This is a genomic window from Oceanobacillus bengalensis, assembly GCF_003628445.1.
Lineage (GTDB): Bacteria > Bacillota > Bacilli > Bacillales > Amphibacillaceae > Oceanobacillus > Oceanobacillus bengalensis.
In genome coordinates this window covers 57,672-115,342 of sequence record NZ_RBZO01000011.1, presented here as the reverse complement: position 1 = coordinate 115,342, position 57,671 = coordinate 57,672, and the positions used below count along the sequence as shown (strand labels likewise).

The 57,671-nt window shown below is 36.7% G+C and carries 55 protein-coding genes, 2 pseudogenes and 1 riboswitch (2 of these 58 cut by a window edge); of the genes and pseudogenes, 17 read left to right on the top strand and 40 right to left on the bottom strand.

Going from position 1 to position 57,671, the window contains the following annotated elements; translation table 11 throughout:
* Both D8M05_RS09070 and D8M05_RS09065 read left to right on the top strand, forming a co-directional pair.
* Positions 1 to 127: the 3' portion of a helix-turn-helix transcriptional regulator gene (locus tag D8M05_RS09070; protein WP_121130921.1), read on the top strand. 65 nt of this gene lie to the left of the window's left edge; 127 of the gene's 192 nt are visible here — the last part of the coding sequence; its start codon lies off the left edge, out of view; its stop codon occupies positions 125 to 127.
* Between the two features lie 63 nt (positions 128 to 190).
* Positions 191 to 637 carry a GNAT family N-acetyltransferase gene (locus D8M05_RS09065; protein WP_121130918.1) on the top strand — a complete coding sequence of 149 codons (447 nt, stop codon included), beginning with the start codon at positions 191 to 193 and terminating at the stop codon, positions 635 to 637.
* Between the two features lie 684 nt (positions 638 to 1,321).
* Here D8M05_RS09065 and D8M05_RS09060 read toward each other — a convergent pair.
* Positions 1,322 to 3,178 (bottom strand): cation:proton antiporter, encoded by a 1,857-nt coding sequence (locus tag D8M05_RS09060; protein ID WP_121130915.1) that lies wholly within the window; start codon positions 3,176 to 3,178, stop codon positions 1,322 to 1,324.
* 357 nt (positions 3,179 to 3,535) lie between these two features.
* On the opposite strand from D8M05_RS09060, the gene recQ reads away from it, so the two are divergent.
* Positions 3,536 to 5,686 carry a DNA helicase RecQ gene (gene recQ / locus D8M05_RS09055; protein WP_121130912.1) on the top strand — a complete coding sequence of 717 codons (2,151 nt, stop codon included), beginning with the start codon at positions 3,536 to 3,538 and terminating at the stop codon, positions 5,684 to 5,686.
* Here recQ and D8M05_RS09050 read toward each other — a convergent pair.
* The 3 genes from D8M05_RS09050 to D8M05_RS09040 all read right to left on the bottom strand — a co-directional run bounded on the left by D8M05_RS09050 (position 5,678) and on the right by D8M05_RS09040 (position 8,649).
* Complete coding sequence (locus D8M05_RS09050; protein WP_121130909.1) at positions 5,678 to 6,205, bottom strand: hypothetical protein; 528 nt, start codon at positions 6,203 to 6,205, stop codon at positions 5,678 to 5,680. The genes recQ and D8M05_RS09050 overlap by 9 nt on opposite strands.
* A 24-nt stretch (positions 6,206 to 6,229) precedes the next feature.
* On the bottom strand, positions 6,230 to 7,303 hold the full coding sequence (locus tag D8M05_RS09045) for an AbrB family transcriptional regulator (RefSeq protein ID WP_121130906.1): 1,074 nt from the start codon (positions 7,301 to 7,303) through the stop codon (positions 6,230 to 6,232).
* Positions 7,304 to 7,419: 116 nt separating this feature from the next.
* Complete coding sequence (locus tag D8M05_RS09040) at positions 7,420 to 8,649, bottom strand: aminopeptidase (protein WP_121130903.1); 1,230 nt, start codon at positions 8,647 to 8,649, stop codon at positions 7,420 to 7,422.
* A 226-nt stretch (positions 8,650 to 8,875) separates the two neighbouring features.
* Here D8M05_RS09040 and D8M05_RS09035 point away from each other — a divergent pair, with 226 nt between their 5' ends.
* Together D8M05_RS09035 and D8M05_RS09030 are read left to right on the top strand one after the other, a co-directional pair.
* Positions 8,876 to 9,208 carry a winged helix-turn-helix transcriptional regulator gene (locus tag D8M05_RS09035; RefSeq protein WP_121130900.1) on the top strand — a complete coding sequence of 111 codons (333 nt, stop codon included), beginning with the start codon at positions 8,876 to 8,878 and terminating at the stop codon, positions 9,206 to 9,208.
* A 348-nt stretch (positions 9,209 to 9,556) separates the two neighbouring features.
* Positions 9,557 to 9,895, top strand: a pseudogene (locus tag D8M05_RS09030) (helicase); the annotation flags it as partial.
* Between the two features lie 233 nt (positions 9,896 to 10,128).
* On the opposite strand, the gene D8M05_RS09025 reads toward D8M05_RS09030, so the two are convergent.
* The 4 genes from D8M05_RS09025 to cls all read right to left on the bottom strand — a co-directional run bounded on the left by D8M05_RS09025 (position 10,129) and on the right by cls (position 14,374).
* On the bottom strand, positions 10,129 to 11,085 hold the full coding sequence (locus tag D8M05_RS09025; protein WP_121130894.1) for an acetamidase/formamidase family protein: 957 nt from the start codon (positions 11,083 to 11,085) through the stop codon (positions 10,129 to 10,131).
* 22 nt (positions 11,086 to 11,107) lie between these two features.
* Positions 11,108 to 12,157 carry an ATP synthase beta subunit C-terminal domain-containing protein gene (locus D8M05_RS09020; protein ID WP_121130891.1) on the bottom strand — a complete coding sequence of 350 codons (1,050 nt, stop codon included), beginning with the start codon at positions 12,155 to 12,157 and terminating at the stop codon, positions 11,108 to 11,110.
* A 243-nt stretch (positions 12,158 to 12,400) separates the two neighbouring features.
* The gene (locus tag D8M05_RS09015) at positions 12,401 to 12,898 is read right to left on the bottom strand and encodes an acyl-CoA thioesterase (RefSeq protein WP_121130888.1); all 498 of its coding nucleotides are present in this window, start codon (positions 12,896 to 12,898) and stop codon (positions 12,401 to 12,403) included.
* A 33-nt stretch (positions 12,899 to 12,931) separates the two neighbouring features.
* On the bottom strand, positions 12,932 to 14,374 hold the full coding sequence (gene cls, locus D8M05_RS09010; protein ID WP_121130885.1) for a cardiolipin synthase: 1,443 nt from the start codon (positions 14,372 to 14,374) through the stop codon (positions 12,932 to 12,934).
* Between the two features lie 407 nt (positions 14,375 to 14,781).
* Here cls and D8M05_RS09005 point away from each other — a divergent pair, with 407 nt between their 5' ends.
* Positions 14,782 to 15,546 carry a hypothetical protein gene (locus D8M05_RS09005; RefSeq protein ID WP_121130882.1) on the top strand — a complete coding sequence of 255 codons (765 nt, stop codon included), beginning with the start codon at positions 14,782 to 14,784 and terminating at the stop codon, positions 15,544 to 15,546.
* A 140-nt stretch (positions 15,547 to 15,686) separates the two neighbouring features.
* Here the strand turns inward: D8M05_RS09005 and D8M05_RS09000 are convergent, their stop codons facing one another.
* From D8M05_RS09000 to megL, 7 genes are all read right to left on the bottom strand, one after another.
* On the bottom strand, positions 15,687 to 16,316 hold the full coding sequence (locus D8M05_RS09000) for a hypothetical protein (protein ID WP_121130880.1): 630 nt from the start codon (positions 16,314 to 16,316) through the stop codon (positions 15,687 to 15,689).
* A gap of 60 nt (positions 16,317 to 16,376) precedes the next feature.
* Complete coding sequence (locus tag D8M05_RS08995; protein ID WP_183072743.1) at positions 16,377 to 16,589, bottom strand: DUF5320 domain-containing protein; 213 nt, start codon at positions 16,587 to 16,589, stop codon at positions 16,377 to 16,379.
* A 9-nt stretch (positions 16,590 to 16,598) separates the two neighbouring features.
* Entirely contained in the window at positions 16,599 to 17,186 is a 588-nt protein-coding gene (locus tag D8M05_RS08990; protein ID WP_121130874.1) for a hypothetical protein, read from the bottom strand.
* 239 nt (positions 17,187 to 17,425) lie between these two features.
* The gene (locus tag D8M05_RS08985; RefSeq protein WP_121130871.1) at positions 17,426 to 18,061 is read right to left on the bottom strand and encodes a hypothetical protein; all 636 of its coding nucleotides are present in this window, start codon (positions 18,059 to 18,061) and stop codon (positions 17,426 to 17,428) included.
* Positions 18,062 to 18,072: 11 nt separating this feature from the next.
* Positions 18,073 to 18,711, bottom strand: a complete 639-nt coding sequence (locus tag D8M05_RS08980) for a hypothetical protein (RefSeq protein WP_121130868.1) — start codon at positions 18,709 to 18,711, stop codon at positions 18,073 to 18,075.
* Between the two features lie 2 nt (positions 18,712 to 18,713).
* Positions 18,714 to 19,160, bottom strand: a complete 447-nt coding sequence (locus tag D8M05_RS08975; RefSeq protein WP_121130865.1) for a hypothetical protein — start codon at positions 19,158 to 19,160, stop codon at positions 18,714 to 18,716.
* A gap of 134 nt (positions 19,161 to 19,294) precedes the next feature.
* Positions 19,295 to 20,476 (bottom strand): methionine gamma-lyase, encoded by a 1,182-nt coding sequence (megL, locus tag D8M05_RS08970; protein WP_121130862.1) that lies wholly within the window; start codon positions 20,474 to 20,476, stop codon positions 19,295 to 19,297.
* 447 nt (positions 20,477 to 20,923) lie between these two features.
* Here megL and rarD point away from each other — a divergent pair, with 447 nt between their 5' ends.
* From rarD to D8M05_RS08950, 4 genes are all read left to right on the top strand, one after another.
* Complete coding sequence (rarD, locus tag D8M05_RS08965) at positions 20,924 to 21,823, top strand: EamA family transporter RarD (protein WP_121130859.1); 900 nt, start codon at positions 20,924 to 20,926, stop codon at positions 21,821 to 21,823.
* 63 nt (positions 21,824 to 21,886) lie between these two features.
* Positions 21,887 to 22,006: riboswitch (SAM riboswitch) on the top strand.
* 98 nt (positions 22,007 to 22,104) lie between these two features.
* On the top strand, positions 22,105 to 23,823 hold the full coding sequence (locus D8M05_RS08960) for a PLP-dependent aspartate aminotransferase family protein (protein ID WP_121130856.1): 1,719 nt from the start codon (positions 22,105 to 22,107) through the stop codon (positions 23,821 to 23,823).
* Positions 23,824 to 24,080: 257 nt separating this feature from the next.
* Positions 24,081 to 24,995, top strand: a complete 915-nt coding sequence (locus tag D8M05_RS08955) for an SGNH/GDSL hydrolase family protein (protein WP_121130853.1) — start codon at positions 24,081 to 24,083, stop codon at positions 24,993 to 24,995.
* Between the two features lie 5 nt (positions 24,996 to 25,000).
* Positions 25,001 to 25,639, top strand: a complete 639-nt coding sequence (locus D8M05_RS08950; RefSeq protein ID WP_121130850.1) for a YpmS family protein — start codon at positions 25,001 to 25,003, stop codon at positions 25,637 to 25,639.
* Between the two features lie 36 nt (positions 25,640 to 25,675).
* On the opposite strand, the gene D8M05_RS08945 is transcribed toward D8M05_RS08950, so the two are convergent.
* Positions 25,676 to 26,293: a hypothetical protein gene (locus D8M05_RS08945; RefSeq protein ID WP_121130954.1), complete on the bottom strand. Its 618-nt coding sequence runs from the start codon at positions 26,291 to 26,293 to the stop codon at positions 25,676 to 25,678.
* Positions 26,294 to 26,494: 201 nt separating this feature from the next.
* On the opposite strand from D8M05_RS08945, the gene D8M05_RS08940 reads away from it, so the two are divergent.
* The gene (locus tag D8M05_RS08940; RefSeq protein ID WP_121130847.1) at positions 26,495 to 28,114 is read left to right on the top strand and encodes an ABC-F family ATP-binding cassette domain-containing protein; all 1,620 of its coding nucleotides are present in this window, start codon (positions 26,495 to 26,497) and stop codon (positions 28,112 to 28,114) included.
* Positions 28,115 to 28,548: 434 nt separating this feature from the next.
* Here the strand turns inward: D8M05_RS08940 and D8M05_RS08935 are convergent, their stop codons facing one another.
* The 5 genes from D8M05_RS08935 to D8M05_RS08915 all read right to left on the bottom strand — a co-directional run bounded on the left by D8M05_RS08935 (position 28,549) and on the right by D8M05_RS08915 (position 30,905).
* Positions 28,549 to 28,980 (bottom strand): hypothetical protein, encoded by a 432-nt coding sequence (locus D8M05_RS08935; RefSeq protein ID WP_121130844.1) that lies wholly within the window; start codon positions 28,978 to 28,980, stop codon positions 28,549 to 28,551.
* 152 nt (positions 28,981 to 29,132) lie between these two features.
* Positions 29,133 to 29,519, bottom strand: a complete 387-nt coding sequence (locus tag D8M05_RS08930; RefSeq protein ID WP_220667579.1) for a retropepsin-like aspartic protease — start codon at positions 29,517 to 29,519, stop codon at positions 29,133 to 29,135.
* Positions 29,519 to 29,776, bottom strand: coding sequence for a hypothetical protein (locus D8M05_RS08925; protein WP_121130841.1), 258 nt, complete (start codon positions 29,774 to 29,776; stop codon positions 29,519 to 29,521). The genes D8M05_RS08930 and D8M05_RS08925 overlap by 1 nt, the downstream gene beginning before the upstream one ends.
* A gap of 99 nt (positions 29,777 to 29,875) precedes the next feature.
* On the bottom strand, positions 29,876 to 30,196 hold the full coding sequence (gene cutA / locus D8M05_RS08920) for a divalent cation tolerance protein CutA (protein WP_121130838.1): 321 nt from the start codon (positions 30,194 to 30,196) through the stop codon (positions 29,876 to 29,878).
* Between the two features lie 112 nt (positions 30,197 to 30,308).
* Positions 30,309 to 30,905, bottom strand: coding sequence for a hypothetical protein (locus tag D8M05_RS08915; protein WP_121130835.1), 597 nt, complete (start codon positions 30,903 to 30,905; stop codon positions 30,309 to 30,311).
* 374 nt (positions 30,906 to 31,279) lie between these two features.
* On the opposite strand from D8M05_RS08915, the gene D8M05_RS20165 reads away from it, so the two are divergent.
* Positions 31,280 to 31,417, top strand: a complete 138-nt coding sequence (locus D8M05_RS20165) for a hypothetical protein (RefSeq protein ID WP_183072742.1) — start codon at positions 31,280 to 31,282, stop codon at positions 31,415 to 31,417.
* A gap of 39 nt (positions 31,418 to 31,456) precedes the next feature.
* On the opposite strand, the gene D8M05_RS08910 is transcribed toward D8M05_RS20165, so the two are convergent.
* From D8M05_RS08910 to D8M05_RS08900, 3 genes are all read right to left on the bottom strand, one after another.
* On the bottom strand, positions 31,457 to 32,194 hold the full coding sequence (locus tag D8M05_RS08910; protein WP_121130833.1) for a 3D domain-containing protein: 738 nt from the start codon (positions 32,192 to 32,194) through the stop codon (positions 31,457 to 31,459).
* Positions 32,195 to 32,341: 147 nt separating this feature from the next.
* Positions 32,342 to 33,694: an MFS transporter gene (locus D8M05_RS08905; protein WP_121130830.1), complete on the bottom strand. Its 1,353-nt coding sequence runs from the start codon at positions 33,692 to 33,694 to the stop codon at positions 32,342 to 32,344.
* Positions 33,695 to 33,836: 142 nt separating this feature from the next.
* Positions 33,837 to 34,763 (bottom strand): DUF1002 domain-containing protein, encoded by a 927-nt coding sequence (locus D8M05_RS08900; RefSeq protein WP_121130827.1) that lies wholly within the window; start codon positions 34,761 to 34,763, stop codon positions 33,837 to 33,839.
* 329 nt (positions 34,764 to 35,092) lie between these two features.
* On the opposite strand from D8M05_RS08900, the gene D8M05_RS08895 reads away from it, so the two are divergent.
* From D8M05_RS08895 to D8M05_RS08885, 3 genes and pseudogenes are all read left to right on the top strand, one after another.
* Positions 35,093 to 36,298: an MFS transporter gene (locus D8M05_RS08895; RefSeq protein ID WP_121130824.1), complete on the top strand. Its 1,206-nt coding sequence runs from the start codon at positions 35,093 to 35,095 to the stop codon at positions 36,296 to 36,298.
* A 126-nt stretch (positions 36,299 to 36,424) separates the two neighbouring features.
* Positions 36,425 to 36,531: pseudogene (locus D8M05_RS20565) on the top strand (sigma-70 family RNA polymerase sigma factor); the annotation flags it as partial.
* Between the two features lie 296 nt (positions 36,532 to 36,827).
* Positions 36,828 to 37,502 (top strand): lysophospholipid acyltransferase family protein, encoded by a 675-nt coding sequence (locus D8M05_RS08885; RefSeq protein ID WP_183072741.1) that lies wholly within the window; start codon positions 36,828 to 36,830, stop codon positions 37,500 to 37,502.
* 246 nt (positions 37,503 to 37,748) lie between these two features.
* Here the strand turns inward: D8M05_RS08885 and D8M05_RS08880 are convergent, their stop codons facing one another.
* The 9 genes from D8M05_RS08880 to D8M05_RS08840 form a co-directional block, all read right to left on the bottom strand.
* A complete protein-coding gene (locus D8M05_RS08880) occupies positions 37,749 to 37,958 on the bottom strand; it encodes a hypothetical protein (RefSeq protein ID WP_121130818.1) in 210 nt (69 codons plus the stop codon).
* Between the two features lie 225 nt (positions 37,959 to 38,183).
* Positions 38,184 to 38,747 carry a DUF4256 domain-containing protein gene (locus tag D8M05_RS08875; RefSeq protein WP_121130815.1) on the bottom strand — a complete coding sequence of 188 codons (564 nt, stop codon included), beginning with the start codon at positions 38,745 to 38,747 and terminating at the stop codon, positions 38,184 to 38,186.
* A gap of 205 nt (positions 38,748 to 38,952) precedes the next feature.
* Positions 38,953 to 40,122 carry an iron-containing alcohol dehydrogenase gene (locus D8M05_RS08870; protein WP_121130812.1) on the bottom strand — a complete coding sequence of 390 codons (1,170 nt, stop codon included), beginning with the start codon at positions 40,120 to 40,122 and terminating at the stop codon, positions 38,953 to 38,955.
* A 16-nt stretch (positions 40,123 to 40,138) separates the two neighbouring features.
* Entirely contained in the window at positions 40,139 to 40,516 is a 378-nt protein-coding gene (locus D8M05_RS08865; protein WP_121130809.1) for a RidA family protein, read from the bottom strand.
* A gap of 48 nt (positions 40,517 to 40,564) precedes the next feature.
* Complete coding sequence (locus D8M05_RS08860) at positions 40,565 to 41,182, bottom strand: lysozyme family protein (RefSeq protein WP_121130806.1); 618 nt, start codon at positions 41,180 to 41,182, stop codon at positions 40,565 to 40,567.
* A gap of 292 nt (positions 41,183 to 41,474) precedes the next feature.
* A complete protein-coding gene (locus tag D8M05_RS08855; RefSeq protein ID WP_121130950.1) occupies positions 41,475 to 42,812 on the bottom strand; it encodes an MATE family efflux transporter in 1,338 nt (445 codons plus the stop codon).
* A 200-nt stretch (positions 42,813 to 43,012) separates the two neighbouring features.
* On the bottom strand, positions 43,013 to 45,037 hold the full coding sequence (locus D8M05_RS08850) for a TRAP transporter permease (protein WP_121130803.1): 2,025 nt from the start codon (positions 45,035 to 45,037) through the stop codon (positions 43,013 to 43,015).
* Entirely contained in the window at positions 45,030 to 45,563 is a 534-nt protein-coding gene (locus tag D8M05_RS08845) for a DUF1850 domain-containing protein (RefSeq protein ID WP_121130800.1), read from the bottom strand. The genes D8M05_RS08850 and D8M05_RS08845 overlap by 8 nt, the downstream gene beginning before the upstream one ends.
* Positions 45,564 to 45,685: 122 nt before the next feature.
* Entirely contained in the window at positions 45,686 to 46,702 is a 1,017-nt protein-coding gene (locus D8M05_RS08840) for a TAXI family TRAP transporter solute-binding subunit (RefSeq protein WP_121130797.1), read from the bottom strand.
* Positions 46,703 to 46,877: 175 nt separating this feature from the next.
* Between D8M05_RS08840 and D8M05_RS08835 the strand changes: the two genes are divergently transcribed.
* On the top strand, positions 46,878 to 48,494 hold the full coding sequence (locus D8M05_RS08835) for a long-chain fatty acid--CoA ligase (RefSeq protein WP_121130794.1): 1,617 nt from the start codon (positions 46,878 to 46,880) through the stop codon (positions 48,492 to 48,494).
* Positions 48,495 to 48,549: 55 nt separating this feature from the next.
* Here the strand turns inward: D8M05_RS08835 and D8M05_RS08830 are convergent, their stop codons facing one another.
* The 5 genes from D8M05_RS08830 to D8M05_RS08810 all read right to left on the bottom strand — a co-directional run bounded on the left by D8M05_RS08830 (position 48,550) and on the right by D8M05_RS08810 (position 54,513).
* Positions 48,550 to 49,485 (bottom strand): ABC transporter ATP-binding protein, encoded by a 936-nt coding sequence (locus D8M05_RS08830; RefSeq protein WP_121130791.1) that lies wholly within the window; start codon positions 49,483 to 49,485, stop codon positions 48,550 to 48,552.
* On the bottom strand, positions 49,485 to 50,528 hold the full coding sequence (locus tag D8M05_RS08825) for an ABC transporter ATP-binding protein (protein ID WP_121130788.1): 1,044 nt from the start codon (positions 50,526 to 50,528) through the stop codon (positions 49,485 to 49,487). Before D8M05_RS08825 ends, D8M05_RS08830 begins: the two co-directional genes overlap by 1 nt.
* A 19-nt stretch (positions 50,529 to 50,547) precedes the next feature.
* Positions 50,548 to 51,702 carry an oligopeptide ABC transporter permease gene (gene opp3C / locus D8M05_RS08820; protein WP_121130785.1) on the bottom strand — a complete coding sequence of 385 codons (1,155 nt, stop codon included), beginning with the start codon at positions 51,700 to 51,702 and terminating at the stop codon, positions 50,548 to 50,550.
* A gap of 1 nt (position 51,703) precedes the next feature.
* Positions 51,704 to 52,633: an oligopeptide ABC transporter permease gene (gene opp3b, locus D8M05_RS08815; protein WP_121130782.1), complete on the bottom strand. Its 930-nt coding sequence runs from the start codon at positions 52,631 to 52,633 to the stop codon at positions 51,704 to 51,706.
* 161 nt (positions 52,634 to 52,794) lie between these two features.
* Complete coding sequence (locus D8M05_RS08810) at positions 52,795 to 54,513, bottom strand: peptide ABC transporter substrate-binding protein (RefSeq protein WP_121130779.1); 1,719 nt, start codon at positions 54,511 to 54,513, stop codon at positions 52,795 to 52,797.
* Positions 54,514 to 54,815: 302 nt separating this feature from the next.
* Between D8M05_RS08810 and D8M05_RS08805 the strand changes: the two genes are divergently transcribed.
* On the top strand, positions 54,816 to 55,178 hold the full coding sequence (locus D8M05_RS08805) for a DUF3899 domain-containing protein (protein WP_183072740.1): 363 nt from the start codon (positions 54,816 to 54,818) through the stop codon (positions 55,176 to 55,178).
* Positions 55,179 to 55,235: 57 nt separating this feature from the next.
* On the opposite strand, the gene D8M05_RS08800 is transcribed toward D8M05_RS08805, so the two are convergent.
* Both D8M05_RS08800 and D8M05_RS08795 read right to left on the bottom strand, forming a co-directional pair.
* Entirely contained in the window at positions 55,236 to 56,891 is a 1,656-nt protein-coding gene (locus D8M05_RS08800) for a peptide ABC transporter substrate-binding protein (protein ID WP_121130773.1), read from the bottom strand.
* Positions 56,892 to 57,639: 748 nt separating this feature from the next.
* Positions 57,640 to 57,671, bottom strand: partial view of a peptide ABC transporter substrate-binding protein gene (locus D8M05_RS08795; protein WP_121130770.1) — the end only. The gene runs 1,660 nt beyond the window's last position; 32 of the gene's 1,692 nt are visible here — the last part of the coding sequence; the start codon falls outside the window, past its right edge; it ends in the stop codon at positions 57,640 to 57,642.

The window sequence follows — 57,671 nt, the reverse complement described above, 5'->3', positions numbered from 1 at the left end:
TTGTAAGGTTTCCAGACAAACGATAAATGCGATTGAAAACGATAAATATGACCCTACTTTACAATTAGCTTTTAACATGGCCACTGTATTGGATACCACAGTAGATGAGCTATTTATTAATAAATAAGCACTTAATAATAACATCTATTAAAAACGGCTGAAATGTTACGATAGGAGTATAGATAATAACATGGGTAAAGTGTATTTTAAAGATATTGATCATACCAATGAATATATCGTTAGGAGCATAAAATTAAAACCCGGACAAGAAAAATATATTGAATCTGTTGATGAATGTCTACAAGAAGCTGACACTTACCAAGAATGGCATCCAGTAGCAATATATTATGAAGCAAATATTATTGGATTTGCTATGTACGGCTCTTTTGGAACGAATAAAGATACATGGATTGATAGAATAATGATTGATGAGAAATACCAAAGTAAAGGTTTAGGAAGAAAAGCAATGATGGGACTTATTGATATTGTTTCAAAGGAATTTGGGGTAAATCATATATATTTAAGTATCATTGAGGAAAATGAAGCTGCTTATAATTTATATAAAAGTATCGGATTTAACTACATGAATGAAAGAGATCCAAATGGAGAACTTTTATTTAAGTATACAATTTTATAATAGTGTAGTTGCTAGTGGTTTTGTGTTTAAGGATAGAAAGATGAGGCTGGGACAAAAGAAATTTAGTAAAGAAAAATCCGAACTATAAGTTTAAGTCCTCCATTAAATTCAAATTAATGGAGGACTTTGTATAAAGTGTTGATTTCTTTAGTGAGAAGTACGTCGTTCCGGAAACACACTTCGCGCAGCTGATGAGCCCCCTTCGTGCTGACGCACTACGGTGTCTCATCTAGGCCTCTCCTCCTGCAGGAGTCTACGTGTGTTTCCTCCACTGAGTTTAAGTTACTAACCATTATCTCCTGCGATATGGAAAGTCAAAAAGCATTGTACTACCTAACCAGTCCGGGAGAGTGGAGGGCGGTGACTCCTGCGGGAATAGCACGTGTCCGAAGACCCCGCAGCGGCGTTTTTTCCGCGAGGAGGGCTGAGGCCGTGCCCGCGGAAAGCATCCGCCCGGAGGGATCCCGGACGGCGAGACTTGCTCCGATTTAAGATATTCTGAATTAAATTAGTCCGAAGTTTATATCAACTATGAATTAACATTCAATTGTAGAAAGTTAACATTCCGAGATTCCTATGCTATAATATTCGTCTTTTGATTGGAAGGTTTTCGTTTTGTCCCAGCCCCATCCTGCGATTTAATCCTTATGCACCTAATAAAGGTATTCTTTCTATCTCATAAATTTATTCTTTTCTATCATTATTCCGCACCGTATCTAATTTTGCCTTGATCTTTTCCTTTTCCTTAGTCGGTGGAGTAAGGCTAACAATCTTATCGCCCACTGCTGGAACAGTTCGCATTTCTTCTGAGAAGAACTTTAACACACCCGACGGTTTAATTAAATATAAGAAAACAGTTGATGAACCTTTATCATCCAAATATTGCTTTAATCCGTATTTCTCAGTAAGCATGGTCTGCCTGAAGACATAGCCATCCTCGATCTTCTCTATTAGATTTTCTAATGAGAATTTCTTATCAAATAGGATTCTACCGCCGACCTTCGATACAACTCCACTAGAATATCCATCTTGAAAATGCGTATATGGACTTCCTTTAAAAACATTCGTTCTTCCATACTCTGGCAAGAAAGTTGTACATATCAGGGAATTATAGGCGTTGTCGTCCGTCACAGCAAGCAAGTAATCATACGGGATTGTATCTAGCATATGCTCTGTTTGTTCTGACAGCATATCCCCGCGATAGAATGGTACATTTTGTTTTCTCGCCAAGCTTAAATTTTCCCAAGAAGAATCGACTAACATAACAGGAATATTGGAGTTCTTCAACGATTGTGCTAACTGTACGGTAAATTTATTACTACCGATAATTAACGCTCCTGGATTTCCTTCCGATGATAATCCTAATTTTCTAGCCAACCAACCAATAGAGAATCCGTGTGCAAGCACAGTGATAAACACTAGCGCAAACGTTAATGTTGTTAAAATTTCTGCATCTTCATAGCCTGCATTTAGAAGAACACCAGCAAAATAACTTGATACAGTTAGTGCCACAATTCCCCTTGGTGCAATCCAACCAAGTAGTGCTTTTTCATTAAACGATAATCCCGTACCAATCGTAGACAAGAATATCGACAACGGTCTAACAGCAAACATCATCAATAAAACATACCCAATAATATTTGGACTAAAAATTTGTAGTAATGTTTCAACTTCCAATGATGCTGTTAACATAATGAAGATTGCCGAAATGAGTAGTACTGAAACATTTTCCTTAAAATGACGCATATCTGAAATGGAACTTATTCCCATGTTCGCAAGGGTTATCCCCATAGCCGTTACGGATAATAGCCCTGTCTCATGCATGATCATATCTGCAGCGGTAAAGCAGAAGATTACCACGACAACAATAACAGGTGACTTTAGAAATTCTGGTACATGCCCTGTTTCAAACATCCACCCAAGTCCCTTACCAAGTGCCCATCCCAAAATAATTGCAAAGATGGATGCAGCAAAGAATAGGACTAATTGGATACCACTCGGATTTTCTGAAGTGATTACCGTTATAATCTCAAATGCAAAAACTGCAAGAAGTGCACCAATTGGGTCAACGATTATTCCTTCCCATTTCAGTACCTTCGCAGGTCTAGGGTTAAGCTTTGCCTGTCTAAGTAAAGGCATAATAACGGTTGGCCCTGTTACAATGAACAGACCGCCGATAACAAATGCAACAGCCCACGATAATCCTGCAACATAATGGGCAGTTAAAGAACCTGCTATCCATGCAATAAATGCCCCTAAGGTAGATATCCTGAAAATAGGTTTACTAATCCCTCTAAGCTCTTTAAAACTCAAATTTAGACTACCTTCAAACAGAATGATTGCAACTGCAACAGATATAATCGGGCTAAATAAGTCCCCAAAGTCTTCTTCAGGATTCATAATTCCAAAGATTGGTCCAACAAGTAAACCAGTAATTGCCATAACCACAATTGCTGGAAGGCGATATCGCCACGCCACCCATTGTGAACCAATGCCTAATATACCGATCAATGTAATTTCGAATAGTAATGAAGGAACCATCCCATCCCCCCTAACAAAAGTTTATAAGAGTATTTTATAGATGATGGGGGTGAATGTAAATTAATTACGCGTTACTATTTTTTTTGCAATAATTACCATCATTAAAAATACAGTGCTGATGGTCAAAGCGCTTAATATGTAAATCACTTCTAAAGCTGTTAAATTCACGATTTCAAACTGGATAAGAGCAAATAAAACAAAGGGACGTAAAAGGCTCATTACTATGATGTTATATTAACATTCTGGAAATCATCCTTAAGAAACCAAAACAGAGTAATTTATGGTAGGATAAAAGGAAAGTTCCAATCGGATGAGATACGAATACACAGTTACTTTGGAAAAAGGAGGACTCCCCTCATGTTAGTAAAAGAAGAAAAAATTCTACAAACCTATTTTGGCTATGAAACATTCCGTCCTGGACAAGAAGAAACAATCAACCATATTATCAACTTAAATAATACGCTTGCCGTCATGCCCACTGGTGGTGGTAAATCCCTATGCTATCAGATCCCTGGATTATCCATGGATGGTACGGCAATCATAATCTCCCCATTAATCTCACTTATGAAAGACCAGGTAGATGCTTTAGTTTCTTTAGGCATAGCCGCTACATATATTAATAGTTCCCTTTCACCAAGTGAACAACAAAGCCGATTACATGATGTCGCTTTGGGCAGGTATAAATTCGTTTATGTGGCTCCAGAACGATTTGAATCTAGTACCTTTATGCATACAATACGCAGCATTCAGATTGCCCTTGTCGCATTCGATGAGGCACATTGTATCTCCCAGTGGGGGCATGATTTTCGTCCAAGCTACCGATCAATCGTTCCAAATTTAAAACAAATACCAAATATCCCTGTGTTTGTTGCCTTAACTGCTACAGCTACGGAAGAAGTCATAACTGACATTCAAGAATTGTTGCAGATTAATCACGTCATTAACACAGGGTTTGAACGTGAAAATCTCTCTTTCCATCTTGTCAAAGGAAAGGATAAAACAAGTTATATTCGGGCATTCCTTGACGAACATCGTGATGAATCAGGGATTATCTATACAGCTACACGTAAGCAAGCCGATAGTTTATATGAGCAACTTACTAGAAGGGGTGTCTCCGTTTCCAAATACCATGCCGGAATGTCTGAAAACGAAAGAAAGCAAGCACAATCGGCATTTATCCATGACGAAAAAACAATGATGATCGCAACCAACGCATTTGGAATGGGAATTGATAAGTCAAACGTTCGGTATGTCATCCATTATGCGATGCCAATGAATATTGAATCCTATTATCAAGAAGCAGGAAGAGCGGGACGAGACGGAGAACCTAGCGATTGTATTCTCCTATTTTCTCCGCAAGATGTTCAATTACAAAAGTTTCTGATTGAGCAGTCAATGATGGACGAGTCCTCCAAACAAAATGAATACCGGAAACTCCAGGAAATGATTAACTATTGCCACACACACAGCTGCCTACAATCGTTTATTCTGGATTACTTTGATGATCGCACGTCCCATCAATCCACCTGTGGTCGTTGCAGTAACTGTGTGGAGCGTCAGGAAAAAACGGATATAACAGAAGAAGCACAGAAAATTTTATCCTGTGTAAAACGCATGGATGAACGCTTTGGCGTTGGGATGACTGCTAAAGTGCTAAAAGGCTCCAGAGATAAGAAAATAAAAGATTTTGGATTAAATAAACTCACTACCTATGGCATCATGTCAGCATATACGGAAAAAGAACTTACAGAACATATCCATTTCTTAATAGCTGAAAAACTCTTAGGCACGGCAGAAGGAAAGTTTCCCACGTTAAAATTAAACCAAAATTCTGTTGACGTATTAAAAGGGAAACGTCGCGTCGAAATGTTCACGGCAACCATTCCAGCTAGTGAAGAAGCAGATTACTATGAAGAGCTATTTACAAACTTACGGGTATTACGAAAAGAGATTGCCGATGAAAAAAATGTACCACCATATGTTCTTTTCTCTGATGCAACACTAAGGGAACTTAGTAGGTATGTACCTAGCACAAAAGAGGATATGCTTGCGATTAAAGGTATTGGTGAGAAGAAATATGAACAGTACGGTGATGTATTCCTTGAGGAAATACTTAAGTGGCGCACGGAAAATCCGGATGTGAAGCGAAGAATCAAAATCGGCGACATCTCCACTCCTTCACCAATGCCAAAACAAAGAAAGTCTGAGGAAAGCGGGCCAAGCCATGTAACGAGTTATCAGATGTTCCAATCTGGAAAATCACTAAAAGAGATTGCTGATATTCGAGAAATGACGCAGCAAACGATTGAAAGTCATATTTTTAAGGCATATAAAGATGGATATGCCATTGCATGGGAGATCTTTTTCAATGAGGAAGAAGAAGCTGGAGTTCTCGCAGCCCATAAAGAATTGGACGAGCCCCGCTTGAAGCCGTTGAAAGAAGCGTTGCCAGATGGATTTGATTATACGAAAATAAAAGCCGTTTTAGTTAAAAATGAATTAATGTAGATTGAATGTTTCCGCCTCTGTTAAATTGTGAGGCGGTTTTTGTTGGGAGCTGCTGAGCTGGGCTGGGCGCTTCTCGGGATATTTGCGCCCTTCTCGGGATATCTGGTCTCTTCTACGGATATATGCTCTCTTCTCAGGATATTTCCTCTCTTCTCGGGATATTCCCTCTCTTCTCGGGATATATACTCTCTTCTCAGGATATTTCCTCTCTTCTCGGGATATATACTCCCTTCTACGGATATATACTCTCTTCTCGGGATATTTCCTCTCTTCTCGGGATATTTCCTCTCTTCTCGGGATATTTCCTCTCTTCTCGGGATATATACTCTCTTCTCGGGATATATACTCTCTTCTCAGGATATTCCCTCTCTTCTCGGGATATTTCCTCTCTTCTCGGGATATTTCCTCTCTTCTCGGGATATTTCCTCTCTTCTCGGGATATTTCCTCTCTTCTCGGGATATTTCCTCTCTTCTCGGGATATTTCCTCTCTTCTCAGTATAAATCAAGTCTTGGCGCATAAACCCGCTTCCACTTCATGGGCCCTATCCCTCACTAGATAACTTTATTTGCTCTCCCCCATATCTACTAAACCACCATTTCAGTCCTGATGGAACACATATAACGATTAATAAAATCCGCATCAATTGAAAAGCACTAACAATCGCAGGGTCTCCTCCGATATTATAAGAGGTTAATACCATCTCAAAGAAACCACCTGGAGCCATTCCTAAAATAGCTGTCTGGTAATCTAATGATGTAACAGTCGCCAGCAATGCACCCATACCAAAGGAAATAATGATTACTGTAATCGATATGGAGAAATAGACAAGCGTATATTTACCACCAACTTTTAAATCACGGAACAAAATATTTTTACCAAGTCCAGCACCAACAGCAATTTGAGCTGCATTCATTAAGAATGGTGAGATGGAGGGTAAATCAATCGGACTCACATTCATCATAGCAGTTACACCTAAAGCACCGATAATAATCCCTGCTGGTATTCGATTTTTCAAAAATAGCGCAGCTAAGATGGGAATTACAAACCACAGGTTATTCCAGATACTTGTTTCAAGCCCACTTGTTTCAATTATCCCCCCTACCTGCCTTTCCTCCACAAACAAAAAGGTTAAGAAGGTTGGAATCGTAAATAGCACGGTGATTAATCTTACCGTATGGAAAATAACAACTAAGGCGGCATTCGCTTTCATCGCCTCACTAGCAATTGCCATTTCTGATAAACCACCAGGAATACTTGAAAATATGCTTGTCATTTTGTCAACATGAATCCATTTAGAAACAAGTGCACCAAGAAAGATACTGATCAAAATAAGTAAAATAGTTAATAAGAGGTATGGGATTACGTACGGAACAATCGTTGTGAACGTGTCCTTTGTAAAATATAGCCCAAAATATAAGCCAAGAATTAAGAAGCCACCATTTCTGACTGAGATTGGTAACAATGCCTCCTTATTTGTTATCCCCTGATAAAGCATGACAAATGTTAGGGAACCAAGAACCCATGGGAGTGGAAAGTTGATTAGATAAAACAAATATCCACCAGCAGAAGCAATCATGATTGTTATAAGGAATCGCACGACTTTAGAGTCCACCATTTATTTCACCCCCTCCAATAAAATGAAGCTGCTATCCTAAGATAACAGCTTTACTTACTCGTATACGTACCTAGCACCTCAACTATTCGACAAAATCCGACAAGTGCCTGTCACCCCTACCATGCCCAGGTGCCGCTTCTAAATACGGCTTCGGTTGTGCCGTCAGCTTTCACACCGTCAATATCGAGTTTATCGGACCCAATCATAAAGTCAACATGAACAAGACTATCGTTTACACCATGTTTGTCCAGTTCTTCATCTGACATGGATGATCCGCCTTCAATATTGGTTGGATATGCTTTACCCAATGCAATATGGCATGATGCATTTTCATCAAATAATGTATTATAGAAAATCAATCCGGATGTAGATACAGGAGATTCGTGTGGCACAAGCGCAATCTCACCAAGGCGACGGGCACCTTCATCAGAATCAAGCAAGTGTCTTAATACTTCTTCGCCTTGCTCTGCTTTAAAGTCAACAACCTTCCCATCTTTAAATGTTAAGCTGAAGTTATCGATAACATTACCACCATAGTTTAATGGCTTTGTGCTTGCAACCGTTCCGTTCACACCATATTTATGTGGCATAGAGAACACTTCCTCTGTTGGCATGTTCGGGTTAAATGTTACACCATTTTCCGTTACAGCCGAACCACCTTTCCAAATATGACCTTCTGGAAGCTCTAACTCTAAATCCGTTCCAGGAGATTTAAAAATTAATTTCTTGTAATTCTTTTCATTTAATACTTCACGGGCAACCTTCAAAGCGTTATTATGTTCATCCCATGCTGCAATCGGATCTTCTTTATCCACACGAACAATCTTCACGATAGCTTCCCATAGGCTAGCCATTGCTTCCTCAGCAGATTTATCTGGGAAAATCTTCTTCGCCCAATCACGTGATGGGATAGAAATAATTGACCAGGCAATTTTATCGTTCATTGTATATCTACGGAAGTTCTTCATCGCTTCAGCAGACGCTTTATTTGCTAATGCTACACGTTTTGGATCAATGTTTTGTAGCAAATCAGGATTTGTAGAACGGATGTTTAATACCGCTGCTCCGTCTTCTGCATACATATCATGAAGCTTCACTCTCCACTCAGGGAAGTTAGCTAACACTTCGTCTGGTGCATTTTCATATTTTAATAACGTTAATTCATCATCGACCCAATTAATATGTACATCTTTCGCGCCTAACTCATAAGCTTTACGGGCAACAATTCTAGTGAACTCTACACCATCAATTGGTGCATTAATCATTAACGCTTGTCCCTTTTGTAAATTAACACCTGTACGTAATGCCAATTCTGCATATTTTTCTTGTATTTGTTGTGTAGTCATTAATTTACCTCCTAATATAAATTATTTCGTATACCGTTATTATTCCATAAATATTAGTAAATTGCCAAAATAAGTCTTTCTATATAAGTCTCATTTTTATTATTATTTTTGATGCTATTTACTCAAGGAAAAGTTTTTGTTAATATAGTATTAAGAAGTTACTTTTCGTAATTAGCATATTTAATAATAGATACGTGATGAAATAGAGTAGAGTGAGGTGATCAGGATGGAGAATTTATGTCCACGTTTTGAAAAAGCAATGGGACTACTAAGTACACGCTGGGTCGGGCTTATATTATTCGATTTATTAGAAGGGACAAAGCGCTTTTCTGAAATGGAAGCAGATTTACCTATCAGCGGTAGACTACTCTCTGATCGATTAAAATTGCTTGAAAAAGAAGGTATCGTTGAACGAAATATATACTCAGAATTCCCTGTACGGATAGAATATTCCTTGTCAGAAAAAGGTAGAGCATTAGAGCCTGTTATTAAAGAAATTCAAGGCTGGGCTGATAACCATGTCACCCCAGAAGAAGTAAGTGGAGATGTGGAAAAATAACAACACGTATTAAAAACTCTGCCCAATCATAATAGTAGGTGCAAACAACAAAATAACATACCATTTTACACGCTATTTCGCATTAGAAATAGCGTGTTTATTTTTTTATTGTCATAGAAAGTCTCCCTTAGGATTATTTAACATGTGAATGAGACATAGATTTACAATAAAAATAATATTCAGTAAAGTTATATATATATGATAAAAATAATCATAAATAAGTGAAGACACGATACTTAATTTAACGTGGTAGAAAGATTGTGGGAGTGTCCAGATTATCTACTCTTCAGCAATTGAACCAGACTGCAGCATAAGCAAATAAAACCAATCTGCAAGGAGTGACTTCAAATGAGTATTAAAAAAGAAAAAATATACCCAGACTGCCCAACTCTTATTAAAACTGTTGAGATAGGCTGCCTTACAAAATCACAGCTTCTTAATAAACTTCAACAACATTCTATTTTGATGAACAAACTTGGTGAGAGGCTATTCTCTGATGATAAATTTACTATTTCAGATACGATATACAGTGTGAGAACTGTTGAGCTCAAAGTCCGTGATCTTGGCTTTTCCGAAGGAGCTACCATACCTCAGCTTTTTAGTAAAGCGAACCAGGTCGGCTTAAAATTATGCCCACTTGAGCTAGGACCATACTTAAGATTGGAGTATATGGATCAACCCGAAGGATCAACGAATACAATTATAGTTTAAATGTCATTAACCTTATATTACGAACTTACGCTTTATTAAAGGATTAAAAATACTAAAAGGAAAAGAGGCCGGGACAAAAAGGTTATAGTTAAAAAAATCCAAACATGGCTAATGAAGATATACCGCTACGGAAATATACTTCTCTAAAGTAGTGCGTTGTTCGCTTTTTTTGCCAAACACTTTGGTTATGTCCCAGTCTCTTCACTTTTTTACCTTAGTGCACCAAAGGGAAGAAATGCATGTACTCCCTTTAAAGAATTTACAATCTGAGTAATTCGTAAGTCAACCACCATACTCGCATATGCATAAGCTTCTGAGCGAGAAATGCCATATAAGTCTGACATAAACTGTAACATGTCGCCCAATGCCAACCACATCGCTTCTTCGAGATTCTCATGAAACGCCATGGTTATCCACCCATTTTTGGTTTTAGCTCTTGGTCTCTGTATCGGGAAATTGTCTAAGACTGTAAATGTTAAACTGACTTTTTCCATCGGACATTCTAATGCTGGACCACTAACTTCTCCATCTCCTTGAGCCGCATGACCATCTCCAGTTGAAAACAGTCCACCCCACACCTCAATAGGTAAAAATAATGTACTTCCAGATTGTAATTCCTTACAGTCCATATTTCCTCCTGTCGCTCGAGGTGATATAGTCGTATGTTGTCCTGGTGTAGATGGTGGCATTCCCATAATTCCCATGAAAGGATTTAGCTTTACAGAGAAATCAAAATCTCCAAATTGACTTTTTCCCACCATTAGATTACTATCTAATTCAAAATCTAGCGTCACTTCTTCTGCTTCAACCATTCCTAACTTCTCATTCCAGTAGCTCGGAAAACCACCTGCTGAGGTCCATCCCCATGAGCCAGGTATCATTTCATTAATCTTAATCTCTAACGTTTGACCTGGCTTTGCACTCCTTATATAGATAGGGCCAATTAGTGAATGACCAAATTGTTTAGGCCTCCTGTGAAGTTGAACATCACGGAATCTTTTTCTAGGCTCTCCTAATGCTTTTCGCTTTCCAACACCCCACGCACTGTCCAGTGTTCGAAAATAAACGGTATCTCCTGAATCGATGTGTAATACGGGTTCTAAATCCTTGCTGAAAAAGCCGTGAAGTGACTTTGAATTTGGTTCTAATCGATGGATTTTTGACATATGTGAAGACCCTCCCAAATTTTTAGGATTGTAAATAGCCAATGTATTCCAGTTCTGATACATCGATAGAGTCTAAGGCACCATTGATAATTTTATTAACATCTTTCAACGTATTTTGAAGGCTAACAGCTTGACCTGCTTTATTTGTAAAGGGTTCGGCAATAAAAAAAGGCTGCGTTAAATATGCTTCCAGTCTTTCACCTCTTTGAAATGTCTGTAACTCAGAAGTTGGAATCCGATTCATACCGCTAACATTCACTAATGAACGCAATTCCCGATAGCGGCGAAGCAATTTTAAAGCTTTTTGTTGAATGACGAAGTGTTCCTGGTCTAAATGAGCTCCTTCGAGCACAGTTGATGTTGAACTAAGGGGATTAACGGCAGGATAACGATGTCTTGCAGTAAGATCAGCATCGAATTGCCATAACGTTTCAAGTGGTCCATAAGGTAAATCTTCATCAACAACCTCACCTGTCAAATCCAGAAGGAAAGTTGTAACTGAATTACTTCCAATTTCTTGAAGACTCTCCTGCAATTGTTGAATATGTCCTGTTATAACATGGGTTCTGTCTGCAACAAATATAATATCCTGGTCTATAACAATATTCACAATACGCTCATATGTTTCTTCAATTGTATTTGTAATGATTTCAACATTTTCAACAAGATCATTTAATCCTTGGTGTTCACCTATAGGCATTAAAAGAATCGTTTTATGAGCTTCATTCTTAAACCGATAAAGTAATTCTGCTAATACAGCGATCTGTCCCATTCCAGGACGTGCAACCAAACCAACAGTGCCTCCTTTTGCTAAAGGAGCAAATAAATCTAACGTTTTGATTTTGGTTTCTATCATTTCCACTTTCTCCCCTCTGATAATCAAATCATCTAAACAGCAGTCAGCTAATGATGCAAGTGCAACTAAAGTTCGAACCTCTGCTCTCCCAACAGGAATCTTCCCCGTACACAGATTAGAAACAGTAGCTGGTCGCAAGCCAACTTGCCGGGCTGCACTTGTAAGATTAGGTACTTTCCTCCGCAATAGACCTACATTTAACCTTAAGTCATCCATTTTTTAAAATCACCTCCTTTTCACCATATAATAAATTAAATAATGAAAAATAACAATAAATAATTACTCTTTAACGTAATTATATTACCCTTCAGAGTAATTAATGAAGATTATCGGTTAAGATCAAGGAAAGATGCACTAATAAAAAAGTCATTAAGCTAACGAAGCACGAAGAGGGAATAGAATAATAAATACATATAGAAAACCGCCACCCACATGATAGGGTGACGGTTTTTTCACATCTTATATCTCCAATTCTTCCGCAAACGCTTTTGACTTTCTTCTCTGTTCTCTTCGTTGCGCTGCTCTTTCTTTCGCACTTTCATGCAATCTTCTTTCCTGCTCTGTCTCTGGATAAATTTCTGGCACCTGAGAAGGTTTCCCATTTTCATCAATCGCAACAAAGGTTAGAAATGCGGTACTACAAATCGTCGTTTCAGCAGTCATTAAATTCTCTGTTAGTACCTTAACGAACACTTCCATTGATGTGTTACGTGTCCATGTGACATATGCTTCAATATGAATTGTTTGCCCTACCGTTACCGGGGCTAAGAAATCAACAGAATCAGTAGATGCCGTCACAACTAATTTCCTAGCATGTTTAATTGCTGCAATGGAAGCTGCAACATCAATATGTGATAACAATTTTCCTCCAAATAATGTTCCATGGTTATTCGTATCTGGTGGTAGAACTAGCGTTGAGTTGATTACTCTAGAATTAGAACATGGCTTTGCTTCCAACTGTATTTCCTCCTATTATTAACGATAGTTCTCCTATAAAACCGGAGAAATTAATCGTGATATCGATTCTTTAAAACGTATTCCAATGGAGCGCTTCTCGTACAATTTCCGTGTCATTTGAGTAGACTTCTTTATATCCTCATTAAAGAAATCAACCAATTGCCGAGAAATTCCTTTGTCATATAAAAATGCATTCACTTCAAAGTTTAGGCGAAAACTCCGCACATCAATATTGGCAGTGCCTACAGATGATACTGTCCCATCAACAACAATCGTTTTTGCATGCAAAAAGCCATTCTGATAAATATAAACTTCTGCACCTGCATTCAATAAATCCCCACAATGGGATAGCGTTGCCCAATAAACAAATGGATGATCTGGTTTATTTGGTATCATTAATTTTACATCCACACCAGAAAATGCAGCAATCCGAAGTGCATCTAATAGTGATTCATCTGGAATAAAATAAGGGGTTTGAATGTAAATATAATCCTTAGCAGACAAGATCATTTTAATATAGCCATTTTTTATTTGTTCCCATTGTGAATCTGGACCACTAGAAACAATTTGAACCCCTACTTCTCCACCAGACACTGCTCGGTAATACCGTTCCTTATAGGTAATATGATGACGGGAGGCGTGATTCCAATCTAAGATAAATCTTGTTTGCATGTTTTGTACAGCATGACCGACGATACGCAAATGTGTGTCGCGCCAATAGCCGAATTTCTTCTTCTTCCCTAAATATTCATCTCCAATATTAAATCCACCAATGTATCCAATGTTTCCATCTATAATTGCTAGCTTTCGGTGATTTCTAAAATTAATCTCAAAATTTACTTTTCCAAATTTAGATGGAAAGAACCCTTCGATTTCGATGCCATTATTTCTTAATCTTTTTAAGAATTTCTTCTTAATTGACCGTGATCCCATATCATCATATAGAACCCGTACCTCAACGCCCTCTCTTGCCTTTCTCACAAGAACGTCTGCAATACGCTGGCCGAGGCCATCTTGACGCATGATGTAATACAGTAAGTGAATATGATTTTTCGCTTGCTCCATATCTTTAATTAGCGCATCGAATTTTTCCTGACCATCTGTGAAAATTTGAACAGCATTATCTTGTGTTAAAATCGCCTCATCATTGCGTAGGTGTAAATAAACCAAATCCGCATAATCGCTCAACTCTTTATTGCGGAACTTGAATCTACTTTCTTCTATTGCAAGAAGTTGAGATTGAACAGTGGTTTTAACCTCTCTTCTACTTTTCTTATCCCATGTGAAAATTCGCCGCTTGTTAATCGGTTTTCCAAAAATTAAATAAAGCAAAAAACCCAGGATTGGGATGAATAATAGTACCATTAACCAAGCCCATGTGGATGTTGCATTCTTTCTTTCAAGAAACACAATAGAAATACCTAAGATAATATTCGATATAATAACAAATCCTAATAGAAATGTCAGTATTCCCATTGTCAAACTCCCTTCCCCATTAGCAATCTTTACAAAAACACACTACAACTAATATAGCATAACTCTTAAAATTAAGTTGAAATTGATGTACTCATTCATAGTGGAAAAGGCGTAAGAAGAATTATGTACATAAAATATCTGCCACTATCTAATAGTATGCATTGTGAGCGAGCAGTAGATACATACAACCTAGACTTTATCGTTCATAGGAATAATCGTTTATACTCCGCATTATGACATATTGGCTTAAAAACCGATACAGGTTACAGTATACTACGTATTTTTTAAGCAGAGGATTCACTTTCTACAGTCAAAACATTATGTTTATTAAATTTCTAGAGCTTAACATTGTCCTGCTCACCATTATCCCGTAAAATGACAACCACAAACTTATTAAGGAGAATTCTATGATTGGTGCAGCTTTTAGAGATGCGTTAGATATTCTAAATAGAAATTGGCTCAAAATTATTGGGATGGTTCTCTTAATCTATATTGTTAAACTGCTAATGGGAACTCTCCCTATACAAGGGACGATTATTCTTCGCTTTGATCCCTTGGCTATGGTAACATCCGAGTCTCTTAGGACTTTAATCGTAAGAGCACTGACTAACGGTATACTATTTTTTATTTTGATTCAGTATATCACCCTTACAAAACAAACGATGCGTGGGAGGTTGGTAACGGCAATCACCTATCCATTTCGACATCCTCGCCTGCTTTATAAAGGGACAATTGTTCTATTCCTTACTAATATTATTCTATATTTTTTCTGGATGTTAATCCTATACACTGGTTTGGGTGGAACGCTTATATATGCTGGTGGACTAAGTGTTCGATCTGGTTTCGTGATTTTAGTTATTGTCCTTTTATACGTTCTGCTTTTTTGGCTATTTGCAGGAATATCTCAGGCTTTGTATCTTCTACATGATGATCCAAAGTTAAGTACATTCCGTAGTATAAAAGAAAGTTTCTCACTTATGAAGGGTTCTAGATGGTCGTTATTAGGGCTGTTCGTCTTAACTGGATTAGGGTTAATTATTGGTATGTATTTATTTATAGTTGGAGCAATTTTTACTTTAGTTTTATATGAAGTGGTTCGATTGGCCTTTTACCAAGAACTATTACGAAGAAAAAGACAACGGGAATGGCAGGATAAGTTGGAAGAAGAGTAAAGCTAAATAAGGATGCACACCCTATAATCAACGTGTGCATCCTACGCACAAAACTCAAATTCTATCAAAAGCCTGCTCCATAATTAAAAGCCCCTCGCACTTCACACGCTCCGAAGAGGGAGACTTCTTGTCTAAAAACGTTAAAACTCTATTTTAATATTTGCATCTTCACCTAGTGGCTGACCATCTTTATCTGTAGGAGCTTTTATAATAAGGTTGGCACTCTCAACATCTTCAACCTTTGAATCCTCAAATAAATAACAAATCATGCGAGATCTTGTGTAAGCTTCTTTTATATATTGCATTTCTACTTTATCACTCAAGTAGTCATGAGGCGATTCAAAACTTTCTCCTGTATTTGTTGTTAATTTTAAATGCTCACTAGAGAAATTTATGTCTTCATTCGTAGTACTAATTTCTATACCTATATTTATGTAATCAATATTTTCTTTCCCGATATTATCAAGTATAAAAGGATCAGTTATTGTCCCGGTCACTAGATTTGACACCACGATATTAATGGTTAAAGGGCCTATTTCAACTTCACCTATATCTTCTTTATGAGCAACAGCTCTAAACTCTCCTCCAAAGGTTTCAGTCTCCTTTTGATCAAAATGATTTTCATTATTTTGCTCCTTACTTTCAGTCACACCTTGCCTGGAATTATCTTCTTGGTGAGATGACCCAGCTTTCTCGTTTTGGTCTTCTCCATTGCAAGCTCCTAAAATGAGGATAGCTGGTACTAATAAGGATAATAACAATTTATTCATGGTACACCTCCCCAATTTATATATCTAATAAACACATTATCAATGTATAATTTTAAAATATTACTCCTTACTGTCTAACCGCTTTCTGATTCGTTTTAATTCATTTAGTATTTCTCTTTGAACTTGTAACCCTTCTTTCCTATCTTTTTTTATTTGTTCATAACTCTCTTGTGTCTCTTTCAATTTAAAGGTCTGTTTTCTTACAAACCTAAGTGTTTGTGCAATTATTAGAAATAAGATAATAACTATTAGAAAATTAAAGAATTCCATCATCGTTTCCCCTTAATTAAATTCTAATTCTATTTCCAGATCCTCTCCTAAAGGTTCTTCTTTATCATTTATTGGTGCTTCTACAATAAAATCGACTTTTTTCATATTTTCAATATCGGATTCTTCAATCTTAAAGCCGACTTGACGGACATTGTCATTGTTATTTATAACAGGAATGTTTATTGCACTACTGATTAATTCATGGGGTTGTTGAATTTCCTCACCGCTGTCAGTTACTAAATGCATATTTTCTTCAGTGAAAGAAACATCCTCGTCTACATTATCTAATTTAAATCCTATTTGTAAGATCACAGTATTAATTTTATCACTTGAAGTAATACCATATATATCATAATCATCACGGAAGCTTCCGCTAACAATTTCAGCTGATTCTATGGTAATTGCCAGTGGTCCGGAATGATATGTACCAACTTCATCAACTTTACTATGTCTATAAAATGTACCTAATTCATCAAAACTAGAATTATGCTCTTGAATCAAAACCGGTTTCCTACTTGATTCTGAATCATTATCCGTATTATTGCAGCTACTCAAAATAACAGAACAGGAAATAAATAATATTATCAAAAATGATTTCACTTTAATATCTCCTTATTACAATTTGATAAAAATGCTAGCATAGATAGATATATAATTCAAATCAGTTTTAAACTAAGATGGATTAGTCTATTTCTTAGACTAATCCATCTTAGTTTAATACTTTTATATAGGGGCGCGGAGAAACACGTCCCTGGCAGTCTAGCACTTTTTGAAAATAATTCGTTACCTTTGGTGTTGTTTATTGATAAGCAGCTTGTTTTGGGTCCTATTCCAAAAAACTAAATCTGAAATTCAATTTCTGCATCTTCACCCACTGAATTACCATTTTGATCAATTGGTGCTTTTACGTGAACTTTAATAGATTCTATCTCTTCAATCTTGGATTCCTTTATAGGAAAGACAAAAGAAAAAGTGCTGTTATTGCCTTCCATATAACCAGCTAATATAAGACTACTTAAGTTCTTATCAGGTTTCTTAAATTGATCATCCATATTTGTTGCCAAAGATATATGGTTATTATCAAATGTTAGATTTTCAATACTATCTGTCGTGGTAAACTTAACCAGTAAATTTACAAACTCCTGTTCTTCATCTTCATATTCAATAATACCTTGATCATATGATTCCATAATATTTTCGTCATAATAATTACCACGAATTAACTCGGCTAATTCAATATGAAGAGTAATGGGACCTACTTTGATTTTTTCAATATTTGTTGCTTGTTCTATACTATAAAACCTTCCGACACTGTACCATTGACCTTCATGTTCCTCTTGCCCTATTGGTTCGAATTTTTCCTCCGATGTCTCACTATTGCTTCCACTGGAATTTTTCTTTCCTTTCCCGGTGTCTTGATTACATCCACTCAAAACAATAATGAATAGTAATAGCAAAATTAAAAACTTACGCATCAATTATCCCCCTAAAAATTAACCTCAACCTCTAAATCTTCTCCTAAAGGTTCACCTTTACTATCGAGAGGAGCATCTATTATTAGCGTCACTTTTTTTATATCTTGAAGGGTTGATTCTTGCAAAGGAAAGGAGAACTGACGAAGGTAACTTTCGTTGTTATTTTTAGGGCTTTTAAGAATTGAAGCACTAACCACACTGCTCAAAAGTTCGTGTGGTGTATCAATTTTTTCTCCAGTATTTGTTTTCAAGTGTATATGTTCTTGGTTAAATGAAACATCTTCAATATCTTTGTTCAATTCAAATTGTATATGAAAATTTATCATTTCAATTGTTTCATTTGCATTCACATTATATGACTCGTAATCATCTTTAAAACTTCCCTTTACTGCTTCTGCTGTTTCAATGTTAGCAGTAAGCGGTCCTATTTCATATGTACCAATATTTTTAATTTCGCTGTATCTATAGAAAGTACCGCCGCTTGGATCTAAACCAAACTGGCTCTCCTCTATGAGAACCGGATCCCTTTCTTGCTCTGAAGTTGTTTTTTTCTCAACGTCATTACAACCACTTATTATTATAGATATTGAAAATAATACTAATAAAACATACATACATCTCATGTTAAGACAAAGTCCCTTCTTCTCCACATTTAACCACTTAAGTTCTTATCAGTTTTTTCAAATTGATCATCCATATTTGTTGCTAAAGATATATGGCTACTATCAAATGTTACATCTTCAATACTATCTGTCGTAGTAAATTTAACCAATAAACTTACAAACTCCTGTTCTTCCTCTTCATATGATTCAAGATTATCTTGATCATAAAAATTACCACGAATTAACTCGGCTGATTCAATAGTAAGAGTAATAGGGCCTACTTTGATTTTTTCAATATCTGTTGCTTGTTCTATACTATAAAACCTTCCGACACTGTACCATTGACCTTCATGTTCTCCCTGACCGATTGGTTCTAAGTCTTCCTCCAATGTCTCACTATTTACTCCATTGGAATTTTTATTTCCGTTTCCAGTTTCTTGATTACATGCACCCAGAATAATAACGAATAATAATATCAAAATTAGAAACTTGTGCATTACTTATCCCCCTAAAGTTATCGAGTTACAATAATATCAAATATCTTTAGGGGGTACAAGGTCTTCATTATCTAGAGATCACACCTCCAAAAATATACACCCTATATTTAACGTGTGCATCCTATCCAAAAAACTCAAATTCTCACCAAAGCCTGCTCCAAATCTTTCCAAATGTCTTCCCAATTCTCTAAACCAACAGATAAGCGAATAAGCTGGTCGGTTATCCCCATTTTCTTACGCTCAGCTTCTGGAACAACAGCATGTGTCATTGTAGCTGGATGCTCAATTAATGTCTCCGCATCACCAAGACTTACTGCAATTTTAATAAAGTCCAAATGGTTTAAAAGATTTTGAGCATCTTTCTTTGACCCATTAATATCAAATGATATCATTCCACCGCCTTTTTTCATTTGCTTTTTACCCAATTCGAAATCGGGATTCTCATTATCATGTGGATAGTATACACGCTTAATTTTCGGGTGAATTCGTAACTTCCAGGCAATTTTTTCTGCATTTTCACAGTGTCGGTCAAGTCTTACTGGTAGGGTTTTTAATCCCCTTAACAGTAACCAGGCATCAAACGGAGAAATAATTCCTCCGATATCCTTCAACGTAGTATTACGAACAGCATCAATAAATTCCCTTTTCCCAACAGCTAATCCAGCAACTACATCCCCATGACCGCCAATATATTTCGTCGCACTATGTACGACAACGTCACAGCCCAATTCAAGTGGTCGCTGTAAATATGGTGTTGAAAAGGTATTATCCACGACAACAGGAATACCGAATTCCTTTGCAACCCGTGCTACCATCTCTAAATCAATTAATCGCATTGTCGGATTAATTGGTGTTTCAATATAAATAACCGCTGTATCTGGTTTTATTAAATTACGAATCTCATATTCTGTTTTCATTTCTGAAAAATCAAGTGACATATTATATTTTTCTTTCATCATTGAAAGTAGACCAAATGTACAGCCATATAGCCCCGATGAGCAAATGATATGATCATTTGCTTTCGTTAAGGCAATTAAAACAGCAGAAACAGCAGCCATTCCCGAGCCAAAAGCAAGTCCCTTTTCCCCATTCTCTAGTGCTGCAATTTTTTCTTCCAATATAGATACAGTCGGATTTCCCAATCTCGAATAAATATAACCTTCTTCCTCTCCACTAAACCTGCGCTCACCCTGCTCAGCGCTATCAAACGCGTAAGTTGAGGTTTGGAATAACGGTGGAACAAGACTACCTAGCATATCTTTGCCATCATAACCTTGATGAATAACCTTTGTTTCAAAATTCCTGTACTCTTTCATTTTGAATGATCCCCCTTTTTTTGATTAAAATTTTTTCTAAAGAATTGTTGCTTTTTGCACAAGATATAAAATGCGAATTAGTTGTACGTCGCACCATTTACAAATAAAAGCCGTACATAACTTGGGCTTGAGAGACCTCATCGCGAGTTTTTCTTATGCAATTCAGCTTCCTTTTGCTCGTGATAGCCTTCATCACGGGCTTTTCTCTTGCAATTCCTATTCCTTTTGCTCGTGATAAAGTCACCAAGATACTGCCGCAGCAAAAATTAACAGTTACTTCACATTTCCTACAACAAACAACAATACAACATGTACCTTAAACAGCCACTACTATCATTATATGTCATTAGCCACTAAAATTGAAAGCGTTTTCTAAATGTTGCGTTATTGCTTAAATACCTAATTCATTCTAAAATAGGGATAATTTGGAGATGGAGAAGGTGTCATATGGGGAAACAAAAAAAGCTTGGGATCGTCTATACTGCTGGTTCCTATTTAATATGGGGAATCCTACCAATTTATTGGAAATGGATTGATCATGTTCCAGCTGGTGAAATACTTGCACATCGAATTATTTGGTCTTTTGTATTTATGTTAGTGATCGTATCTTTTACACGAAATGGTTCTCGTTTTATTCAAGCATGTAAACACTTATTGAAGGATAGGAAAATGCTTTTAAGTATCACTCTCGCATCTATCTTAATTAGCGTAAATTGGCTAACATTTATTTGGGCGGTTAATAGCGATCATGTTATTCAAGCAAGTCTAGGATATTATATTAATCCACTTATTAGCATTTTATTAGGAATTATTGTGTTAAAAGAAAAATCATCCACCAGTCAACTAATCGCTTTTATTCTGGCTGGGGCAGGGGTTCTTTATTTAACCTTTAGTTTTGGTGTCTTTCCTTGGGTATCACTTATTCTAGCATTTTCATTTGCCTTTTACGGACTACTTAAGAAAACCGTGAATATTAACTCCATGTTTGGTTTAACGATTGAAACACTCATTGTATCGCCAATTGCTCTAATCTATTTATTCACATTAACGGATAATGCCTTTTCGGCTGTACCATTCTTCACCTCTACTAATCTCGTATTAATAGGTGCAGGGATTGTTACAGCTGTACCATTACTCCTATTCGGAAGTGGTACAAAATCAATTCCACTTGCAATGGTCGGATTTCTGCAATATATCGCACCAACTTTGATGTTAATTAGTGGTGTCTTTTTATACAATGAAACCTTTACGAGTGCGCATCTCATTGCATTTCTATTTATTTGGTCCGCTTTATTGATTTACATGGGGTCACACTATAAGCGACCAGTTAGAAAGCGCCATATATAATTATTTTTCCAAATTGATTGACAAATTCAAATTAACGAACTATACTAAGCCTAACAATTTAATCTCTTATCAAGAGTGGTGGAGGGAATAGGCCCTGTGAAACCCGGCAACCTGAAGAGCAAGATACATCTGCTTTTTTAATGGTGCTAAATCCTACAGGTCATCTGATCTGGAAGATAAGAGGAGGTTCGGTATTTACATAATACGCCCTCTTCTTAGGAAGGGGGCTTTTCTTATCCCCCTTCCTCCAGAGTAAAAATTAAAAATTAGGAGGAATTATTATGTCAAACTTTCATTTACAAAACCCAGAAACATTATTATTACACGGTGGTCAGCAACCAGACCCAGCAACAGGTTCACGCGCAGTACCAATCTATCAAACTACCTCTTATGTTTTCCGTGATTCAGAACATGCACAGAATTTATTCGGCTTAGCGGAATCCGGTAATATTTACTCTCGCATTATGAATCCGACAGTAGATGCTTTTGAACAACGTATTGCACTTCTAGAAGATGGTGTTGGAGCACTAGGCGTCTCATCTGGTATGGCTGCAATTACATTAGCAATTTTAAATATCGCCCATTCTGGTGATGAAATTATTGCAGATAGTAACTTATATGGCGGAACGTACAATCTTCTTGCAAATACATTACCTAAATATGGTATAACAACTAAATTTGTTGATGGAACGAAGCCAGAGGAATTTAGAGCGGCCATTACTGATAAAACAAAAGCAATTTTGGGAGAAATCATTACAAATCCAAGTTTGAATGTATTCGATGTTGAAGCGGTCGGAGAAATTGCGCATGAAAATGGTATTCCATTAATCATTGATAATACATTTGCAACACCATATATTACAAAACCTCTTACATGGGGTGCAGACATTGTTGTTCATTCCGCGACAAAATGGATTGGTGGGCATGGGACAACAATTGGTGGTGTTGTTGTTGATGGTGGCCGTTTTGATTGGAGTAATGGGAAATTCCCTGGTTTCACTGAACCTGATGCAAGCTATAATGGATTAAAGTATGCAGACCTTGGCCCTAGTGCCTTTATTACAAAACTACGCGTACAGTTACTACGTGATATCGGTGCTTCCCTAAGTCCACAAAATGCATTTCAATTCTTACAAGGGTTGGAAACATTGCATGTAAGAATTGAACGCCATAGTAAAAACACAAAAGAGGTTGCATCATTCTTGCAAAACCACCCAGCCGTTGAATGGGTGAACTATCCAGGTTTAGAAGACCATCCGTCACACGGTTTAGCGAAGAAATACTTTAATGAAAGTTTTGGCTCCATTATCACTTTTGGCATTAAAGGTGGCCGCGCGGCAGGCAGATTATTAATCGATAATGTAAACCTATGGTCACATGTGGCTAATGTTGGAGATGCGAAGTCATTGATTATCCATCCCGCTTCAACAACACATCAACAATTGAGCACAGAGGACTTGAAGAAAAGTGGTGTAACCGAGGAGCTTGTTCGCCTATCGATTGGACTTGAATCACCAAAAGATATACTAGCTGACCTTGATCAGGCAATTGCAAAAGCAACTGGTGAGGCACCTGTCATCAAGACTACAGATAATGATGCAATTGAGTGGCTACTATCGTCTCCATTTGACCGTACGGATGGCGCTGCTCGTAAAAAAGTAATTGCAACGTTTGGTCATGATGAATCTACGAGAAAGCTACAAGCATTAGGATATGACCTTGTTGCCTTTGGTCCAGATACTGCTCATATTGAACTTGCTGATATTCCCACCAGTATTGATGCTGTTTGGATTAACGGAAAGGATGTTCCAGCTTCAACCATCGAACAATTTATTAATAAACAAGGGAAAGTACTATTAATAGAAAATGTATCACACACAGATCAAACGATTGAAAATGCAAAAGCAGCAGGAATTCCTGTAATTACAAATACAAATCCATATGATGAAGCCGTTCGATTAAGAAGTAATAATAGAGAAAACGCTCCAGTCCTCGTATAATCTGTAACAGATATGAAAACCGCCAATTTGGCGGTTTTTTTATTCTTCTTAGTTTAACTTCATACGTTATTGATTAAAATAATAGGGTATATATAAGGTAGGTAGGCATCCTGCGTTACACAGAAAACCCTTCACTATCTTCTAACAATACGTGGACAAATGACTCCTATATCCATAATATATAATAAGAAGAAAACTTCAAACAATGGATACGATATTCCATTAGGGCGGGATAAATCTGCATAGGTGTGATGTACTTGAAAAAGAAAATGTTATATATTATGTTAAGTTTTATTATCATTACCGTAATTGCCATTATTATTTTTAACCAAACACAAACAAAACCCATTGTTCTTGAAGCTGTACAAGAGAACATTGAAAAAGAAATGCAAGAGACCGAATCTGAACTTGAACAATATGCAATGGGAAGCATTGAAGAAGACGATGAAGAAGAGGAAGAATTAAATGAAAGCAAACAACGAAAGTTACCAGAACGAATTTCCGAAGTCGTTTCAGGTACCATCGATTTCTTTAAGGATAAAACACGTATCGTTGCAATTGGTGATTCCCTTACGCAGGGCGTAGGTGACCAGACTAAGCGTGGCGGATATATTGGGATTTTGGAACGGACCATTAATGCAACTAGTGAAATTGCGCTATTTGAAAATTACGGAAAGCGTGGAAATCGCTCGGAACAATTACTAGCACGCATCGATGAAGAGGAAATCATTTCTAGCTTAGAGAAAGCAGACATCGTTCTTATTACAATTGGTGCTAATGATATAATGCAAGTGGCAAAAGAGAATATCATGAATTTAAACATTGAAGCTTTTGCCCAGGAACGTACCTACTATGAAGAGAATTTAAATACTACTATTGAGAAGATCCTACAAATAAATCCTAACACATCGATCTTCCTTGTTGGATTTTATAATCCATTTGAGAAATATTTCCAGGACATTAAAGAATTAAAGATAATAGCAGAATCTTGGAATAGTACAACGAATGAAGTTGCTAATCAATATGATGAGACTGTCTATATTCCTATTGAGGATTTATTTAGCGATACGGAAGAGGATTTATTTGCAGAGGATAATTTCCATCCTAATTATTATGGTTATCATTTAATTGCACAGCGTGTACTTGAATATATAACCAGTGAAGAGAGCTGAGATTCATGTCCACTCGTAAAGTAAAAAGAAAAGGTGAAAAGCAGTGGAGGCGATTATTTTATAGCCTCCTTTTCATAAATATTGCCGTTATTATCGTACTCGCTCTCCTTATTTTTTGGCCTGTACAAGATATAGCAGAACAAATGGAATATGAACAAGTGGAACAAGAGAGCTCTGAGTTTGTCGTACGGACAACAAAACAGAACCTAAATGAATTAGTAAATGCCTATCTTGAGCAGTTGTTAGAAGGATCTAGACATCACTACATGATCGAGCTTGACCAAGATGTTCATTTAATGGGGGAACTCCCTGTTTTTTCAACGACTGTACCACTGTCTGTTCATCTTGAGCCATTTGTTCAAGAGAATGGTGATATTATATTAAAACAGCGATCAATATCTATCGGTTTACTAGCATTACCAAATCAAAAGATTATGGAATACATGGGTAAATATCTTGAGATGCCTGAATGGGTCTCCATCAATGCAGAAGACGAGGAAATTTATGTAGCTGTCACGCAAATAGAAATGCAAAGTAATTTTAAAGTAGCTGTTGAACATATTGATCTTGAGGCTAATAATCTAGCTTTTAGATTTGAAGTTCCATTTGAAACGCTAGGAATTAATCAAATGGATGCGGAGTGACCTTGAGAATGAAATAAAGAACCACAGAGTGGTTCTTTATTTAAGAACGAATTGTTTCACTTTCTTCGGTATGAAATATATAAATGATTTCCTTCTTGAGGGTTCTGTATCTATTGTTTCATCACTATTTTTAGATTGGTAATCTTCTAGTTTTCCTTCATAAATTAACTGTAATTCCTCATGTTTCCGAATGTCTGTTGGTGTAATAAAACAGGTTGGTTTACCAAATTGGAATTTCTTTACATCCCCTAATACAGTTGCTACAAACTGTGAGCAAAAAAATGCTGTTTTTCGATTAATTTCAACACGGAACAATACTCCGAATAACCCAATAAAATTATATCTATAGTAACTACTCTTTGCCTCAATCGCTTTTATGTTATGGATAATTGCCTTATATTCTGTTTCTGTGATAGTACAACGATATATTGCACATTGGGATTTCCTTAAAAACTCACTGGTGATGTCTTCTTTCACAAAGCCACCAATAAATGGATTATTCGGATGCTTCCGACCAAAGCTATACACTTCCTTCAAGTCCTGGTCGAATCCAATGGACACATGGTTTAACGATTGCTTGGTACAATAATTAATTGCCTTAGATAAATATGTTCCCGTATCCGTAAACAAAAAATAAATTGTTCGTTCTCTCATCCGATTCCCTTCCCCCATAATAAGGTAAAATAAATGCCCCCTCTTTTTATACTATTACAAAAAATCGGGGAATTTACAAGGTATTTTTTTAAGAAGTATATACTGTTCTATAATATATGAAAGCTTTGCCATTGACGTAACCCTTTAAATGGCGTAAGCTAACTATGATTACCTATTTCTTTATTGGAGGAAACACTTTACATGATAAATGTTACGAATGTTAGTTTACGATACGGCGATAAGAAACTTTTTGAAGATGTTAATTTAAAATTCACACCTGGAAACTGCTATGGTGTAATTGGTGCAAACGGAGCTGGAAAATCGACTTTCCTTAAAATATTATCAGGTGAGGTCGAGCCGCAAACAGGGAATGTTTCTTTATCCCCTGGTGAACGTCTTGCTGTACTAAAACAGGATCACTTCGCATTTGAAGAGAGAGAAGTATTGGATACTGTTTTAATGGGACACGAAAGATTATATAAAGTAAAACAGGAAAAAGACGCGATTTATATGAAAGCAGATTTCACGGAAGAGGATGGCATGCGTGCAGCTGAACTTGAAGGTGAATTCGCTGAATTAAATGGTTGGGAAGCAGAATCTGATGCAGCCGTATTACTTAAAGGCTTAGGTATTGGTGAATCGCTCCATACGATGAAGATGGGTGATTTAACAGAAGACCAAAAAGTAAAAGTATTACTTGCTCAAACATTATTCGGAAACCCAGATATTCTCTTACTGGATGAGCCGACAAACGGTCTGGACATCCAAGCGATTCAGTGGTTGGAAGAGTTCCTTATTAACTTTGAAAATACTGTTATCGTTGTCTCCCATGATCGTCATTTCTTAAATAAAGTATGTACACATATTGCCGATGTTGACTTTGGTAAAATCTCTATTTATATTGGAAACTACGACTTCTGGTATGAATCAAGTCAACTTGCTTCAAAAATGGCACAAGAAGCTAATAAGAAAAAGGAAGAAAAAATCAAAGAATTACAAGCCTTTGTTGCCCGATTTAGTGCGAATGCATCGAAATCAAAACAAGCAACATCACGTAAAAAGCTATTAGAAAATATCACACTAGATGATATTAAACCATCTTCTCGTAAATATCCATATATCGCCTTCACACCAGAACGTGAAATCGGGAATGATTTATTACGTGTAGAAGGATTAACAAAGACAATTGGCGGTAAAAAAGTATTGGATAATGTTAGCTTTATCATAAATAAGGATGACAAAGTTGCCTTTGTTGGAAAAGATGATATTGCAAAAACAACACTACTTAAAATTCTAGTTGGAGAACTGGAACCCGATGCAGGCACGTACAAATGGGGCGTTACTACATCACAATCCTATTTTCCAAAAGACAACTCCGACTACTTTGAAAATGGCGATTTAACACTAGTTGATTGGTTACGTCAATTCTCACCAGAAGATGAAACAGAAACCTTCTTACGTGGGTTCTTAGGTAGAATGTTGTTCTCTGGTGAAGAAGCATTGAAGAAATCCAATGTTTTATCCGGTGGGGAAAAAGTACGTTGTATGCTATCTAAAATGATGCTTTCACATGCGAATGTACTACTCTTAGATGAGCCAACAAACCACTTGGACTTAGAATCCATTACAGCATTAAATAATGGACTAATTAAATTTAAAGGTTCCATCCTATTTACATCACATGACCATCAGTTCGTTAACAGTATTGCAAATCGCTTAATCGAAATTACGCCTAACGGTTTGATTGATAAAGAAATGAGTTATGATGAGTATGTAAATGATCAGAAGTTACAAAAACAAATTCGTGAAATGTATGCTTAATAGCTTGTTACTCCTGAAAACACGTGCCACTTTTTGTAACGGATTTACTTGTGAAGTGTAAAATGATAAATCGCACCATTATTCACAAAGTAATTAACACAATCTCACAACTGATTTCACAGTATAAACCACATTAACAAGGCTTAGAGAACTAAAATTCTCTAAGCCTTGTTCTTTATAATTATTTATTCCAATAAAGTTAGCAATAGGTAAGCATTTGAGGCTATCTCCAGCTTTCCCCTGCCCCACACGGAACGTGATAGTTTCCCATCATTCCGCGTTAAATCTAGCGTTATGTACTAGACTATAAGTTCCTCGTTAGCCTTAGGGAAGGTATCTGCTACTTCCCTATAATTAGTCAACAAAAAAGGACTTATCTTTCTTGAAGATAAGCACCCGTTACTTTTAGTGCAATTTTGCACAATCTTTTTTATTTAGGCAGTCTTAATCGTTTTATCATCACTTGTCATACCAAAAAAGTTGAGAATTAGTATATAAAACGGATAGACTATCAATCCTACAATCGCTAAAAGACCAGTAACAGGATTAGGGTCATCTCCACCATAAGTTATCGGAAATAAGGATGCAAATACATAAATAAACAGAACAAAATAGGGTGCCCATAGGATGACTGTCCAAAAGTTTGCCTTTCGCTCACCCAACCACTTTTTTGTTAAGAAAACGAGTAGTATTGTACCACCTATAATTTCAACAATTAGCGTTACACCAGTAAAAATATTAACCGTACCAATTTTCCAATTTGTTAGTCTGCTAATTCTATACACATTTAACATAAGTTCAAGAGGAACAAATACCATAAGAGCGTATAGAATACTAACAACATTTAACTTCAAGAAATATTTCATTAAATAAGCCCCCAATAATAATTATCTCTTACTCAGTAACCTGCCCAAATACTTAACGAAGAGCATTACGCTTGTTATGGTAATGCACCATTTAGCTTAACAGCTTGAGAGAAAAAACAGCAAGCATAGAAGTGAACCTCATATACTTGCCGTTAGTTATTTGGGTAAATTGTTAATTCCTCGATATTAATAATTGCTTTCAATTGTTTTAACAGGTCCAATCCAATGATACCATCCAAGTCAAAACCATAATTCATTGCACCAATTTCTAAAGCAAAATCTTCCGTTTGCATAACTCCAATTCTTACTGAATCAACCGTTTTTGAATACACAAATTCTGATCCTCCAACACCACTTATCCGATATATCGTGTCATTTTCTTCTGCTACTATCCCGATTGACTCTACCAAGTCTGTTGATAAAACTGTACTTCCAGAGCCAGTATCGACTAAGACACGTTGTAAATGAAGTAATTGTCCTTTAAATGTTAGTTCCATATCCGTCAGCAATAAACCATCTTCAATAATTAGTTTTTTCACTATCGCCTAACACCTACCCAATTTTTCTCAATGATATTAGGCTCCTTACGGCTAGTATGAAGAACATATAATTCCCGTCTAGGATCTTCTCGATGAATTTCTTGATATGCTTTCATAGCATCTGGAGAATTAGAAAACATTTTCAAGGGAGCAATCTCATCTAAAATACGCTCACTTTTCTCATTTGTATGTGCTTGAACAGCTTCTATCAATACCCATTGTTCTGGGAAAGCTTGGCATACATCTTCCCACTTCATCCCGAGTCACCTCCAGAAATATTTACTTATATTGTATCATGATTAAGTAAAGTGTAATAGTACAGAATAGAGCAAATGCTTATTATAGATAAGCACTATTTAGCTTAATATTGGTATTACGTTAATCACAGGTTCTTCATAAGGATGAATATTTATAATTAGTTCTTTCACTTCTTCAATGTTCTTCAGTAAACATTTAAATTCCATTTTACATTCAGTCCCAAAGGAAATTTCACCTTTATTGCCATTAAAAGGGGTTGCTTCTTCTAAAGGTCTCCAGTACCCTTTTACGACAGAATATGAAACAACATTATCGTAATTTCCCACTGTTAAAACGCCAATATCATTTAGCTTATTTCTTATCTCCTCTATATATTCTTCAGGTAATAGTACTTCTACTTTTACAAAATTAAATTCCATTAAATCCCCTCAACTTTGATTTTATTATTTAATTAATCTGCCCTTATTTGCGGAATAGAGTACAACTCTTTTATTTAGAAAAGCACCCGGTTGCTTAATAATAACTTCTGTTTTATTTGTTAGTGTATATAGTATTAGGTTGCCAATGAAATGGTACAGTTGTATTATGATTTTTAGTCCATTCCAGAAAGTCATCTATATTTCTAACTCCAAATTCTAATACTGCTTGATAAATAAAAATAGATGAGTATTTTTCGTTAAGCTTAAGTAATGATTCCTTAATATCAAGAATGGCTTTTCTAGTTTCTTCTGTTAAATTGTCCTTCATAAATTCGAGTAAATCTCTTGATAGTGCGCCACTTCGATTATTTGAGAATAACCACATATCAATATTCCAATCAATTCCCTCAAATTGATAAATCAATTTAAAATAATGCCCATTAAAATCTGTACTCGTATAATCTCTATATTTTAGTTCAACTACGTTTTTATTTAGAGTAAGTAATGCTAATTTACTCATAATAATTTGAGGGTTCGGTTCTTTACAGAATGTTTCTATGTCAATATCGGGGGTTACAATCAAGTCATACGCAACTGAACCTACTATATAACAATCGCCTACAGTGTTCCATTTTTGTATCAATTGTAATTCATTTAAAATTTTCTCTGCTTGCAGTTTTCTTTTAGCTGCCCTTTCTAAACTATTCATTTATCCATATCCTTCCTTAATTTGAGTAATACAATAGAATACGAAATATCAGCATAAAATGCAAACTAAATTTTCGTAAATGCCGTTTACTTGAATTACCGAAAATAAATTCACTTCCACTCTTCGCTCGTTATAGGTTAGCTTCGGCGGGCAGCTGTATTCCCCTGTTTTATCTATTTTGAATTTCACTGCAGTTTTTCTTGTGAATAGCTTGTTTGCGTTTGATTACGGACGCTCCACTTCATGTTATGGGCGGACCACCTCATTATGAGCACCCTCACATCCTAATCCAAATTACTAAACTTTCCCTGTAGTATGTCAGTATATTTTCTACTATACTAGGAAAAGAGAACATATTATGGAGGGCATCATGTATGAGGAAAGTTTTAGTCGCTCTTTTTGCGATGATGATTTTGTCAATTGGGGTTTTGGGGATAAATAAACTTTCTGATGAACCAGTAGAATTAATAGAGCAAAACAGTCATTCATCAGAATTAACTTTTAATAGATAAAGAGGGAAGCATCTGATGAATGCTTCCCTCTTTTATAACCTATTCCAAAATCGTAACTTCTAAAGAACGTGTACCCCATTTTTCTGCTTCACTTAAAGTTGGTACAAACACATCAATTTTATTCCCTTTAATCGCACTACCGATATCTGCTGCTGTAGCATAGCCATATCCTTCAACATATACTTCTGAACCCATTGGAATAACATTTGGATCAACTGCAATTACTTTCGCATTTGGATTCTTATTTAGGTCTAATCCAGTATACGTAATTCCTGAACATCCCTCACAACTAGCAGTATAAGCAGTTGCCGCTACTTCTATTGTCTTTCCTTCTCGGCTTTCTTTAGAAGTAACCTCTTCTGTCTCCGTATCTACCTTGGATGCTGTAGAATTAGTTTTTCCAATTGAGTCACTGACCTGTTCATCACTAACACTCTTAATCTCTAACACTTGTCCAATAACAATAATATCAGATGTCAGATTATTCCATCGTTTAATCTCATCAACTGTTACGCTATATTTTTCTGCGATACCTTCTAATGTATCAGCCTGTTCTACAATATATTGTTCATTTAGTAATATAATTTGTTTTGGATGAACAACGGTTGACTTCAGATCATTTATTTCCATTAACGCATCTACAGATGTTTGATTATCTTCTGCAATATCCCAAAGGTTGTCCCCTTTTTGAATTTCATATTCTTCAGCTGATACAGTGATTGCCGCTGTACTAATTATAAAGACCCCAGCTAATAGCGCTGTAAATACCTTTTTCATATGGATTCCTCCTTAATAACTAAGGATAATAGTATCACAGCCAAACAGGGAATACAGTAACAGGACAGTTAAGATTCTATTACAGCCATTACGAAAATACGGCTGAATGTAATAAACATGGTAGATTTTGTTGGTTTTTCCAGGATATTAAATTAGCTTCTTTCTATTTATATAAAATCCAATAATCAATACGAGCAATGCCAATACCATCGCTGCAAAAAACATTTGGGAATATCCAGATTTTGAACCAGCTATCAATCCAGCAAAAAGGGCTGGGAAAATAGTTAATCCAATTTGCCTCAATAATGAAACTGTACCTAACGCCGTTCCTTTTTCACTTTCATCCGCACTAGCACCAGCAAGCATATTTAATGGTGCCCCCATTAACATTCCTAATCCAATACCAGCAAGTGAGCTTGCAACGACAAACATCAAAAATCCTTCTACAAGAAAAGAAAATAATCCAAATCCACTTACACCAATTACACCAGCAATAATCACTGTTTTAACAGGACCGATTTTATCTGATAATACGCCTCCTAATCCAGCGCCAACTCCAGCAGCTAGTGCCATTGGGGTAACCCAATACCCAGCTTGTTCAACAGGGACGAGGAGGACTTGCTCGACATATGCTGGGATGAATATAATACCTGCCAGAAATCCCCCAGATAATAGTCCCAGAACAAGTGTCAATTTAAACGATAATTTGCTTAGCAAGGAAAAAGCAAGAATTGGGTCACCATCACCCTTTTCTACGCGTTTTTCATGAATGATAAATAATGTAAAAAGGATTAATCCTACAATAATAAATAGCAGACTATGTACAAATGAATCACTATCTAACTGCGTAATGCCATACATAAAGGAAAGAATACTTATCGATAAGAGCAGTGTACCAGTTATATCTAATGGCTTTTCTGTTCCAGCTTTCGTTTCCTCTAGCTTAAGGAACCCAAAAATAATGAGAAAAATAGCGATGGGAATATTAATAAGAAACATCCATTGCCATGAACCCGTTAGACCTAAAATCACCGCACCTAAATTTGGACCAATAACCGCCGATAATCCATGCATGCCACCAAGCATACCAAGTGCTTTTCCTTGGCTTTCCTTTGGAAGTGTAGATAAAATATAGGAACTCCCAATAATAAAAATACCTCCACCACCAAGTGCTTGAATAAACCTTGCAACAAGTAAAAATATGAAGTTTGGACTTAATGCTACAAGCACGGAACCAATACCAAATAAAGCTATTTCAATAATAAATAGCCGTTTTCTTCCATAGCGATCCGATAGCTTACCAATAACTGGTGTACTTATCGCAATCCCGAGCGTATATAGCGTAACTGTCCACGCTCCCCATGCGGCCGAAACATGAAAAGAATCACTAATCGTTGTTAGTGCTGTACTAATAATTCCATTATCAAGCCCCGCCATAAATACACCCATCGTAAAGAGCGTAATTGCCCATTTTGGAGAAGCACTTCTATTCGTTGTCATTCCATCATCTCCGAAACATATGAAAACTTAAGTTTTAGCTGATCCTTTGGGTGGGAGGCTTAGTTGCACTTATGCAGTAAGAAAGTAAAAGGACTCATGACAGAGTCCTTTTCATGCTACCTTCACTACATTTTCCCCTAATTTAGTTGAATAATCCACCAAAGAAGTCGCCTATGGCATTAAATAAATCTGAAAAGAAATTAGCAACCTTCTCCCAGAAGTCTTGGTCTAGCCCCAATTCCTCTGCCTTTTCCACAACAGAGGATGCGATATCCTCAAGCTGGTTCTGCACCGCGCCAAAGTCAATTTCTAAATCACGCATCTTATCAAATAGGTCAATTAGCATCTGCCTATCCGCTTCATTTAAGTTAATTTCAAGATTTTGTAATTGCTTACTAATAATTTGTTCTACTTCTTCTCTTGTTACAGGATTTTGTTCGGCAATCATTTGCTTTATTTCCGTTAATAATTGACTAACCTTCTCCTGTGATAAGCCCTCATTATCCGCTAAATCCGTTGCTACCCCTAATTCTTCATTCGCCAATTCCATGCGCTCTTTGTCAAGCGTCTCTCCCTCGGCATCATATGCTTTATAGATACCCGTTAATGCTGAATGGCCACTAACCGGAATAGGTGAAACGACATCAACAGTCGCATTTTCAACACCAGCTGTTAGGAGCGCATTCGCATACATATCTTCTGTCACCTCTGTAATATTCTCCGGTGTAACAATATTAATCGTTAACCCATTTCCCTCTTCCTGACGAACAATTTTTGCAGAAGAATACAAGTTTGCATCTGGATTTCCATTTATATATGTAGCGACATCTTCTCCTAGCACTTCATACTCTGTGACTGTATCAGGATTTGTCACATCCAAAAGTTCACGGACCTTATTTCTTTGTTCATCTGATAATGTCCCACCATATACAACGATGGCAGGTCCAAGCTTTTCATTTATACTCTCTACATCTGTTGTACTTGCCTGGGCATAAATTGGAGCAGCCAAGCCAATCATTAATCCAATTACAATAACCAACGATAATATTCTTTTAACGTTTCGTCTCATCTTTAATTCTCCTTTTAGCCTCTACTTATTATTTACAAGCATGAACATTTCTTACAAGGGCGAGCTTAGCAGAAGAAGTATTGAGAAATGTTACCATAGTTATATTTATGCTTGTCCACTGGGATAATTCTTATCCTCTAATATACCAATATTATAACCCTGATTTGAATCAATGAACATTCTAAACAAAAAAATCAATCCTTTTTCCTAAGCAGAAGTCTTTTAAAATTACTTCGATTACTGTATATTTAGGGTAACGAAATATTTTTCGAAAGAAGGTAAATAAAATTACTGAATCTGATAAAGCTGTAAAAAGAAATTTAGCAATCATGTGGTTTGCTAATTTTTTTGTTGCAGGTAGTATGACAATGGTTATTCCATTCATCTCTTTGTACATTGATTCATTTGGAACGTATTCTGATTCCTATGTAAAAACGTGGTCTGGACTAACATTTGGTGTAACATTTGTTGCTGCTTTTATCTTTTCTCCTATTTGGGGGAGAATTGGTGACAAATATGGAAGGAAATTCATACTAATTTTTTCTGCTGTAGGCATCGGTGTATCAGTTTTCTTAATGGGATTTGCCACAAATGTTTGGCAGCTTTTCTTATTACGGTTATTTATGGGTATTGTAACTGGCTTTATTCCAATGTCACAAGCATTTATTACAACACAAACACCGAAAGAAGTTGCTGGACGTGTCCTTGGAACCTTACAAACTGGTAATATAACAGGTGCTTTGATGGGTCCAATGCTCGGTGGTATTCTAGCAGATACATTCGGGTATTCCAGTACATTTAAGTGGGTTGCCATAACTATCTTTATTTCAGCATTACTCGTATTATTTGGGATTAAAGAAGTAAAAGTGAAACTTTCAACAGATGAACGCGATTATAAATCTTACTCTAGTAAAGAAGTTATCCTCCATATCTTGCATAAACCTGTATTACTAGTGGTACTTCTCCTTTCCGCATTAGTACAAATCGCACATTTTAGCATCCAACCCATCTTGTCCTTATTTGTTGAGGAGATCCATGGACCAGCCAACATTGCATTCTTTTCAGGTGTAGCATTTTCGGCTGCTGGTTTAGGGAATTTAATTATGTCAAGAAATTGGGGGAAACTCGGTGATAATGTAGGTTATATTAAAATATTAATTATCCTCTTGTTCGTAGCAGGAATTGTGTATTTACCAGGAGCATTTGTCACCAATATCTATCAACTTGTTATTATTCGCTTCTTACTTGGTGTCTCGATTGGCGGTATTGTTCCACTAAGAATGGCTTATATTAGACAAGAAGCACCGTTATCCATGCAAGGTGAGGTAATTGGTTATAACACAAGCCTTCGCTTTCTAGGGAACATCATCGGTCCAGGGCTTGGTGGAATCATCGCAGCAACTTCTGGATTCTCCACTGTCTTTTTCGTAACGAGTGGACTTCTCATCCTAGCTGGGATTATTATGCTAGTAACCTGGTATAAATACGAATATACAACCAAACAAACACAATCTGTATCATCGCATTTACACTAATAGAATAATAGAAAATAATATTATTAAAGTTCCAAGCAAAGAGAATGCTGCTTGGAACTTTTTATTTTGACTCTTTATTTTTGTTTTATCTTCGCAATGTAAAATTACACTATTATTGGAAATAAGATGAGAAAAAAGTCCAATGAAACCAATTTTATTAAAACATTCCAACAAGGAAAGGAAGATGCCTTGGAATATATTATTGATCTAATTTAACGCTTATAAAAGGGATTGTTCTGCTCCGATGGAAGAGTTGGAGCTAGAGGAAATTGTTATAGAAATTGAAAAGTAATCAAACTCAAATGCCCCAGTATAACCATGTTTTTACTAATACTGGGGTATTTGAATGGTAAAAAAATATTTCAGTTCCATTATACATCGTCTGAATTCCCATCGAAGGGTGACAAATATAATATGAACAAATGACATTTGTGACTTATTTAATTTGTTCATGCCTTTTATGATTATAGTAGCTTAAACATGATGGAAAAGAGGAAAATATATGCGTACTCTATTATTTCAAGGATACATGTGGGGTTATATTTTAAGTAAAGCCAATAAATCAATAACGATCAACAAATTAAATAAAGCAGGTAAAAACAAAGAAAAACTAGAATTCATGGATAAAATCATTCTAAAATGTACCAGAAATCTAATTAAAATCTCAGGTGCCGATCTCATCATAACAGGAACAGAAAACATTCCTTTAGATGAACCTGTATTATATGTGAGCAACCATCAAGGTAATATGGATATTCCTATTTTATATTCAACAGCTCCTCAAACGATGGCTTTTGTAGCTAAGAAGGAAATGGAAAAAATCCCTTTGTTGAGTTATTGGATGAAAGAACGTGGATGCGTGTTTATCAACAGGGAGAACGCTCGAAGTTCCCTAAAAGCTATTAACCAGGCAATAGAAGGTTTAAAATCAGGTCATTCAATAGCAGTTTTTCCTGAAGGAACAAGAAGTAAAGGCCCTAAAATGGGGGAATTTAAATCGGGTAGTTTGCGAATTGCAATTAAATCAGGAGTTAAAGTCATTCCTGTAACCATAAAGGATTCTTACAAATTGATCGGAAAGAAAGGCAAGAATACACCAGCAAAAGTTTCTATCCATTACTCTGACCCCATCGACTCAAGAAATTTTAATGATACAAACGAACTAGCCACAACAGTTCTTACACAAATTAAAAAACATTTATAAGTAGGAATAGTAGAAGGACTATTATTACTTTGGGCGCTGCCGAGATAATATTACCTTACCTCTTATAGAACGACAGAAGTAAGGCAATTTTACCTTTTTAAATTAAGGCTCTTTTCATATTAATTGTTGCTTTTGATAGAAAATGTAATTTATATCTTTTATGCCACAGCTTATTTTAAGAAAAAGCAACTATCCTTTAGAAAAGAGCCTAAATGAATATCGCCACTTCGATTATTTGAGATACATTTAACGTGAGGCTTTTGGCGGTTGACACATGTCACACTTACGTTGATTATTGTTTTTAAATTTCGTAAATGTTTTTTCAAAATTACTACCACATGCACATTTAAACAATAACTTTTGGGAAAAACCGTGATATTCCGTCGTTAGCAACTTGCTATCTGAATTGTTCTCGACGAATGCATTAATTTTACCGATTGTCCATCGTTTATTCATTCTCTTACACCTCCATATTTTAACTTCAGCGAAGACTTTCTTGGCATCCGTTCTACTAAGAGCAAAAGTCGTAATGATCCTACATTATTTATTATACCGCGGGTTGGTACACAATGAATTAAATCGTTATTTTGCACGTGTTCTCAATCATTTCAACCTATTGTAACAAATCTATTGCATCTATACCTTCATAACTAGAAATTGCTATTCATATCTTAGCAAAACTCACACCCTTAGCGACCCACGGAAACCTCTAGCACCATAGTAAGAATCTGCACCGTTATGATACACGAAAACATGGCCAAAGCGATAATCACAAAAAAGGGCACCACCGAGTTCTCTAATATCAGAAGGCGTTTGCACCCAACTCGACGTTTTTGTATCGAAGTTTTCAAGCTTCTGTAATGCTCGATATTGATCTTCCGTTAGAAGTTCGATTCCCATGGCCATCGCCATATCAATAGCGGTATTTTCCGGCTTATGTTTTTTCCTTGACTCCAGTGCCGCGCGATCGTAACAAACACTTCTACGACCCTTAGGACTTTCTGCTGAACAATCACAAAATATGTATTCATCCTTCTCTTGATCATAACCAACAACGTCTGGTTCGCCGCCAGTCTCTTCCATTTCACCCAGTGACCACAATTTTTCAGTATTCGCTTCTAGTTTTACTTGAACTTTATCCCAATCAAAACCTTTGTGACGGTTCATATGTTTCTCAAAACGGGCTTTCAACACTCCGAGTAATTCTTCACGTTGTTCTACTGTTAGATCCTTCTTATTGCTCATAATCGTTCCTCCTTATTGTAATGGAAGTATTTTAATCCTTCCCATAAAAGTAAACACGCTATTTCTAACGTGAAATAACGTGTGTATGGATATGCAATTTTTTGTTTCAACCCTAAGTAATATGCTAAAATAATTTTTTATCGACATATTTCCTGGGAAATTGTTGTATATATTTCAATATCCGACAACATTTTAAGCCAGATAATTACAAACTCGCTTTAAAAATCTTTATCGAATCTTGTTTATCTAACTTTTTAAATACCCCGAATTCAGGCCTTGCTACGACTGTTTTCTCTGCCATTATTTCTACAGAGCTTTCATCTATGTTGTAGTCAGCTAATGTTGATGGCGCACCAATACTCTTCCAGAATGAACGTAATGACTCAATTCCTTCTAGGGCTACTTCTTCCTCAGATTTACCAGATGGGTCCACATCAAAAACACGAACAGCAAGTTGTTTAAGACGCGCGGCATTTTCATCATCCAGTACATGCTTCATCCAGTTAGGGAATAAGATTGCCAGACCTCCACCATGTGGTATATCATGCACAGCGGAGACAGCATGTTCCAAATTATGTGTTGCCCAGTCACCTTGATATCCCATGTTCAACATATTGTTTAATGCCAATGTACCCGCGAGCATGATTGTTTCCCGATGCTCATAGTTTTCTAAATCCTCAAGTAGTTTTGGCGCCGTTTCAATAACTGTTAATAGGATACTTTCACAGAAGCGATCCTGGATTGGTGTATTTGTTGTTTGGTGGAAGTAATGCTCCAATACATGAGACATTATATCTACGATGCCATAAACCGTCTGATTAGTAGGAACAGAGAATGTATGCTCAGGGTCCAGTATCGAAAATTTAGGAAAAGAATAAGCTGAACCCCATCCATGTTTTTCATTTATTTCCCAATTTGTAATGACCGAACCAGCATTCATCTCAGAACCGGTTGCAGCCAATGTTAGAACCGTTCCAAATGGCAAAGCGCCAGTTGCCTTTGCTTTCTTCGTCACCACATCCCACATATCTACGTCTGTCTTTGCACCAACAGCGATTGCTTTTGTACAGTCTATTGTACTCCCGCCCCCAATTGCTAAAACAAATTCAATTCCTTCTTTCTTACAGATTGCCACGCCTTCTCTTACCGTGGAAATACGAGGATTAGGTTCTACACCTGATAACTCGTGGACTTCAGCACCAATTTCAGCTAATTTACTTAAAACATTATCATAAATTCCGTTGCGCTTAATACTACCGCCACCATATACAAGAAGTACTTTCTTTCCGTACTTTTCTACTTCCTTTGGTAGTACATCCAGTTGCCCTTTCCCAAAGATCAATTTCGTAGGATTTTGATAGACAAAATTATTCATAACTACATTCATCCTCTCATTTCGTATATGCGATAACATCCATTTCAATTAACACATCTTTTGGCAGGCGACTAACTTCAACTGTTGCTCTTGCAGGATATGGTTCTGAAAGTGCCCCGCCATATATTTCATTAACTGTAGCAAAGTTCTCCATATCTGATAAATAAATCGTAAACTTAACAACCTGATCAAAAGCTGTTCCTGCTTCTTGTAAAATAGCCTGTAAATTTTTCAGTACTTGCTCTGTTTGCTTTTCAATTCCGTCTACAACCTCACCACTTACTGGGTCAATTGGAATTTGTCCTGACACATAAACAAAATCCCCTGCTTGAATAGCTTGAGAATACGGACCAATTGCTGCTGGCGCATTATTTGTATGTATTGCTTTTGACATGTTCATTCCTCCAATTTTTATTATTGTCTGTCAATTATATCAGTTTCTTTACTTCATAGCTATCACTTCTCTGTACTCCATTACAGACTGTACATAATAGATATCCCCATAACAAGCATTGTATTTTTCTGATCCTTCACGCAAACATGTATAGATTGACTTATCGGCTGCATTTTCATACATTTTCTGTGAAAAATTTATTGCAACTTCTTGTGAATATTGACCAGTTTCTGATAAAACATAATCAATAAAACCTTTACCAAAATTATACGACTGAATAGCCAGTTCTACATCTCCTTCTGCATCTTTTAATACAGTAGAAAAATAATAGACTCCTTGTTTAATCGAACGTTCTGGATCGGAAATACAACCAACTTGTCCACAATAGCTCTCAGATGACTGCATTGGGTCATTTCCCTTTCCAGCAGATTCCTGCATCATCATCGCAAGAAGCACATCCACATATTGAGATACATCATATTCCTTTGCGTATTTTTCCACAAGTGGTCGATAATTCAAGACCTCATCTGTTATTTGTGGATAATTATCCACATTACGGTTTTCACTATCGGTTAAAATAGAGATTACTAGAAACAAGCTAGTAAAAAGTCCCGCTATTAGGAATGCTTTATACACTGCCAGTCTTTTTCTATTTCTACCTTTCATTCTTATATCCCCTTCAGTCTCAAAATATCACACAGATTGTAGATAGATTGTGTACAAAGTTGAGGTTATACACAATCTATTACAAAGATAATCATTATATTGTTATCACAAATGAATATATTGAAAGGGATAACATCACTTATGTCTAAAGTAATTTCCCACATATATTCATTTTAATGATATTTTCCCAAAATTCCAATTATGATAGTTTATCCACAAAGTTATCCACTTATACACAATTCGAATAAAGATATCCATAGTTTATCCCTAACTTATACACATGTTATTTATTTTACGTAAATAATTCCTTTTTCCTCCACTTTCCATACCTGAAGTATAGGAAAGCAAAAAGACTACTAATAATAAAACTTGAACCCATCCCTATTGCAATCCCTATTTCACCAAGTATGTTAGCAAACAATGCGGTAAGTGGAAACCGCAAAATCCAAAATGAGATAATATTAAGAATAAGTACCTGGTACATTGCACCTGCTGCACGAACAACTCCATTTAATATAAAGTTAATTCCTAGAAACGGATAACATAACGCTATAATTTGAAGATATCTCGTTCCGAATGCAACAGCTTCTTCCTCGCGAATGAATAATCTAATACCATATTCAGCAAAAAAGACAACAAGGATTGCAATTGTAAACATGATTGCTAAATTATAGAGAACTCCATACTTTGCAATTGCACGAACCCTTTCCCAATTTTTCACACCAATATTTTGCCCTGCCATGCTTCCAACCGCTGTGCTTAAAGCATGAGCTGGCAGCAACAATAAGCTATCTAAACGTTGTGCAGTTCCAAATCCAGCCACAGCATCTGCTCCAAATGATGTAACAACACTAATAATTGCCGCAGACCCTGCAGATATGACAGCCATTTGTAATCCGGATGGTATACCTAAATGAAGGATTAAGCCAACTTCCTTCCAGGCAGGCAGACTTGGAATCCGAAAAGGTGCTAGCTTCTTGTACAAAACATATATTAATCCATACAAAAATGCGACCCCTTGGGATACAACGGTTGCTATTGCAGCCCCTTCAATCCCCCAATTAAACACGGAAATGAACAACGGGTCAAGGACAATATTTAACCCCACTGCTAACATAACAAAACGCATCGGTGTTTTACTGTCACCCAATGACCGTAGTACGGTACTAATAAAGTTATAACCAAATAGGAAAAGAATTCCAAGGAAATTAATGCGTAGATATATAGTAGCTTCAGCTAGCATACTTTCTGGGGTACCTAATAGATTCAAGAAACCCTCAGCAAATACAAAACCAATCGAACCTAAAAGCACGGCAATTGTTGTAAGAATAACGACAAACGCATTTAAATAACGTTCTAACCCTTCTTCATTATCACGTCCTTTTTGCTGCGATAATATCGTTAACGCTGCATTGTTCAAACCGATTACGAAAGAGAGAACGGTGAAAATAATCGTACTAGAAACCGCAACTGCCCCAAGTGCATTTGCACCTAATAAATTACCAATCCATAAGCTATCTATAAATTGATAGGAAGTTTGCAGTAGATTCGTAAACATAATTGGCCACGAGAAGAAGATAAGTTGTTTTAGAATATTCCCTTGTGTAAAATCGTGTTGCTGTTTTTTCATATAAATCCAACTTTCATCAGTGAATTTCAATTATATTATACCATCTGCTGATATTTACGCTCTATCTACTGATACATTCACTTAATCAGCTAGTATCCTCCCTTCTTCTGCTTATTCCCAAATTCCTCAGTCGATTCCCTAAGATTCAACTACAATCAACAAGTAAAAAGGCCAGGAATATATCCTGACCTTTTTAGTCTTTACGCATTCGCTTGTTGCGTTTTACCTTTAGTGGGTTTATCTGTTCTACTCATAAATTGTATAATGACAAGAACTACAAAGAGCCCTAGTCCTATAAAATCTGAATTGCCTTCAGGATACATTAAAAGTAGACCAGTTACAACCGTGATAATTCTCTCAATCCAGTGTAATTTTCTATACCAGAAACCAATTAATCCAGCTCCAATTGCTATCATTCCCGTAATGGCAGTAATCAGTATCCAAATCATCCCACCAGCCGTCACATCAATCATTAACAATTGTGGCTCAAGCACGAACATATATGGAATGATAAATGCCGCGATAGCTAATTTAGATGCATTGAATCCAGTTCGAATTGGTTCCCCACCAGATATACCCGATGCTGCAAAAGCAGCTAGTGCTACTGGTGGTGTTATATCTGCAACAATACCGAAATAGAATACAAACATATGTGCAGCTAACACCGGAATCGCAAATTCATGTTGATCAACCAAGGCCATAATTGCAGGCAGTGCAATGGTTGATGTAATAATATAGTTTGCCGTTGTTGGTGAACCCATTCCTAGGATAATGGATGTAACCATTGTAAAGAATAAGGTTAATAGCAACAATGTTTGCGGGGAATTTGCAATACCTGCAGCCATATCAACAAGTCCATTACCAAGTTTCAAACCTAAACCAGTTTTCGTTACTACCCCTACAATAATACCTGCACTTGCAGTAGCTGCTGCAACACCTAATGCAGTACGAGCCCCAGATGTTAGAGCGTCAATTAATTTACGAAGTGTAAACTTATTATTTTCCAGGAACATATTTGTATCTTTTCTTAACAAACTAACACCAATTGTAATAAGGATACCGTATATCGCAGTTCTTTCAATACTATATCCAGCAAATAACAAATAGACAATTGCTAGGATTGGAAGTAGTAGATATAATTTCTTGAATACTTCCTTTTTATTCGGAATTTCCTCTTTAGGCAACCCAAGAAGTCCAACTCTTTTCGCTTCCAAGTGTGTCATAATCCAAATTCCTGAAAAGTATAAAATTGCTGGTATTACAGCAGCCTTTGCAATTTCCCAATATGGTACACCTGCGAATTCAATCATTAGAAATGCGGCAGCACCCATAATTGGAGGCATAATTTGTCCACCAGTAGAAGAAGCAGCTTCAACAGCACCAGCAAAATTCGGCCTGTAACCTAGCCGTTTCATCATTGGGATTGTATATGCGCCTGTTGTAACAGTATTCGCAACTGAGCTTCCTGAGATTGTACCATTTAGCGCACTCGAAAAGATTGCTACCTTAGCAGGGCCACCGACACGGCGACCAGCAATTGCAAGTGCCAAATCATTGAAGTATAGTCCAACACCAGTCTGTACTAAGAATGCACCAAATAATAGGAACAAGAAAATATACGTAGAAGATACCTGCAACGGTGTACCAAGAATACCCTCTGTTGTAAAGAACATTGTATCAACAAGTTGCTCTAAACTTAGCCCACGATGTGCTAACATTCCTGGCATTTGCGGTCCAAATATTGCATACAGAAGGAAGACAACTGCAATAATTACAATTGGGAGACCAACAGCACGTCTAGCAGCCTCTAAGACTAGCAATATCGCTAAACCACCTATAATAACTTGTACTAATTCAATTCCACCAATTTGCTGGACCAACATATCGTAGAACACTGGCCAGTATGCAGTAACAACGATGGATAAGATAACTAAAATCCAGTCATACCATGCAACCGTATTTTTCTTTGTACCTCTTCTTGCAGGAAATAGTAGAAATATTAGCGCTAAAGCAAAGCCTAAGTGGACGGTTCGTTGTATGTAAGCTGTGTAGGCACCAAATGCACCAGTATATAATTGGAATAGAGAAAATGCAATGAGCGTAAAAAATACAATCCATCCAGCAACACCTGTCAACTTACGTGTATTTGACTCAGCATCATACTTCTCCATCAGTTTTTGTTGTTCTTCCTCTGTTAGTTCTACGTTTCCTTTATTCTCACTCATGTATTTTCACTCCTTTCAAGTAATCCCAAAGTGATAATCTTTCCACTTTAACAGTAAACCAAGCACCCGGTTCAAAGTAATCATTAAACCAAACCATATGTGCTTCTTCATTTTCCTCTGTTCCCCATACTAATCGATGTTCTGAAACCGTCTTACCATTACGTATGTTCATGGTAGGAAAAATATTGCTCATATTCTTTATATAATATTTCCCGTCAATATATTCAAACGTTTCTCCTTCTTCAGCATTTGAAGGCATTCCAATCCCAAACTCCTCATATACAAATTCATATTGCTGTATGTTAAGGTCACTAGTAATCTTGTATTTCTCAACTACATCCGTTAAATGGATGGAATGCTTAAAAATAATTTGGAAGGTTTCACCCTGTTTAATCGGTAGAAGCGCCTCCACCGTACTTGTATTTTCTTTGTAAAATACGAGTGCCGTTCGAAATGGAACGAATAATAGGATGAGTAGTAGGAGTAGCGCAATTAATAAGGGAAGTATTAATTTTGGTAGCTTCATCAAGCATCCACCTATTCATTCGTTATGTCATTTTATGCTATTTAATTGGAACATAAAATAGCCGGCAGCAAACACCTATTAGAATAGGATTACCAGCCGGCCATATAATTTATTATTTTAATTTATTCAAGTAACCCTTCTTCTTTAAAGTACTTTTCTGCACCTGGGTGAAGATCGATTCCAATACCATCTAAAGCACTTTCTTTTGTAATTAATTCACCTTTAGCATGTGTAATACTATCAACGTTATCATATAATGCTTTTGTAATATCATAAACGACATCTTCTGATAAACTATCGGTCACTACGATCATTGCAAGTACAGCAACTGTGTTTATCTCTTCATCAATACCACCATACGTACCAGCAGGAATTGTATCTGCAGCATAGTAAGGATACTGTTCTACCAATGCATCAATCTTATCCTGTGCAATTGGAACGATTCTTACGTCTGTAGTAGCACCTAAACCTTCAACAGCACCTGTTGGAGTACCAGCTGTGATAAATGCTGCATCGATGTTTCCATCTTGAATTCCTCCAGTAGATTCACCAAAGTCCAAATTTTGCGCCTCGATATCATCCATTGTCATACCATGAATTTCAAGAATTTGTTCTGCATTAATATACGTTCCAGAACCTGGAGCACCTACTGAAACTGTTTTTCCTGCTAAATCTTCAACAGATGTAATACCTGAATCTGCCGATGTAACGATTTGAATCGTTTCAGGATATAGTGAACCTAAACCTAGTACATTATCAACTACATTTCCCTCAAAAGCATTTGTTCCTTCAGCAGCATTTGCCATAACATCTGTTTGAACGAATGCAAGTTCTGCATCTCCTTCTTGAACAGCAATTACATTATCTGCAGAAGCATTTGATGACTGGGCATCTGTTTGGATACCAGTTTCATCTGATATAATTGTGGCCATTTCCCCACCTAGCGGATAATATGTACCACTTGTACCACCAGTTAATAAATTTAAGAACTCCGGAGAGTCTCCACCCTCAGAAGCTGCCCCTTCTTCATTGCCTGAATCACTATCTGTTTCCCCTTCACTATCACCGCCACCACAAGCGACTAGAACCATAGCAAGTAATAATAACATAGCAACTGATAAAAGCGTTTTCATTCTCATAAAAAATCCCCTTTTTATGTATTTTTAGTCGTTTTTTCTATTCTATTACAGAAATCACATTATTGTCAACTCATACTTATCTGCAATATAACAATAGTAGAAAAAAATACAACATAATTCCTACATCAAATTGCATATAATGTACTACTTGGCCACAATAAAGGAGTTGGTTTTTGTGATGCATGTCCCGTTAACTGTTGGATCTATGCTAGAGCATGCGGAAAAATTCTTCCCTGAGAAGGAAGTTATTTCGCAAACACATGATAAAATCCATACACTTACTTATGCTGATGTTGGTAAACGCACCAGACGTCTCATGAGCACCCTAAATACCCTCGGTGTAATGAAAGGAGACCGTGTGGGAACACTTGCATGGAATCATCATAGGCACCTGGAAGTCTACTTTGCAGCACCAGGAATCAATGCAGTTTTACACACGATAAATATTCGCCTCTCACCTGAGCATATCATTTACATTATCAACCATGCCGAAGACAAAATTCTATTTATAGACGAGGATATTTTCCCTCTAATTGAGAAAATCCATCCACATCTAAAAACGGTTAAAACATTTGTTATTATGACAGATAAGAAAAATCTCCCAGAATCTAGTATTCAGTCTCTATACTCTTATGAGGAATTAATAGCAGACGGAGATCCAACCTATCCATTTTCTACTAATATTAATGAAAATGATCCCGCTGGAATGTGCTATACGTCTGCAACAACCGGAAAGCCAAAGGGAGTTCTCTATACACATCGCGGAATTGTATTGCATAGTTATGCACTCGGACTTGCTGATTCAGCAGCAATATCCGAATCAGACGTAGCCATGCCAGTTGTTCCACAATTTCATGTAAATGCATGGGGAACACCCTTTGCTTGTACATGGTTTGGGACGACACAAGTATTTCCTGGTCCACGATTTACACCACAGCGTTTAGCAGAATTCATCGAGAAATATAAAGTAACAATAACAGCAGGTGTACCAACTATCTGGATTGGATTGTTACAGGTATTAGAGAAAGGAAACTACGATACGAGTAGTTTAAGAGCTGTATTATGTGGTGGATCAGCTGCCCCATTAGGTCTAATTAAAACCTTTGAACAAAAATACAATATCCCATTCTATCATGCATATGGTGCGACCGAAACAACACCACTCGTAACCTTCTCTCGATTAAAGAGCTACCAACTAGAATTATCTGATGAAGATAAGTTGCAAGAACGTTCAAGACAAGGCATCCTCGTACCAGGATTAGAAATGAAAGTAATCGGAAATGACGGAAAAGAAGTTTCTTGGAATGACCAGGAAATGGGAGAACTATTACTCCGAGGAAATTGGATTGCAAATGAATATTATAAAGATAATCGGAGTGAAAACGCCTTTGTAGATGGTTGGTTTCATACTGGAGACGTTGTAACCGTTGATAAAGAAGGTACGATAAAAATTGTCGACCGAACAAAGGATTTAATTAAAAGTGGTGGTGAATGGATTTCCTCTGTAGAAATTGAAAATGCTCTGATGGCGCATGAAGCTGTTTTAGAGGCGTGTGTTGTTGCTATTCCTAGTGTTAAATGGCAGGAAAGACCAGTTGCGTGTGTTGTTTTAAAAGAGGGATATACGAATTCCAGCTTGGAACAGGAACTATTAAGATTCATCACACCACAATTTCCAAAATATTGGATACCTGATGCTATTTTATTTTTAGATGAAATTCCAAAAACATCTGTTGGCAAGTTTTTAAAACGTCAATTAAGAGAAGATGTGAAGGCTAAACTACCCAATTAGGTAAATATAAAAAAACCTTGTTACATGCCGAATTAGTATGTAACAAGGTTCTTGCTTATTTATTTTTAACTTGCTTTTTATATTGTTCAAATTCCTTTGTCGTACAACGTACCCAGTGTCTAGGGCTAACTTCCCTAAACTCTGGCTCTTCACTAGTATCAAGTAAGGAAGCATCGTACGAAACTCGCTTTCGCGCACGTTCATATTCTGGATCTGGTAACGGTATTGCAGTAAGTAGTGACTTTGTATATGGATGTAGTGGGTTTTTATACAATTCATCACTATCTGCCAATTCTACCATATTCCCTAAGTACATTACTCCGATACGGTCACTAATATATTTAACCATTGATAAATCATGGGCAATAAATAAATACGTTAATCCACGTTCTTTTTGTAATTTTTTCAGTAGGTTTACAACCTGTGCTTGAATGGAAACATCAAGTGCAGAAATTGGCTCATCAGCAATAATAAACTCAGGGTCAACCGCAAGTGCACGTGCTATTCCGATACGTTGACGTTGCCCACCACTAAACTCATGTGGGAAACGACTAGCATGTTCTCTATTTAATCCAACAACCTCAAGCAATTCTTCTACACGCTCTTTACGTTCTTTCTCATCCTTTACTAACTTATGAACATCCAAACCTTCAGCAATGATGTCCATAACAGTCATACGAGGATTTAAAGAAGAAGATGGATCTTGGAAAATCATTTGCATATTACGGTTGAACTTTAATAGCTCATCTTTTGATTTCTTCCCATGAACATCTTCATTATTAAATTTAACTTCTCCTCCTGATGCATCATAAAGACGAATAATCGTACGACCTGTTGTTGACTTTCCACTTCCAGATTCTCCAACTAGACCAAACGTTTCACCTTTATAAATATCAAAAGTTACACCATCAACAGCTTTCACAACTTTATTTCGGCCAACCTTGAAGTGTTTTTGCAAATTTTTAACTTCTAATAATTTTTCGTTTTCCATTACTCATTACCTCCCGTTTTCGCAATTCCTTGCATGCGTTTTTTAACGGAAGCAGGTGGCTCAATTTTCGGCGCATCCTCATGTAACAGCCATGTTGCAGCATAATGTGTATCTGATACTTTAAACATTGGCGGTTCCATTACTCCATCAATTTCTAGTGCAAATTTATTTCTTGGAGCAAATGCATCACCTTTAGGTGGATTAAGCATGTTAGGCGGGCTTCCTGGTATCGCAAAAAGCTCATCTTCGTCACTATCAGGTGTTGGCATGGAACCAAGTAATCCCCAAGTATACGGATGTTTTGGATTATAGAAAATGTCATCTACTGTACCTACTTCTACAATCTTCCCTGCGTACATTACGGCTACACGATCCGCAACATTTGCTACTACTCCTAAGTCATGCGTTATAAACACGATTGCACTTTCTGTTTCTTTTTGAATATCCTTCATCAACTCTAGGATTTGGGCCTGTATTGTAACATCCAGAGCAGTTGTTGGTTCATCGGCAATAAGCACTTTCGGATTACAAGCTAATGCAATAGCTACAACAACACGTTGGCGCATCCCACCAGAGAATTGGTGCGGAAATTGGGTCATTCTCGTTTCAGGATTAGGAATTCCAACTAAATCAAGTAATTCGATCGCCTTTTTCTTGGCATCATTACGATTCATATTTTGGTGTTTAATAAGACCTTCCATAATCTGATTTCCTACCTTCATTGTAGGATTTAAAGCAGACATCGGGTCCTGAAACACCATGGAAATTTCTTTCCCACGAATTTTTTGCATTTCTTTATTTGACTTACCTACAAGGTCCTTTCCTTCAAAAAGGATTTGACCAGACTTTATAATACTTTGAGGTTTAGGTAATAATCCCATTAAGGCGCTCGTTGTTACTGATTTACCTGAACCAGACTCCCCAACAATCGCTAATGTTTCCCCTTTATTCAGATCAAAGCTTACACCTCGCACGGCTTGTACTTCACCGTTGTAGGTGTTAAATGATATCGCTAAGTCTTTTACTTCTAATAATTTACTCATTTAAAAACACCTACCTTCATTATTTATGCATTTTCGGATCAAACGCATCGCGCAGTCCATCACCAATTAGGTTGAATGCAATCATAATTAACGAAATCAGGATTGCCGGGAACACTAACATGTATGGATAAAGCATGATATTATCAAATCCTGTATTAATAAGCGTACCGAGTGATGCCTGTGGAGGTGCCATACCTAAACCAATGAAGCTTAAGAATGCCTCGAAGAAAATTGCATCCGGAATATTAAACATTGTGTTTATAATGATAATACCACTTATATTCGGTAATAAATGCTTCGTTATTACTTTCCAATTCGATTGCCCTAATGTACGTGCTGCCAGAACATATTCCTGACTTTTTAGTTTCATTACTTCCCCACGAACGATACGAGCCATTCCGGTCCATCCAGTAATTGTCAGGGCAACAATTATCGAGGTAATACCCGGTTCAAGTACGAGCATCATTAACAAGATAACAACCAAGTTCGGAATACCAACCAATACTTCCAAGATTCGCATCATTATGTCGTCAACTTTTCCGCCATAGTACCCAGCGATTCCACCGTAAGCAACACCAATCGCTAAACTAATAAATGCAGCCACAAAGGCGATCAGCATCGATACACGTGTACCTAACCATAGGCGCGTCCATTGGTCACGACCTAAAGTGTCCGTTCCTAACCAGAAATACTCATCTTTCATTCCTTTTGCTTCATATATATCATATGTCGCTTTCACTTCTGCAGAGTTTCTGCTTCCGTCACCTTCACTAATTACTTCAATATCAACAAAGTCTGCCTCATTGTCATATCTTGCAATAGCTTTATTTGTTGCATCTTCAACGTCTGAACCTTCAAATTCATCACTTAAATAACCTGTAAAGCCTAACCAAGAGATATTTTCAAGCACAGGTACTCTAGCAGGCATTTTTGCTCTAGATAGATCCTGATCATCAAGTTCATAATCAGTCATCCATGGCCCAACCGCACTCATGATTAAGATAAAAACGAGCACAATAACACTTGTTAGTGCCAATTTATTCTTTAAGAATGTACGTCTTGCATTTTGCAAAAAGGTTCTACTTTCACCAGAAATTTTTTCACTCGTATCCTCTGTTTTCTTCATCGGAACGAGAAGTTCTTTAGGTATCTTATTATTGTTATTTGTATCCATATTACTTACCCCCTCCGCTAATTCTAATTCTAGGGTCAATTAGTCCATAAAGGAGGTCGGTTACCAAGATAATTCCGATAAATAATGCCGCAAACAGTAACGTTGTTCCCATTATTGTCGGATAGTCATTTACCATAACCGAATTCACAAATTGTTCCCCAATTCCAGGGATAGCAAAAATTTGCTCGATAACCATTGAACCAGTCATTAAACTCACTGCCATTGGCCCAATTACAGTTACTAACGGAATCATAGCATTACGTAATCCGTGTTTAAATACTATTCCAGGTTCACTTACACCTTTAGCTCGTGCAGTTGTTATAAAATTAGAACCCAAAACTTCCACCATTTCTGTTCGCACAAAACGAGCTGCAGTAGCCATTGGGAAGATCATTAACGCAATCGTTGGTAAGATACTATGTTCAAAGCTTCCCCATAAGGCAACAGGAAACAATTCCCACTCAGCTGCGAATAGGTATTGGAGGAGACCTGCAAAGACGAAGTTAGGAATCGAAGTACCTAATACGGCAATAATCGTTGAGGTGTAATCAAGAAATCCATTATGGGAAATAGCTGCTATCAGTCCCAATAGAACGCCTATCACTGTTCCCACTACTAACGCCTGCGCACCTAATTGTGCAGAAGGCCCCATTCTGTCCATTAAAATATCTGTAACTGGTGTGTTACTAAAAGCAAAGGAAATACCCAAATCTCCTTGTACAAGACCAGCAAGATAGTTTACATATTGAATTGGAATCGGATCATTTAACCCGTATTTCTCCAATACAATTGCTTGTTGTTCTTCTGTTAATTTTTCTTCAGCATTTAACGGGCTACCAGGTAGCATTTTCATTAGAAAGAAGGATAATGTCGCAATGATAAATAAAGTAATCAACATATACATTACCCGTTTAGCAATATACCGTGCCATTCTTGCACCTCCTAAGCTTATGTGTCGAAATTCATCGAATGTTCACTATTGTAAGATTTTTTTCCCAAAATGGAACAAGAGAGCATGATTACCTTTATAGGTACACACTCTCTTGTCCAATTAAATGACATTAGATTGTCAAAAGCATAATCTTTTTAATTTTATTCAGCTGAGTTTACACTAGCCCATTTATATTCATAAGTTGCCCCAAACGGGTTAACAAATACACCCTCAATTTTAGGAGAAACTAGCTGTGCCATTGCACTTTGATAAATAGGAGCAATTGCTGCGTCTTCAAATAGAATCTTTTCTGCTTCAAAGAAGTTTTCATAACGAGCAACATTATCTGTTGCAAGTGTTGTTGTTGCTTCTTCTAATAAAGCATCATATTCTGAGTTTGAATAACCCATCATGTTGTTTCCGCCATCAGTAATCCATAAACTTAAGAATGTGTATGGATCTAGATAGTCTGGACCCCAACCAGCAACTTGTAAATCATAATCCATGCTTGTATCTAAATCTAAACGTTGTTCAAATGGAACACTCTTCAATGTTACATTTAAGCCCGGAAGATTTGTAGATAATTGATTCGCAAGATATTCGTTCATTACTTTAGAAGTTTCTGTATCCCCACCAAGTAATTCCATATCGATTGAATCTACACCTAGTTCATCAAGGCCTTTTTCCCAGTATTCTAAAGCTGCTTCTGTATCATATGTCATTAGGTCCCCACTCGCTGCACGGAAATCTTCTCCAGATTCTGGCACTGGAGCAAAGTCTGCAGGAATTAATCCATTTGCAACGATTGAACCATTATTTAGAATTTCATTAACTAAATCATCTTTGTTAAATGCTCTAGCGATCGCATTACGAATATTTGCATTTGCTAAAGCTTCGTTTCTTGTTTGATTTATTTTTAGATAGAAAACAGATGTTTCTGGTGTTACAACATAATCTTCATGTGTAGAGTATTGATCTACAAGGTCAGATGAAATACCTGCACGGTCTACAGAACCTTCTTCATAAAGTCTTACTGAAGTTGAAGGATCTTTTACGACAACATGATTAATCTTTTCAACTTGTACGGTTTCAGCATCCCAGTAAGATTCATTTTTAACTAAATCCCATTCGCTAGCTGTGCTTGTCCAGTTTTCTAAAGTGAACGGTCCATTAAATAGTAATGTATCTGTACTAGTAGCAAAGTTATCTCCTTGCTCTTCAACAAATGCTTGGTTTAATGGCATGAATGTACCAAATGAAGTTAACGATTCAAAATATGGAGTTGGGTTTGCTAACTCGACAACTAATGTGAAATCATCTTCAGCAGTTACACCTAGTTCTTCTACAGGAACATCTCCTGTATTGACTTCAGTTGCGTTTTTGATTACGCCACCCATCATGTATGGACCATATTCAGATCCTGTGTCAGGGCTAACAGCACGCTGCCATGCATAAACAAAATCATGCGCAGTTACAGGGTCACCATTTGACCAAGTTGCATCTTCACGTAATGTAAATGTCCATGTCATACCGTCTTCGCTTACTTCATGATTTGTAGCAATACCTTCAACAGGTTCTGCATTCTCATCTAAGCGATATAGACCTTCCATTGTAGCACCAATGAATTGGAATCCATATTCATCAGTAGCCATTGAAGGATCCATCGAAGGAATAGTATCTCCATTTATAACATTAAGTACATTTTCTCCTTCAGTTTCTCCTTCAGTTTCTTCTGCTACTTCTTCTGTAGTATCTTCTGCTGTATCTGCATCACCAGTGTCTGATGATTCTGTATCCTCAGAATCCCCACCACTACATGCAACTAAAACTGTTAGCAATAAACCAAGCGCTAATAATAGAGCCCAATTTTTTAGCTTCATGAAACGTCCCCCCTCATAGTTGTTTTTTTCTGAAAATTTAAGATATAGATGCTAGTCTAAAATCTAAAATCTCTACAAGTGAAATTATACCCCTTTTCTAATACTATTGTAAAGAGTTTTTTAATTTATTTTTTTACATTTTTTACACAATTCTACAAATACCGACTAAATGCGACGGTTTCCTACTAAAAATTTATAGTATTATGAGACGATACTATCTATTTCTGATAGAAGAATGTAGTTATGATATACTACTTTTAGCGATTACTAATGCAGAAATCTTATGTAAAGGTGAAAATAGAATGAATAAAAAAGGAATTTTTCTACTATTAAACATTACTGTAACAGTATTACTTGTATTCATCTTTTCCGATGGATACGGGATAATCCACTTCGTTAACGGCTTTTTCTTTATCAGTTTTGCCTATTTAATTGTTCTACTTTTCCAACTTACCATTCGAGGCGGATTCTATAATGGCATTACATTTGGATTTAGAAGGTTCCGGAGTATTATGTCTAGGGATAGGGATTACTTAGAAGAATGGAAAGACAAACCGTTGCCTTCTGAGAAAACAAACGATACATTTTATTCGTTTCTAAAGTTCCAAACCATTGCTTTAATTGGTATATTCCTTCTATTAATGTTTTTATATTACCTACTTTAAGAAGATAGAGAAAAATAAATGGAGAGAAGTGTAATAACTACACTTCTCTCCATTATTTTATTCAGACCCAACTGTTGCCCATTTATATTCGTATTGCGCACCAAACGGATTGACAAACACGCCTTCTACTTTAGGAGAAACAAGCTGTGCCATCGCCGACTGGTACAATGGAGCTACTGCAGCATTTTCGAATAGTAACTTTTCTGCTTCAAGGAAATTTTCATAGCGTGCAACATTATCTGAAGCAAGCGTTGTACCAGCTTCCTCGATTAAGCGATCATATTCAGGATTGGAGTAACCCATCTTATTGTTACCACCGTCAGTTACCCAAAGGTCTAAAAATGTATTAGGATCAAGATAATCTGGGCCCCATAAACTAATTTGTAAATCATAGTCCATATTAGAATCTAAATCCAAACGTTGTTCAAATGGTACGTTCTTTAGTTTAACTTCTAAACCTGGGAGCGTTGATGATAATTGGTTAGCGATATATTCATTACTTATTTTCGCATTTTCACCATCGTCACCTAGTAGTTCAATGGATACAGTATCTGTGCCAAGTTCAGCTAATCCTTTTTCCCAATATTCCTTCGCGGATTCCACATCATATGTTACAAGATCCCCGTTCACTTCACGGAAGTCATCTTCTGTTTCAGGCAATGTGACAAAATCCAATGGAACAAGTCCATTCGCTACAATAGAACCGTTATTTAAAATTTCATTAACTAACGCTTCCTTATTTACTGCTCTACTAATCGCAGCTCGAATATTTTCATTTGCTAATGCTTCATTTCTCGTTTGGTTCATCTTAATATAAGCTACACCTGTTTCTGGTACAACTTGATAATCTTCATGTGTAGAATACTGATCAACAAGGTCAGAAGAAATATTTGCGCGATCAACAGAACCTTCCTCATAAAGTCTCACTTGAGTTGTCGCATCTTTTACTACTACATGATTAATTCTATCTAATTGAACAGTGTCTGCATCCCAGTAACTGTCATTTTTCACTAAATCCCATTCATTTGCCGTACTTGTCCAATTTTCCAGCGTATATGGACCATTTGCTAATAACGTATCAGAACTCGTTGCAAAGCTATCTCCTTGCTCCTCAACAAAAGCCTGATTTAACGGCATAAACGTTCCAAATGTTGTTAAAGATTCAAAATAAGGTGTAGGGTTCTCTAATTCAACGACTAATGTGTAATCGTCCTCAGCAATAACTCCTAGTTCTTCAACTGGTACATCCCCAGCATTTACTGCAGTTGCATTTTTAATAACTCCGCCCATCATATACGGTCCGTACTCTGAACCCGTATCTGGATTTACCGCACGTTGCCATGCATAAACAAAGTCATGCGCAGTTACTGGATCTCCATTTGACCATGTAGCATCTTCACGCAAATGGAATGTATACGTTAAACCATCTTCACTCACATCATGGTTTGTTGCAATCCCCGGGGCAGGCTGTGCATTTTCATCTAATCGGTATAGACCTTCCATTGTAGCACCTAAAAATTGAAATCCATACTCATCCGTTGCCATGGAAGGATCCATTGTAGGAATGGTATCTCCATTGATAAAGTTAAATACATTTTCTCCTGAGGCTTGTTCAGAACCTGTAGTACCTTCATCATCATTTCCACCACAAGCGACTAGTACAGTTAGCAAAAGTCCTAAGACAATCAATAGTGTGTAATTTCTTAACTTCATAAATATATGACCTCCTCTGTGTTATGTTTCCTAGAATGTTCAAATAAAAGAGCCAACGGAGAAAATTATACGCTTTCTTTAACTAAAATGTAAAGTTACATGTCTGAACCTTAGCTTTAGTATTTCTCAATTTGTCTTAAATGATGTTGATAAATTACTAAGAAATTACCTAAAAATAAATTAGGCTCTTTCATATTGTTTGTCGCTATTGATATAAAATGTGACGTAAGATTACACGCAGAAAAGGTATTTTGGCTTATGATCTTAAATTCAGGAACGGAGTCCTCGAGCAAGAGAACGTAACTTGATAAGCGTTCTCTAGATGAAAACAGTGCTCAAAATCTGAATTTGTAACTTGATAAGCGTTCTCTAGATGAAAACAGAGCTCAAAATCTGAATTTGTAACTTGATAAGCGTTCTCTAGATGAAAACAGAGCTCAAAATCTGAATTTGTAACTTGATAAGCGCTCTCTAGATGAAAACAGAGCTCAAAATCTGAATTTGTAACTTGATAGGCGCTCTCTAGATGAAAACAGAGCTCAAAATCTGAATTTGTAACTTGATAAGCGTTCTCAGATCAATTTATTTACGAATCTTTTTAATGATTACCCTAAGTACATCTAATTCGTATATTATACATTTTGCGTCAAAGATTTCATCTAGGAAAAAGCAACAATCCTTTTAGAACTGCTAAAAAAAAGAGAGAGAACGCCATTTAGCGTACTCTCTCTTCTATAGTAAAGATAATTTATTCTTCTGAGCCAACAGTTGCCCACTTAT

Coding starts and splice junctions, on each gene's coding strand:
- D8M05_RS08950 (WP_121130850.1), top strand. CDS start 25,001: ATGTCCACTCGTAAAGTAAAAAGAAAAGGTGAAAAGCAGTGGAGGCGA.
- D8M05_RS08845 (WP_121130800.1), bottom strand. CDS start 45,563: ATGAAGCTACCAAAATTAATACTTCCCTTATTAATTGCGCTACTCCTA.
- D8M05_RS08900 (WP_121130827.1), bottom strand. CDS start 34,763: ATGAGACGAAACGTTAAAAGAATATTATCGTTGGTTATTGTAATTGGA.
- cls (WP_121130885.1), bottom strand. CDS start 14,374: ATGGGAATACTGACATTTCTATTAGGATTTGTTATTATATCGAATATT.
- recQ (WP_121130912.1), top strand. CDS start 3,536: ATGTTAGTAAAAGAAGAAAAAATTCTACAAACCTATTTTGGCTATGAA.
- D8M05_RS08885 (WP_183072741.1), top strand. CDS start 36,828: ATGTGGGGTTATATTTTAAGTAAAGCCAATAAATCAATAACGATCAAC.
- D8M05_RS08935 (WP_121130844.1), bottom strand. CDS start 28,980: ATGAAATATTTCTTGAAGTTAAATGTTGTTAGTATTCTATACGCTCTT.
- megL (WP_121130862.1), bottom strand. CDS start 20,476: ATGAAAGAGTACAGGAATTTTGAAACAAAGGTTATTCATCAAGGTTAT.
- D8M05_RS08975 (WP_121130865.1), bottom strand. CDS start 19,160: ATGCACAAGTTTCTAATTTTGATATTATTATTCGTTATTATTCTGGGT.
- opp3C (WP_121130785.1), bottom strand. CDS start 51,702: ATGGATACAAATAACAATAATAAGATACCTAAAGAACTTCTCGTTCCG.
- D8M05_RS08945 (WP_121130954.1), bottom strand. CDS start 26,293: ATGAGAGAACGAACAATTTATTTTTTGTTTACGGATACGGGAACATAT.
- D8M05_RS09040 (WP_121130903.1), bottom strand. CDS start 8,649: ATGACTACACAACAAATACAAGAAAAATATGCAGAATTGGCATTACGT.
- D8M05_RS08865 (WP_121130809.1), bottom strand. CDS start 40,516: ATGTCAAAAGCAATACATACAAATAATGCGCCAGCAGCAATTGGTCCG.
- cutA (WP_121130838.1), bottom strand. CDS start 30,196: ATGGAATTTAATTTTGTAAAAGTAGAAGTACTATTACCTGAAGAATAT.
- D8M05_RS08985 (WP_121130871.1), bottom strand. CDS start 18,061: ATGCGTAAGTTTTTAATTTTGCTATTACTATTCATTATTGTTTTGAGT.
- D8M05_RS08895 (WP_121130824.1), top strand. CDS start 35,093: ATGTGGTTTGCTAATTTTTTTGTTGCAGGTAGTATGACAATGGTTATT.
- D8M05_RS09005 (WP_121130882.1), top strand. CDS start 14,782: ATGATTGGTGCAGCTTTTAGAGATGCGTTAGATATTCTAAATAGAAAT.
- rarD (WP_121130859.1), top strand. CDS start 20,924: ATGGGGAAACAAAAAAAGCTTGGGATCGTCTATACTGCTGGTTCCTAT.
- D8M05_RS08805 (WP_183072740.1), top strand. CDS start 54,816: ATGAATAAAAAAGGAATTTTTCTACTATTAAACATTACTGTAACAGTA.
- D8M05_RS08825 (WP_121130788.1), bottom strand. CDS start 50,528: ATGAGTAAATTATTAGAAGTAAAAGACTTAGCGATATCATTTAACACC.
- D8M05_RS08830 (WP_121130791.1), bottom strand. CDS start 49,485: ATGGAAAACGAAAAATTATTAGAAGTTAAAAATTTGCAAAAACACTTC.
- D8M05_RS08915 (WP_121130835.1), bottom strand. CDS start 30,905: ATGAATAGTTTAGAAAGGGCAGCTAAAAGAAAACTGCAAGCAGAGAAA.
- D8M05_RS09035 (WP_121130900.1), top strand. CDS start 8,876: ATGGAGAATTTATGTCCACGTTTTGAAAAAGCAATGGGACTACTAAGT.
- D8M05_RS09050 (WP_121130909.1), bottom strand. CDS start 6,205: ATGCGCCAAGACTTGATTTATACTGAGAAGAGAGGAAATATCCCGAGA.
- D8M05_RS08810 (WP_121130779.1), bottom strand. CDS start 54,513: ATGAAGCTAAAAAATTGGGCTCTATTATTAGCGCTTGGTTTATTGCTA.
- D8M05_RS08910 (WP_121130833.1), bottom strand. CDS start 32,194: ATGAAAAAGGTATTTACAGCGCTATTAGCTGGGGTCTTTATAATTAGT.
- D8M05_RS08995 (WP_183072743.1), bottom strand. CDS start 16,589: ATGATGGAATTCTTTAATTTTCTAATAGTTATTATCTTATTTCTAATA.
- D8M05_RS20165 (WP_183072742.1), top strand. CDS start 31,280: ATGAGGAAAGTTTTAGTCGCTCTTTTTGCGATGATGATTTTGTCAATT.
- D8M05_RS08855 (WP_121130950.1), bottom strand. CDS start 42,812: ATGAAAAAACAGCAACACGATTTTACACAAGGGAATATTCTAAAACAA.
- D8M05_RS08840 (WP_121130797.1), bottom strand. CDS start 46,702: ATGAGAATGAAAACGCTTTTATCAGTTGCTATGTTATTATTACTTGCT.
- D8M05_RS09045 (WP_121130906.1), bottom strand. CDS start 7,303: ATGGTGGACTCTAAAGTCGTGCGATTCCTTATAACAATCATGATTGCT.
- D8M05_RS09060 (WP_121130915.1), bottom strand. CDS start 3,178: ATGGTTCCTTCATTACTATTCGAAATTACATTGATCGGTATATTAGGC.
- D8M05_RS08875 (WP_121130815.1), bottom strand. CDS start 38,747: ATGAGCAATAAGAAGGATCTAACAGTAGAACAACGTGAAGAATTACTC.
- D8M05_RS08870 (WP_121130812.1), bottom strand. CDS start 40,122: ATGAATAATTTTGTCTATCAAAATCCTACGAAATTGATCTTTGGGAAA.
- opp3b (WP_121130782.1), bottom strand. CDS start 52,633: ATGGCACGGTATATTGCTAAACGGGTAATGTATATGTTGATTACTTTA.
- D8M05_RS08925 (WP_121130841.1), bottom strand. CDS start 29,776: ATGAAGTGGGAAGATGTATGCCAAGCTTTCCCAGAACAATGGGTATTG.
- D8M05_RS09065 (WP_121130918.1), top strand. CDS start 191: ATGGGTAAAGTGTATTTTAAAGATATTGATCATACCAATGAATATATC.
- D8M05_RS08940 (WP_121130847.1), top strand. CDS start 26,495: ATGATAAATGTTACGAATGTTAGTTTACGATACGGCGATAAGAAACTT.
- D8M05_RS08905 (WP_121130830.1), bottom strand. CDS start 33,694: ATGACAACGAATAGAAGTGCTTCTCCAAAATGGGCAATTACGCTCTTT.
- D8M05_RS09025 (WP_121130894.1), bottom strand. CDS start 11,085: ATGTCAAAAATCCATCGATTAGAACCAAATTCAAAGTCACTTCACGGC.
- D8M05_RS09000 (WP_121130880.1), bottom strand. CDS start 16,316: ATGAATAAATTGTTATTATCCTTATTAGTACCAGCTATCCTCATTTTA.
- D8M05_RS09020 (WP_121130891.1), bottom strand. CDS start 12,157: ATGGATGACTTAAGGTTAAATGTAGGTCTATTGCGGAGGAAAGTACCT.
- D8M05_RS08800 (WP_121130773.1), bottom strand. CDS start 56,891: ATGAAGTTAAGAAATTACACACTATTGATTGTCTTAGGACTTTTGCTA.
- D8M05_RS08860 (WP_121130806.1), bottom strand. CDS start 41,182: ATGAAAGGTAGAAATAGAAAAAGACTGGCAGTGTATAAAGCATTCCTA.
- D8M05_RS08880 (WP_121130818.1), bottom strand. CDS start 37,958: ATGAATAAACGATGGACAATCGGTAAAATTAATGCATTCGTCGAGAAC.
- D8M05_RS08850 (WP_121130803.1), bottom strand. CDS start 45,037: ATGAGTGAGAATAAAGGAAACGTAGAACTAACAGAGGAAGAACAACAA.
- D8M05_RS08960 (WP_121130856.1), top strand. CDS start 22,105: ATGTCAAACTTTCATTTACAAAACCCAGAAACATTATTATTACACGGT.